Raw genomic sequence first — 42208 nt, 5'->3', positions numbered from 1 at the left:
TCGTTTCGGCATTCTTTATCTGACGGAGGTAGTGTTCCTCACGCATTATATCATGGTCAATCGACCGGACATGATATCACTAGAAACCTTAGAACGCTTATTTACCCGATATTAAATTAATTAACTTTGAGGAAAATTGAAAAATGACAATTTTAACTCAATTCGAACAAGTAGAAATTGAAGATCCCAGCAGCGACGGAGAGCCGATGGCTGAAAGCGACATCACGCGCGATTACATGATTTACAGCGTAGAAGCTGTCAAGCTTTACTTTCAAGAACGTTCTGATGTTTACGTGTCAGCTAATTCTTTCATTTATTATGAACAAGGGAACAACCAAGCGGTTGTTGATCCGGATATTTATGTGGTCTTTGGAGTGGCAAACCGCAAAAGAGATAATTATAAAGTTGGGGAATAAGGCGGAATTACTCCCGATTTTGTGTTATAAATTACTTGGGAAACAACTCAGACGAAAGACCAAGAAACCAAACCGGAAAGTTATCGGGCTTGGGGAGTTAGGGAATATTTTCAGTATGATCCGTCGGGAGATTATCTGAATCCAATTTTACAGGGATTACGTCTAATAAACAATCAGTATGAGCCGATTGCAGCCAACAATATCGCTTTCGATACGCTGTGGTTGTTCAGTGAAGTGCTGGGACTAGAATTGCATCTAATTTCAGGAGAATTGAGGTTTAGAGTTCCTGAAACGGGGGAGTTTTTGAAGACTCATAAGGAAGAGAACCTGGGACGACTAGCTGCGGAGTGAACATTACGCTCGCTCGTAAATCAACTCTTAAATTCTGGAGTGGGTCTGGAACAGGTAGCGCAAATGATGAATTTATCGACCGTGGAAGTGAGAGGATTGGTAGGGGAAAACTTTTGATCGATCGCACTTTTCTAAGATATCAAGAAAAGTGCGATCGAAGTATGGGACAAAATGAGAACAGTCAACAGTCAACAGTCTACTATTAACTAATGACTATAGAGGCTTATTAGTAGGTTTAAAACCATGCTTTTGAAAATAGGTTCTAAATACCTCGTGAGCAATTGGTGCCGCCGATACAGCACCATATCCACCGCCTTCAACTATAACTGCGATCGCAACTTCAGGTTTGTCAGCAGGAGCAAAACCCACATACATAGAATTGTCAGGATGACCGGGCATTTCCACCGTTCCAGTTTTGCCCGCACTTAAAGGAATAGTACCATCATTCAAGCCGCGGCCTGTACCTTTTTTCACCACCTCAATCAATCCTTGTTTAATGACATTTAAAGTTGCCGGCTTAATACCTGTTGAAATTTTTTGAGTAACAGGCGTATTCGTTTGAGAAGCCAACAAATGTGGCTGCACTCGCCAACCACCGTTGGCAATAGTTGACACCATCACTGCCAATTCTAGGGGAGTACAAAGTACCAAACCTTGACCGATCGCCATTGTTACCGTATCGCCCACATACCAATCTTCCCCATACATTTTCTGTTTCTCGGCTGGTATCGGAACTTGACCGTGATTGGCGCCGTCTATCCCCAAAAGATCTAAATTAATAGTACCGCCAATGCCCATTTTTTTAGCCCATTTTGCCATTTCTTCCGGCCCAGCAGTCATACCTACTTGATAGAAAAACGTATTGCTGCTGTAGGCTAAAGCATCGCGGAAACCGATAACGCCGTAACCCGCGCCGTGTTCGTTAAAGGAAATTCCGCCGATGTTAATTGAAGCAGAACTTACCAAAGTCGAGTCAGGAGAAAACTTGCCCGACTCCATCCCGGCTACAGAAGTTACAATCTTAAAAGTGCTGCCGACTGGATAGCCTTGAACTGCCCGATTTAAAAATGGTTTGTCTGGCCCTTGCAGCCGATCCCATTCTTTTTGAGTCACCTTGCGGGTGAAAATATTGGGGTCAAATGTCGGCCAACTAGCCATTGTTAAAAGAGCTCCGGTTTTCACGTCGATCGCCACAACGGCACCAAGGCGATCGCCCAAAGCTTTTTCCGCAGTTTTCTGCATATCTAAATCTAAAGTTAGCTGCACCGGTTTGCCGGGAATAGGATCTTTTACACCTAAATCTTGGATTTCCTCGCCCTTAGCATTTACCTCGATTAAACGGTTTCCCCAAACGCCCTCTAAAGTTGAATTGGCTAATTTTTCAACTCCCATTTGACCGACGATCATTCCCATCGGATATGCAGGATTAGCTTTTAATTGATCTAAACTAGCTTCGCCGACGTATCCCAAAAGGTGAGCTGCTAATTGCTGGTTGGGATTGTCTCGGCTCGATTCTACGCGAATTTCAACTCCCCGCAAAGTACTAGCTTGTTCTCCCAACGCCACGAAAGTACCGACATCGATATCCTTACTAATTCGCACTGGCAGGGCTGATCTGTAGCCAACTGCATCGATTTTTTTGACAATTTCGGCTGAGGGAAGTTTGACGATGGGGCCCAGTGTAGCAGCGATCTCTTGCCACTCCTTAGCCGATCGCTCTTTTGGCCACACATAGACCGATCGAGATACGCGGCTGGCAGCAAAAATTTTGCCGTTGCGGTCTAAAATTTGACCGCGATTGGCTGCGACTGAAACAGGGCGAATGCGGTTATTTTCCGCCCGCTGTCGGTTGTAGGCTCCCTGTACCAGTTGCAGTTCGGCTAGACGAAATATGGGTAGCGTCACCAAGGTAGTGACGAGCAGCATAAAAATCATAACTTGGAGCGATCGGCTGCCTTGCCGTGCAGGGTTGTCCAAGGCTTTTTTGTCGAATCTGATTTTAGAGTTAAAAGAAAAATCGCCAGCCATATTAATTAATCTGCTCTTTTTATTCAACTAACAGGTTGATACGGTTCCCATCCGGATCATTTGGCAGAAAATGCAGCGATTGGAACTTGTCACTCTTTAGTGACAGACATAAATTCGGCCTGTTGGCAGACGGATCAGCCGGATTGTTTGATTAAGGTAGATGTTAAATATCAGGTTTTTTTAACAATTCAACTGTTAAGGAGGTACGAGCGCTGTGGAACCGATCGATTTTTTGATTGCTTGGCTGGTGACAGGTAGCAGCTTGCTACTGATTTCTCAACTGCCGATCGGCGTAGAAATTGACAGCACACCGAAAGCAGTAATTTCCGCTGCGGTTTTGGGAATGTTGAATGTTTTAATTTTGCCAATTCTAAAAGCAGTTTTTTTCGTACCGAACCTACTGACGCTGGGATTGCTTTCCGGCCTGTTTGCTTTTGTAATGAACGTGATTGTTTTTGCCTCGGCTGCGAAGTTAGTTGAAGGATTTAGTTTGCGGATGGGCCTTTGGAGCGCGGTACTGGGGGCGATCGCCTTAGCTGTAGTTAGCAGCTTTATCAACGGCGCACTGATTTAGCAACTTCCCCTGATAAAGGGCGATGGAAATCGCCCGCTATTTCCCACCCTTAGCTGGCGCGTTTCCTTTGCCTACAAGCCATTTCTATCGCCGAATATTTCTTCTCCCTTCTTCCTTCAATCCGTTACATCCGTTACATTGCTTAAATCCGTTAAATAATCGGTTGCCGAACTGCCTTCAATCCGTTAAATCCGTTACATCCGTTGCCGAACTTATTTCCCCATCAGCGACTTATAGGCTGTCACCTTAAGATCAATCCCAGTAATATCTGTCCCCACAACAACAGCCACCGCTCCTAAATCCAAGGCTTTTTTAGCCATTTCCGGCCCCGATATCCCGCCTTCGCAGATAACGGGAACCTTAAGCTTTTCTACCATTTCCGCAAGCAAATCAAATCCCGGTGGCGATAAATTTTCCGTCTGGGGAGTGTAGCCAAAAAGAGTAGTTGCTACAGTATCTGCACCCGCTTCGGCAGCCGCGATCGCAGCTTCTATTGTATCTACATCCGCCATCACTAATTTGCCCAATTCACTGTGAATTCGCGCGATTAATGTCTTTAAGTCTTCGCCGCCAGCAGGACGGTTTCTCAGAGTAGCATCAACGGCGATAATATCGGCTCCAGAAGCGGCGATCGCCCGCGCGTCTTCAAACCGAGGGGTAATGTAAATCTCGCATCCCGGCAATTGCTGCTTCCAAATCCCAATTATGGGAGCGGATATCTGTTTTCGCACCGCTGCAATGTGAGCCGGAGTGTCAATCCGCACGCCCGATGCACCTCGATTGATGGCGGTTCGCGCCATTGCCGCAATTACGATCGGATCGTGCAGCGGCGAATCAGCAGGTGCTTGACAAGAAACAATTAATCCTGTAGGAATTTGACAATTAATCATGGGGAATGGAGAAGGGGGAATTGGGCATCGGGCATCGGGCATCGGGCATCGGGCATTGGGCATTGGGCTTTTTTTGTAATTTATTCCCTGTGCCCTATTGAACTCAAATAAGCGTTAACTTTTGGTAGTAATTTATCGATAATTGGTTTAAATTTGCTTACTTCTTCGCTGGTGATAAGTTGTCTAGCATAGGCTAATCTTAACCAGTTTACTGTTTCGTACAAAGAGCCTCTCGCAATTTTTACAAAACGCCGATTATCTTGATCATTATAACGACCTCTTCCTTCAGCAATATTAGCACAGACACTATCAGCAGACCGAACTATCTGTTTGCCCATCGTATCTTTTGTGAAGTAATCCCATTTTTTTACAATCTCCCAAATCTGATTCGCCAAACTTTCCGCCAACTTATAAACCTCTAATTCCTCAAAATCAGGTCTTCCCATAATTACCTCAAAAACTCAATTCTATGAAATGCCCCATGCCCCATGCCCCATGCCCCATGCCCCATGCCCCATGCCCAATTACCCATTACCAATCCCGGCCATTAAAGAAATAATTTTGTCCAGCAATTGCTCAGGGTGAATCGGTTTAGCCAAACACTCGTTAGCTCCCGCCGTCACAAAAGATATCTGATCTGGCGGAATTTCATTAGCGCTTAAAGCTAGAATCTTGATATTTTCAGTAGCGGGTTTTTGGCGCAGTTGGTGAATTATTTCGCAGCCATTCATACCGGGCAAGCGCATATCGACAATCACAGCATTCGGCTGCAAAAGTTCAATTTGTTCCACGGCAGCCGAACCTTCAATCATCCACACCACTTGCAGTCCTGCTGCTGTCAGGATATCGCAAATCAGCATGGCAGTTTCTTCATCTTCTTCGACGAGTACGAGGCTGCCCCACGAGGAAGAATGCAGCGGTAAAGATGAATTCGATTTTTCATATGTAAATTTTGTGGATTCATCTTTGCTGAAAGTTTGGATGGGTATAAAAACCGTAAAAGTAGAGCCGACATCAACTGTAGAGCTGACTTCGATCGCACCGCCGTGAAGCTCTACTAACTGTTTAGTTAAAGCCAATCCCAGACCGGTGCCGCCGTATTCGCGGCGGTACGGGGAATCCAACTGCTGGAATTTTTGAAACAAAAGCGATCGCTGATTTTCGGGAATTCCAATGCCGGTATCTTTGATTTGAAAAACAGCGGTGCTGCCTGCCGGTGCAGTACCGGGCTGCCGCACTGCCGGCGTTCGATTTTTATCTTCGGTCACCCAAACTCGCAGGATGACTCGCCCGCCTTTGGGAGTAAATTTAATCGCATTTCCTAAAAGATTGAAGAGAATTTGTCTCAAGCGGCGGGGGTCAGCGATGAAGCGATCGCACTCTTGTTTGATCCGTTGTTCTTGCAGCAGTTCCACGCCCTTAGCCGCAGCTTTTTCTTTGAGGGCGTGCAGGCTCTGAGAAGCTAATTTAGAAAGTGAAAATTCACTAATTTTTAATATTGCTTTTCCCGCTTCTACTTGCGATAAATCTAAAATATCGTTAATTAATTCTAATAAGTGGTCGCCGCTGTCTCGGATAGTTTGCAGGTACTGCCGCTGCTTTTGCACTGGCACTTCTTTACTGCCAACTTTGCCGTAAGACCACCGCAGTAGCGTGTCGGAAATGCCGATGACGCAGGTGAGAGGAGTCCGCAATTCGTGGCTCATAGCTGCCAAAAATTCGCTCTTGGCGAGGCTGGCAGACTGGGCGGCAACCAGTGCATCGCGCAGTTCTCGCGTGCGTTCTATTACGCGCTGTTCTGAGGTGCGCTTTTGCTGCTGGACTTGTGCATAAAGTTCGGCTTGGTAAATGGCGATCGCCAAATGTTCTGCTATTTGTCGCAAAAATGTTTTTTTGCTTTCTTCCCACTCGCGAAAAGTACACTGGTGGGCAATTAGCAGCCCCCACAAGTCGTCTTGAACTACGATCGGCACTAGCAACTTTGCCCGTACCTTCGCCCGCCGCATCAACTCTAAAAAACAAGGCTGCGAAGAGTAACTTGTTTCCACATCCGCGACGCACAAAGCCAAACCTTTGCGATATTTCTCTCGGTCAATGACTCCATTGGTAAAACACTGCGCGTCTTCACTAAAATTTAGTACAGACGAGATACCATCATTGGCTAAAGCTTCGTAGGTAACGCGACCTAAATACAAGTAAGACCCGGAATTTTCGGGGATTTCGCCAGACCCAGAAACCGCCGCCGGTATTTCTTTAGCTAACTCGCCCTTGTGCGGCGCAGGAACTTTTTCAAATTGATAAATTAACAGGCGATCGACCTCCAAAAACTCTCGCACTTGCTCGACTGCTTTTGACAAAATTACAGGCAATTCCAGACTCTGGCGGATTTGAGTTGTGACCTGATTTAAAAGTCGCTCTTGTTCAAGCTGTTGCTGCAAAGCATCTTCTACTGGCTGACAAAATGAAATGCAGGGACTGGCAATTTGTAATTGATTGACGGCTTCAGCAATCTGGCTTTGTAGCGTTTCTGGATCTATAACTTTGGGCGCGGATTTTCCCTCTATTTCTGTTTGGCTGTGTAGGGGCAGGTGATTATTTTGGCTGGCATTGGCAGCGAGAATATCCAGCAAATTTAGGGTGAATTCGCTTTGAAGAACGGCCGAGTTAGTCTGTATATTTTTAATTGCTTGTTTGAGGGCGCGAATGTCAATTTTCCACGAGGGTGAGCCCGTTATTTCTGCGAGTTTGTCTGCGAGGGGAGACAGGAAATTGGCGATCGCCCCGGGGTCGAAAGTCAACTGCACATTCAATTGCGAATGGAGATTTTGTTCGCTGTGCTTGTGTCCGTTTGTTGCGAACTCATCTAATAGATTGCCCCGCAGCAGCGCGCTAAAATGCTCTGATACCACTGCTGCAAACCTTTCCGACGAATTGTCCAGATTTTGAGAATCAGCGATCGCATCGTCGGTCAGCCAAATCGCCCCTGGGATTTCAGCCATTTGCTGTAACAACTGGTAAGCAGCCTCAAAGGTTGCTAGTGGCAAAGTCCGATTTAAGGTTTTTGGTTTCAATCTAAATATTTTCCCGGTTGTTTTAAAGAACAAAATATGAATGCCCCTGTTGTGAGGACGGAACCTGGGGAACAGCAGGCGCGGCCGATCCAAAGTCAGAAAGTAGGTAATAGAAGGCCCCGGAGCCAGAGAGCTAATTTCTCCCTATAGTTGTCCTCTTTCTTCTGGGCGAGTGACCCCCGCTTCAGCGCTTTACGAGCGCGAAAGCGGTAGGAGGAAACGGGGGGAAGGGATACGGCTGTATAATCGATCGCTTCTGGTGGTGTTTGTGAACCGGGTTGTTGATTGAAACTAAGCAATTCCACTCCCATTGCTGGGGTGAAGTTAGCACGCGCCTTTGTTTTCTGAGCTGATTCGGCTAATGGCACGTCCTTAACCCAAATAAAAATGTTTAACCCTTAACGACAGAACAGGGGACTAGCTACGTATCCGCTTGGTGTCATTACTGTCAGGCTGGTCAACTGAAAATGAAGTTTTAGGCGCGAAGCCCAGTCACTTCCGTGCTGGGTCGTTGACTACTTTCAACAATCTTATTCCAGTATAATATTAATATATAATTTGTTAACTTGTACTTAACACTATCCGGGTAAATGAGCAATCCAACTCAACTCACCCCCGATTTCACGATCGGACATCTGCCGTGTCACGACTTCCAAGTGAGCGCTGCAACTCTAGGACAGGTAGTGGCTGAAAGATTTGAGCAAGAACCCGAGCTGCCGGGAGTCATTATTACCCATGAATCACAGGTATTGGGCATGATTTCTCGCGTCAAATTTCGAGAGCAAATGAGTTTTCCCGATCGCGTAGAACTTTACGGGTCACACCCGATTCGAGCCTTGTTAGATTTTATTAGAATTCCGCCTTTGCTGCTTTCGGCAAACTGGAAAGTTGACGATGCCGTGCAAGCGTCTTTCAACAGGCACAAAGACTTGGTTTATGAACCGATTATTGTGGTAAGAGAAGACCAGAGCCACCACCTTTTGGACGTTCATACTCTGGTGATTGCCCAGTCGAAACTTTTAGCGCAAGCTAACAAAGTTATTCAAAAATACCGAGTAGAAAGACACAAGTATTTGGCGCTACTTCAACAAGAACAGGCTAAGGTTCACGAATGTAATGAGCTTTTAAAAATCCACCAACGTCAAACAGAAAAGTCCTATGCCAATCCTAGTGTCCAGCAAGTGGCACTTATCAAACAAGCTGAAGAAATAGCTCAAATGAATCAGCGATTTGTGAGAATTGCGAAACTGATTTCTTCGGAAGGTCGCCAAGCATTTCAAGCTACTTTTCAAGGTGCTAATTCTATTTGCAACAATACAGATAAAATTTTGGGCGTGGGCAAAGCCATAGCTAATGATTTAGAAACGGTTAACCGCACTTCCCGAACCATCCGGGAGGCGATCGAACAAGTCAGGCATTTAGCAGTACAGGTGGCTGTAGTTACCAATCAAATGGGAAGTCAGCCCAGCGGTCTGAGCAAAGTGAGTCTAGAAATTGGCAGGCTGGCAAGTAAAACTTTTGAATTGGGGACTCAAATGGAGCAAATTGCCAGCCGGTTTAAACTTCGAGTTCACGAACTCACGGAGGCAGCAAGAGCAGGTGCTAATGTGGCTAAATCCGTGACGATCAAGATCGATCGCGCAGAAATGGCCCTGTTAGAGTTAGAAGAATTAATAGCGGAAAAAAATTTCAATTCATTGACCGCTATCCAAGAACCTTTGGGAGTCATAAAAAGTGTTACCGCTGATTCTTTAGTTCGAGAGAGAGAACAAGCCGAAGTCACTGTTTCCGAGTTGGAAGACTTAGTTAAACATCAAGATTCCTCGCAATATCTGATTCAAAAGATTCAGCAGGCGCTGAAGTCCAAAAAGCCATAAAATCCCAGCCCAAATATAATGAAATATTTCGAGAGGCCAACAAATAAAATAAAAATAATAATTTACAATTATTCTATTTCCAGAATACTATTTGTTATACTGAAGGTAGGAAATTTTTAAATTCAGTTGTAAAAAGGCTATTTAATTAGCCCCAAAAACCGATAAAAAGTTCCAAAAATAGTTGGAAGGACAGGTGACGTTTATGAAAATCCTGCTGGTAGAAGATGACACAGTTACAGTCAGTTTGCTGACTCAAGCGCTGAACTCTCACAATTACAATGTGAATGCGGCAGCAGACGGTGAAACAGCGTTGCATTTGGTGCAGGCATACGATTACGACCTGATTGTTTTGGATGTGCTGATTCCTAAACTCGACGGCATTAGTTTGTGTCGAAAATTGCGATCGTCCGGCTGCCAAATGCCGATTTTACTGCTGACAGCGCTAGATAGCAGCAATGATCGAGTCCAAGGTTTAGAGGCGGGTGCAGACGATTATGTGGTCAAACCCTTTAATCTCGAAGAATTAATCGCTCGAATTCGGGCTTTGCTGCGCCGGGGTAAGGCAACTTTGTCGAGTACAAATTTGACCTGGGAAAAACTGCAAGTCAACCCGGACACTACGGAAGTAACTTATGCCGAAAAAGTGCTGCACTTGACTCCCAAAGAGTACAATTTGCTAGAACTTTTCCTGAGAAATCCTCGGCGCATTTTCAGTCGCAGCGCCATCCTCGATCGCATTTGGTCGGCCGGCGAATTTCCTCAAGAAGAAGCCGTTACCGCTCACATCAAGGGGCTGCGGCAGAAGCTGAAAGCAGCCGGGATGACTGTAGATTTAGTGGAAACCGTTTACGGATTGGGCTATCGGCTCAAAAGTCTGCCGGAGGAGATTGAGAGCCAACAAGTTGGGCAGGAAACGGCAGAAACTGCTAAAACTCAAGAGACTTTATCTACTGAATCCAGCGGGTCGATCCAGGAATTAAACAAAGACGAGCGCCGTCTCAAAGTCTTGAATGCGATTGCCCAAATGCGGGGAAATTTAAAAGCTAATTTTATAGAAAAGGTGGCGATATTCGATCGCGCGATCGCTCAAATGAAAAACGGAAGCTTGGAGGGCGAAGTGCGCCAGGAAGCCCAAGCCCAAGCTCACAAATTAGTCGGTTCTTTGGGAACTCTAGGGCTGCCGAAAGGTTCAGAAGTTGCGCGCCAGATAGAACATTTGTTCAAGGCTGAAAACATCTGGAAACCGGATACGGCTCAGCAGATTGAGGGATTTCTGCATCAGCTCAAACAGATATTCGATCGCCCGTCGGCCGAACCAGAAGGCGATTTGGTTCCTGCGGTTTCCCAAAAGCGCCGAATGCTGATTGTTGATGATGATACTTTTGGGAGCGAGCAACTGAAAACAGTAGCATCCGGTTCCGACTTCCAGATAGAAGTCGCCAACTCTCCGCAAGCGGCAAGAAATGCAATTTCTCAACAGCCTCCCGACGCGATTTTGCTGGATTTGACATTTTCCAGATCTCAGGAAAACGGACTTTCTCTCCTAGCCGAACTCCGCAGTGAAAAGCCAGAAATTCCGGTGATGGTTTTTAGCGGGCACAATCAATTGAGCGATCGAATAGAAGTTGCTCGTTTGGGAGCTTCGGGCTTTTTACACAAATCTATCCCCCCAGCAGATATACTCAAAGCAGTCGCCCAACTACTCGACCAGACTGGCCCTGCTGAAGCTAAAGTTATGGTGGTAGACGATGACGTGCATCTATTGGCTGCACTGCAAGTGATTCTACAACCTTGGGGATTTCAAGTAACAACATTGGACGATCCCGAAAAGTTCTGGGAGGTACTCGAAACAACTTGTCCGGATTTGCTAATTTTAGATGTGGAGATGCCGGGTTACAGCGGTATCGAGCTGTGTTTGGCAGTTCGCAACGATTTGCGCTGGAGCAAGCTCCCCGTGCTATTTTTGACAGCTCATTCCGAATCGGAAACCGTGCGCCAAATGTTTGTCGCAGGTGCTGACGACTACGTGAACAAGCCGATCGTGAAACCGGAATTAATTGCTCGCCTCCTGAACCGTTTGGAGCGGACTCAACTCAGAAACAGACTGGCTCAGGCACAGCGCTAATCCAATTTTAGATTTAAAAAATTAAAGAATTAAAGAATTGAAGAACTGGGAATGACTGATAAGATATGGATTTCGATAACGTACCTATAGTTGTATTCTTTTTTTTTAATGGGATAACTAGGAGCAAATATGCAGTGCGTGTCCGAAACAAATCAGGAATCCTTAGCCAAGACTTGGGATTGTTAGATTGTGTGAATCCGACGCGGTGCTGTTGATTGATGCTTGCCCGCCGATCGAGAACACAGGCTAATTTAGAGAAGTATTAATCAGATGAAAGCAATGGTATTGCCCTCAGACACAGACAATCTCAATGGCAGCAACTGCGAAGTAATTTACGCCCCGGCTGCGATCCAACCTCATGGCATCCTTTTAGTGCTGGAATCTCCTGATTTAAAAATTTTGCAAGTTAGTAACAATATTTTTGAGGATCTCGGCATTTATCCCGAAGAACTTTTGGGCAAATTTTTACAGGAATTTGTCGAAACTGAGGAAATTGAGGCTATAGAAAAAGCTTTATTTGAACACTGCGATCAATCTAACGGTATCAGATTATCATTCAAAAGTCAAAACCGCCAGTCTTTTTTTCAGGGGACGGTGCATCAATCTAGTTCAGCATTAATTCTTGAACTCGAGTCGGCTGTTTCCCCAAAACCTAGCGATTCTTTCAATTTTTATCATTTAGTCCAAGAGCCGATCGACAAAATCCACAGAACACCAAACCTGCAAGTGCTGTGTCAGACAGCAGTTGAAGAAGTGCGGAGGATGATCGGTTTCGATCGAGCCATCGTCTATCAATTTGATGCCACCGGGGCGGGGGAAGTTGTCGCCGAAGACAAAGTAGAAAGTTTGGCTCCTTTATTGGGACTGCACTATCCGGCTGGCGATATTCCCCCCCAGGCAAGAAACCTGTTCAACATGAATTCAATTCGGTTTATTCCGGATATTAACTGTCAGCCTGTAGAACTAATTCCTCACTGCAATCCGCTGACCGGTCGCCCCCTGAATCTGGGCTTTTCTTTGTTGAGAGCAGTTTCCCCTTGCCATGTTCAATATCTCAAGAACATGAACATTGGTGCTAGCATGACCTTGACATTAATCAAAGATAAAAAACTCTGGGGATTGATCGCCTGTCACCACCCAACACGAAAGTATGTCAACTACGAAACAAGAAAGGCTTGCGAACTGCTAGCCAAGTTTGTGAATCTAGAACTTAGCTACAAACAAGATAGCGAAAATTGGGAATATGCTATTTATTTAAAAGAAAACTGCCATAAATTTGTCACCAAAATTTCTCAATCACACTGGTTTGTAGAAGGTTTACTTAAATCCCGAGATGAATTGCTGACCTTAGTGGGCGCTACGGGTGGAGTTGTGTGTGCCAATGAAAATTTAACAACCCTCGGCAAAACCCCGGAATTGGGAGAAATCGAAAGCTTAATTGCTTGGATAAAAACTCAAAAAAATAATGATATTTTTCATACAGATTCTCTCTCAAAACTGTATCCGCCATCCGAGAAGTTTAAAGAAGTTGCTAGCGGTTTGCTGGTACTTGCCATGTCCGAAATGCAAAATTATTACATTTTGTGGTTCCGTCCAGAAACAATTCAAACTGTCAACTGGGCCGGTAAACCAGACGGGGAAATTGAAGTTAACCCGGATGGCAGCCGGCCGCTGTCTCCTCGCAATTCCTTTGACTTGTGGCAAGAAACTGTGAGGTCAAAATCTTTGCCTTGGCAGCGCTGCGAAATCGAAATAGCTGGAGAACTTCGAGTTGCTATTACTAGCATGGAGTTGCGGAAAACCAATCAGCAACTCAGCTTAGCTTTGTCGGCTACCAAAATTGGATTTTGGGACTGGGACGTGCAGAAAAATCGCATAGTTTGGTCGAGGGAACACGAAGAGTTGTTTGGGTTGACCCCGGGTACTTTTGCCGGAACTTATCAAAGTTTTGCAGCTTGCGTTCACCCAGAAGATTTAAAAAGTACGGAGAATGCTCTAAATCAGGCCCTGGCCCAGCGAGCAGATTACTTTCTGGAATACCGCGTGGTTTGGCCCGACGGCAGCATTCACTGGATGGAGGGAAAAGGTAAGTTTTTTTACAACGAAGCCGGCGATGCAGTGCGGATGGTGGGGACTGTTACAGAAATTACCGATCGCAAAGCTAGAGAATTACAGTTGCGCCTGTTGGAATCAGTAGTTACCACTACTAACGACGCCGTGTTAATTACCGAAGCTGAACCGATTGAGGAACCGGGGCCGCGAATTATTTATGTCAATCCAGCTTTCACGCGGATGACCGGCTATACGCTAGAAGAAGTTGTGGGCCAAACGCCGCGCATCTTGCAAGGAGAAAAAACCGACCGCGCAAGTCTCCATCAAGTTCGGACAGCTTTAGAAACCTGGCAGCCGGTGCGGGTTGACTCGATCAATTACCGCAAAGACGGGACGGAATTTTGGGTAGAAATGAGCATTGTGCCCATAGCTGACGAAACAGGTGAGTTTACCCACTGGGTATCAGTGCACCGCGATATTAGCGATCGCAAACTTGCTGAAGCCGCCCTCCAACAGCTCAACGAACGGTTAGAAATGCGAGTTTTGCAGCGAACCAGAGAACTAGAAAGCTCTCAAGCAGAACTCCGGGAAAGCGAAGCTTTATTTCGCTCTCTGAGCGAGAGTTCCCCCGTCGGCATTTTCAAAATTGATGCTGAGGGGAAATGTACCTATACAAATCCCCGCTGTCAAGCAATTGGAGGCTTCACACCTGCAGCAGCTTTAGGAAAAGGCTGGATGCGGTTTGTTCACCGCGAAGACCTCAAACTAATTCTGTCTAAGTGGTCCCAATCGCAATCGCTAGATGGGGAATTTTCCTGCGAATTCCGCCACATCCAGCGAGACGGAACCATCCGGTTTTGTCGGCTTAAAACAGCTCCGATTTTTTCCGACAGATCTCAACTAATTGGTCACGTCGGCACAGTCACAGATATCACAGAAAGTCGGGCAATTGAAAAAATGAAAAATGAGTTTATTTCGATTGTCAGCCACGAACTGCGAACGCCGCTTGCTTCCATTCGCGGTTCTTTAGGTTTGCTGGCGGCTGGGGTACTGAAAAGTAAACCGGAAACTGCCAAACAGATGTTAGAAATCGCTTCCAGCGATACTGAACGGTTAGTGCGTTTGGTAAACGATATTCTCGACTTAGAGCGGCTCGATTCGAGCCAAGTTATCCTCCTCAAGCAGTGGTGCGATGCCCAGGTTTTGATGCGGAAGTCTGCAGAAGCTGTACTTTCTTTGGCTGCTGAAAATAACATTGATTTGTCGATTTTGCCCGAAACAGCCCAAATTTGGGCTGACCCCGACAGAATCGTTCAACTGCTGGTAAATTTGTTGAGCAATGCGATTAAATTCTCCGATCCAGGGAGTACAGTAACTGTCAGGGTGGAAGATTTGGGCGATTCCCTACGGGATAGCTACGCTTCACGGGTTTTATTTGAAGTCAAAGATCGAGGGCGGGGGATTCCTGCCGATAAACTAGAAACTATCTTTGGACGGTTTCAACAGGTCGATGCTTCTGACTCCCGCCAAAAAGGAGGTACGGGTTTGGGTTTGGCTATCTGTCGCAGCATAGTACAGCAGCATGGGGGCAGAATTTGGGTCGAAAGTGTTGTCTCACAAGGCTGCAGTTTCTATTTCACAGTGCCTGCACCGTTGGAAGGCGAAGGGGGAAAAAGTTTGGAGGTGTGAGATTGCTTTGATAATATCTCGCGAAAGCTCAAGTTCCTGGCAACCCACGCGGGTAGAATGATTTTGGGAGGCTGATAGGTCGATTTTTCAGTTCAGGGTTTAAGTAGGTGAGCGGCAAAATATATCAACCGCGCCCGACGATTAGGACGTTTTTAAGTGCTGAAACTCTTAATTTTATTGCTTCTTCCTTTGGCTATATCTTTCAAGAAACCCGGTTGATGAGGCAGCGTGCGTAAGTCCTTTTTCGGTTTACCATGATTAATTTAAAATTTGAGTTTTAATTATGTCAGCAAAGCGCATTCTGGTCATCGATGATGAAAAAAACCTCTGCAGCGTGATTCAGGCCTGTCTGGAACATTTAGGCGGCTGGATTGTACTAAGCGCACCCGACGGCAGCCAAGGATTGCTTTTAGCTGAAACTCAACTCCCTGACGCTATTCTGCTAGATGTGATGATGCCGGATATGGACGGACTTACTCTGTTTGGTTTGCTGCAAAACAATGCGACTACTCGGGGGATTCCGGTGATTTTCCTGACGGCTAAGGTGCAGGCGATGGATTTGAGCGAATTTGCTGATTTGGGGGTAGCGGGGGTGATTGCCAAGCCTTTCGATCCTTTGAGTTTGGCACAGCAAGTGGCGGAGATTCTGGGTTGGGAACCGTTGCTTTAAACTGGGGTAAAAGGCGATCGCAGATAGCATATCAAACTCGGCATTTGAAACCGCTACTAGACGAACAAAGTCGGCCCACCCCGACGGCAGAATCAAGGGCATTAAAGCCGGATGACGATCGAAAATCCGCTTTCTGGTTCTCTTGATTATTCCGAAAATCACGCAATTACGTTATTAAACCGGGTTGATGCGTTCAGGAAAGTTCTAGTTTTTCCGGCTATTTTCATAATTTCCTCATTTTTTTGATTTAGCTTTGAGATGGATCGGTGATTGGTTAATTTAAACTCTGATTCCCTATAAGTTCTAGAGATGATCTCAGGGAGTCGGGGTTTTTTGTTACCTCCAAAGCTGATCGGCTATCACCGTATTTACAGGCAGAATAACTCCTCCAGAGGTTACGCACACTGGCATCAAGAACGGTTTTTTTTTACCCGGAATCACAGATGCAGCGAAGTTTTTGGGTGAAAAACCCGGTTTCAGCCTGCTAACCCAAGATTTACGCAGAGTTCCCTGAGAAACCTGGTTTTTTAACCCAGGAGCACAGATGGAGCTAAGTTTTTGGCTAAAAAACCAGGTTTTTGCCTAACTGTTGTAATCCCTGCTTCGGCAAAAGTATATTTATCAAAAAAAATGATGGTCTTCATAATTTCCTCATATTTTTTAGATAAAGTTTACTCCAAGCTCTTGATCTTAAGGTCGATCGCACTCTCCGCACCATTCCGCTGTCAAAGAGTAAATCTGTTGTCAGGAGAGTTCGGGAAAGTGACGGAACTTTCAATTAACTGCTGCTACAGTACAACCAACCTCAATAAGTCAGGATCTAGGCCCTGCATACCAAAAAAACCGGGTTTTTTAACCGGGAAAAACGGAGTTTATGCGCCAGACCTCTAAGTGTTGGCAGGATAACTCAATGCTACAAAAATTAATAACTGAAGATGTGATTTGCTCTCGAATAACACCCCAAAAATAAGTCGGTCGTTTGATAAAGAGTCAAACTCGCAATTGCCACTAACAGGCAAAGCCAAGTCTCAGTAAGTTTTTGAAAGAGTGTGGAGATTTTTTTAATGTCTGATCAGCTATCTTATAAAGGTAACAACCAGATTCTGTGCTATTACGCAAATGTTACCAACCTAGTTCAGGTGGTTCGGATTGGGAACATTCCTAATTGGTACTTTGAAAGAGTGCTGTTTCCGGGACAGCGACTGATGTTTGAAGCTGCTGCTGAAGCAGTCTTAGAAATTCACACTGGTACGGTGGCAAGTGCTATTTTATCGGACAAGATTCCCTGCTACGTGCTGCGGGTTATAGAAGAGGTAAGTTCAGAGTTTGAGCTGGTGATGACCGAAGAACGATTGGCGGTATTAGCCGGTTAAAATTCATGAGAAATCAGACGATATCGAGAACGGGCACAAAAATATTAGTTAACGAGTGTTTGGGGACAGGGAAAATGCAGAAAAATCTTGTCAATATTACCTTAGCTGTAGTAACAGAGGAAGTAGAAATTATCTTGCAGTCTTATCCGAAGCACCCATACCAACAAGCTTTTTCGCCTTCGGGATTGCGACAGGATTTAATTGCTTATGTGCTCAGCCGAGTTCCTAATAGATATACTGCGATCGACTCCGGCGAGTCTGTGTCAAACCAAACAGTTCAGGTTCGCTGTTCTTCTGAGCAGTTGCTGCACATAGAAAATTTGATTCATACTGGCATTCGTGACGTGCTGCACAGCTATCAGAAGATAGATTACCCCCTGCCTGAAGAAGTTAAATTTGATTCGAGAGTTGCTAGTTGGTTGTGATAGTTTCTTGTAATTGAGGGAGACGCCGAGATTCTCGGCCCTCTCGGTTGGGCGAGGTGGAATTGTGTACTGACTCGATGGTTCAAGACTTTTGGTAATCGCAGCAGCAGTTGCACGGGCCATTGGGATTGACAGCACAGCGCAGAATTTCCGATAGAGCATTAAAGCGACAGCTAGCATCTCCGATAACCCAGATGCCGCTTACAAAAGTTCTTTCCGTCGGCGGTGTGGCCGACTGCACGTACAGGGCAATTTTTTGCAGTCGGTAGCGGCCGGATTTGAGTTGATAGCGGTGGTGGCGTTCCAAGACAGCGTAGGTTTGTCCCTCTAAATCTAGATAGTTCCCCGGTTGTGGCGTCCAATCCAGCCGAATGCTACCTAAATATTGGCGGGGGTGAGAGAGAATCACCTCTACAGGTAAAGTATTTTGTTCCATGTGGCGGTGCGTTCGCGAACTGAACTAAAGGGGCAAATAGTTGACTCAACCTACATCTTGTTCATCTAGAAAGATAAGTTTTTATAGAGAGTGTAATTTAGGTTTAGGCGCTACACTTAACTATAGAACCTTTGGCGATGGAGGAATAGGCGACTTATCTTGGGATAGCCGACTCCCTCCACTACGTTCCGCCCAACAGGCTAGGAAATAAACTTCAACTCGCTTGAGGTAACTAAAGTTAAGTTCGATTAGCTTTGATAAAGCAGTACACGCTGATGGTATCGCAACTCGCAGGTTCGATCAATATGCGGTTGAGATTCCTGAACAGATTTTAACGGTTTGCAGGACTTGGGGCGCTTGAGGTGGGTTTGTACTAAGGACTTCAGTCCTCTGATTTGTATGAGGACTTAACTGCTGACTACAAACCAAACCGCTTTTTTGGCCATCAAAATTCCCAAAAATATGCCATTCCTTCCATGATTCCCCAAGCGCAAGCAGAACCTGCTAAATAATGATTTTCAGTGCCACATTCGCGATGCCATTCTAAGAGTTCTGACAGAGCATTAGCAACGATTACTCCCCGGACAGCCTGTTCAAACATACTGATATCATTGCCCGAATCACCGCAAACTAATGTTGCCTCAGATGGAATTTGTAGGCGCTTTTGTAAATAAAAAAGGGCATTGCCTTTATTGCTAGTTTGCGGTAAAATATCCACATCGCGATTGCTGCTAAAAATGATTTGAGCTGGCAGTCCCGATTCAGTTAACTTTTGCTGCAAAGCCTGGACAGTCGAGCTATTTTCTCCTGCTGGTTCCAGACTATAACTGATTTTCCAAGGATTTTGTTCTTTTAGGGATTGGGGTTTAAGCTGGGAAAACTGCTGAGCTAAAGAGGAGATCGCCATTTTATCCCAGTCTTGAGAAAGATATTCCGCCCAATCTAAATCGAGGATTCCGTCTTGGTAAATTTCGCTACCTACACCTGCGATAAAATAGTCGGGTGCTAGCAGTTGCTTTTGGGCAATTAATTCGCAAGTTGAAGCATAAGAACGCCCGGTAGCGTAAACCAAACAAATTTGCGCTCGCTGTGATTGCAAGCGCTGGTTGAAAACTTGAGTTGCTTCGTCATCTCCGACTAGCGTGTTGTCTAAATCTGTAACTAATAAAAACTTCATTTGGGGAATTAGTCAGGAGTCAGTAGTCTTCAGTCATTAGTGATTGGGAATTGCTCGCTTCCTAAAATAATTTTAACTATTTATAAGAATTTGTTAAACCAACTACATTTATAAGCAAGCTTATCGGTTAACATTGGCCAGATTTAATTTTCAATAAGTGGTGTGAGTTTTATGGTGAATAATGCAACCTCCGTTAAAGCTTTTTGGCTGTCTTTCTTGATTTCGGGTGCTGCAGTGCCTTTGGCGCCGATCTCCGCAACAGCTCAAATTCAGGATACCTCAACTCCAGAAGTTGCGCTAGAAGCGAGTGCCGTCTCTACGGCTACCCCAGAGGCAGCGCTGGCAGCAGGTAAGATTGAGATACCGCAGTTAGCGGCGAGCACGGCAGAGACTAACTCAGCAGTCGATCGCCCTTTACCCGAAACAGATGCAGCATGGGTGAATAGCGCTTTACCCGACACAGATGCAGCAGTCGATCGCAGTTTACCCGAAACAGATGCAGCCACAGTCGATCGCGCTTTACCCCAAACAGATGCACCATGGGTGAATAGCGCTTTACCCGAAACAGATGCAGCAGTCGATCGTGCTTTACCTCAAACAGATATAGCATGGGTGAATCGCGCTTTACCCCAAACAGATATAGCAACAGTCGATCGTGCAACAACAACCCCAGAAATAACGGGGGCAATTCGCGAATTACCCCCCCAGGAGTTAGAAATTGCAAACTCTCCTCAGTCTCAACAAGTGGCTGAAGCCAGCAAAGTTGCCGACATCAGCAGCGAGACGGGCACCGCTGATGACCTCAGCATACAAGAAGACGCAGCACAAGTCACTTCTGTTTCCCAACTGTCCGACGTGCGGCCGACAGATTGGGCTTTTCAAGCCTTGCAATCCCTAGTAGAAAGATACGGCTGCATTGCGGGATATCCAGACGGCACATTCCGAGGCAATCGGGCAATGACTCGGTATGAATTTGCCGCCGGATTAAACGCTTGCTTAGACCAAATTACCAAACAACTTGGGGGTTCTACTGGGAATTTAGTCAAGCGAGAAGATTTACTTGCTTTGCAAAGATTGCAAGAAGAATTTGCAGCAGAATTAGCTACATTGCGCGGTCGAGTAGATGCTTTAGAAGCCCGCACTGCCGAATTGGAAGCCAACCAATTTTCAACTACTACTAAACTCAACGGATTTGCTTGGTTTAACCTGACTGGAGCTTTTGCGGGCGAGCGAGTCCGAGTTGAAGCAACAAATGGAAATGCTGCTCCGCTCGATCGAGTAGCCGGACGCGATCCTGTCACCAACAGACCAATTGTGCAGAGAGTGGACGACCCAGAAATCACCTTCAGCCAGTTAGTTTGGTTGACCCTCACTACTTCTTTTACAGGGAAAGACGAATTGATTACACAGCTAGCTGTAGGTAACGGCAATTCCCCAGCCAATCAATATACTTCTACGGGCCTGTTCAATACCTTTGGCACTCCTTTTCTCGACCAGACTGCTGGGGTGAATCCCAATGAAGTTACCCTGCGAGAACTTTCCTATCGGTTCCCGCTTAGCAACCGCTTCCAAGTAGTAGTCGGGCCGAGGATTAATTTTTACCGCTACTTTGACAACAATAAGTTTAACTTTTTCGTAGACGGTGCGAGCAGCTTTAATTCTAACAACAGCCCTTTGTTAAGCGCTACCAGACGCGGTGCCGGTGCTTTGGTTTTGTGGGATATCGGCCGCGCATTGAAACTGCGTTTTGGCTATTTGGGCGAGAGTACGGAATTTTTGCCCACTTCCGTGTTCAATTCCGCTTCCAATCCGTCTCAAGGCTTGTTTGGTGGGACAAATACGACTACAGCAGAATTAACCTTCAGTCCGAGCGATCGGACTAATTTGCGCTTTTTGTACAGCCGTTCCAACATCCAGCAAATCGGCGGCTTAATTGGATCTCCTAACAGCAAGCCGTTGAACGGTGTGGCAGATGACGGTTTCGGCGGCCGCCTGGGCAATGCGACTGCGAATACTTATAGTTTCAATTTCGATTGGTTAGTTGCTCGCCGCTTTGGTCTTTTCGGCCGCTACGGCTACGCGGAAACCAATATATTTCCCAAGACTGACCGACCCGACGGCACGATCAAAAATCAATCTTATCAGTTAGGACTTGCATTTCCCGATTTGTTCAAAGAAGGAGCTTTGCTTACGGTGTCATATTTAGTACCTTTTGACTTTACTGGCGGTCGGAGGTTTCTAGTTTCTGGCGGAGGGAATGGCGGCACTCAGTACGAAATAGAGGCAACTTATTATTTGCCTCTCACCGACCATATTTCGATCGTGCCGGCATTTTATGCGATCAGCAATGCCAATAATTTCGATAACAACCCGACAATTTTTGTGGGCAATTTGCGGACGCAGTTTAGTTTTTAACTACATTAGGACTTACTTGAACCTAATTATAGTATTTTTCAGTTGAGTGAGGTACACATGGGGAATGGGTAATGGGTAATGGGGTGCTGACTGCATAGTACCTGACTCAGTTTAAAACTGCTATATTTAGGGCGCCCCTGGAGCACCTTACCATATTATCTAGGGTGCGCCTGGAGCACATTACCGCGCTCTTAGTAGGGTGTCAAACCACTGATACCAAATCCGCGTTAAAAACCCCTTGATAAGACTCGGCTATTGAAATCGCTACTACACAAACTTTCGTTCGTAGCTGAGAGGGACTAAGAAATCAAGGGGGTTTTTAAGCCGAATGCGGACATAATTAATGGACATGATATCAAATCCGCTAGCATCGTCGGGCGTAAAATCGAGTTAACACTCAACACTCAACCATCACTCAGTTTTTCGACTGACAGTTAACAGCCAACAGTCAACAATCACGGACGGTGCAACCGGAATTGACATGATGTCCTGATTAGCGTCGTCCTGATGTCAACGAATTGGAATTTCGATGATAAATTCAGTACCTTTACCGGGTTCTGAGAAGCACTGCAATTTGCCGTTGTGTTTTTCAACGACAATTTGGTGCGAAATTGATAAACCCAAACCTGTGCCTTTACCTACGGGTTTTGTGGTAAAAAACGGGTCAAACAAACGCACAATCTGATCTTCGGGAATGCCAAAACCGTTGTCTTTTATCCGAATTAAAATGCTCTTGTCATCAATCGTTTCAGTTTTAATGGTAATAGTAGGAAAGATATAATTTCCGGTGTCTTTGGCTTGGCTGCTGCTTTCTTCCAAGGCGTCGATCGCATTTGCCAATACATTCATAAATACCTGATTTAACAGTCCGGGATGACAGTTTATTTGCGGCAGTTCTCCGTATTCTTTGATCACTTTAATGCCCTGCCATTTTGCCTTGGCTTTCAGCCGGGTGTTCAACATTAACAAGGTACTCTCTAAACCTTCGTGAATGTCGGCAGTCTTGATTTTAGCTTCGTCTGCCCGCGAGAAATTGCGAAGAGTTTGAATAATTTCTACAATGCGCTCGCATCCGGTCTGCATCGAACTGAGCAACTTGGGCAGGTCTTCTGCTAGAAATTCTAAGTCTATATCATCGGCTTGTTGCTGAAGTTTTGCAGGGGGATTCGGGTACTCTTCTCGATAGACCTGTACGATTTCTAATAAGTCTAGAACGTAGCCTCGGACGTGGCAGAGGTTGCCAGCGACAAAGCCAACTGGGTTGTTAATTTCATGGGCAATTCCTGCTAGCACCTGTCCGAGGGAAGACATTTTTTCGGTTTGTACTAACTGCATTTGAGTTTGCTGCAAGTCGCTCAAAGCTGTTTGCAGTTCTTGGGATTTTTGTCGATCGCGATCGGCGGCGGCGGCCCGTTCTTCCTCAACTCCGATCGCGCCGGCAATAATTCCGATCAGCTTGCAGTCGGCTTCGGTGGGCGCGATCGACTCGGTGTTGACAACGCACACCGCACCCACGTAATTGTCGCCCAGCCGCACTGCTTGTCCCAGATAGCTTCGCAGTTGGTAGCGGATGACAGCGGGATCGGTTTGGGCGTAGATCGTGTTCTGCAAGTCAGGAATGGCAACAGCCCGATCGCTTCCTTTGCTGCATACGTCGGTGCAGATGTGGCCCTCGGCGCGATCTAGCAGCGGGTAGTCCGGCGGCGCTTGCCAAGTCGCGATTGCGTGCAGCAGTCCGCCACCTAAGCGGCTGTAGATGGCGCAGCTTCCGCCCAAAAGCTCGCCGGCTAAGGATGTCAGCCGCTGGATGTTCTCAGCGGCGTCGGTGGTGAATCCCAAAAAGCACTCGTTGATTTTGCTGAGGCGGTACTCTGCTTGCCTGCGCGCCGTCATGTCGCGGGAGTTGATCACAATTCCTTTCACAGCGGGGTCTGCTAGCAAGTTGATGCCGACACCTTCAAGAAAACACCAAGAACCGTCAGCCCGCCGGAACCGACCTTCTAGGGCCATCGGATCGCCTGGATGGGCCATCAGTTTTTCGCCGTCGGAAATCACCGAGGGCAGGTCGTCAGGGTGGATCGAATCGAGAGCAATTTGACCGGCGAGTTCATCGGGCTCGTAGCCTAAAACTCTTTCTACAGAAGGGCTTTCGTAAACAATGCGACCGCTGGCGTCGAGAATAGTAATGATGTCGGAACTGTTGAGAATTAGCGATCGCCACTTAGCCTCATTTTGAAACAAAGCTGACTCGGCTTGTTTGCGATCGGTAATATCCTCTACCATTTGCAAAATAAACTGTGGCGTTCCCTGACTGCTGTCGATGACAGAGGCGCTGAGGCGTCCCCACCTGATGCTGCCGTCTTGGCGGAGGTAGCGCTTCTCGATTTGGTAAGCTTCGCGGGAGCCCGCGGCCAACTCTTGGCGCAACTGGCGCGAAACTTCTGCGTCTTCCGGGTGCGCGCAGTCGTCGAGGCCGACACCCCGCAGTTGAGCTTCCGATCGCCCTAACATAGCTTGAAATGCCGGATTAGTGGCGATCGCAACACCTTCGAGGGTAGCGACTACCATGCCGATGGCAGCGCGTTCAAAAATTGCCCGAAACCGCTGTTCGCTGTCTCGCAAAGCTGCATCCGCTGCCACTTCCTGCGTGATGTCCCGCCCCGCGACGGCCAAACCTTTGCGCGAACCGTCGGGGTTGAACAGCGGCACTTTCCGCACTTCAAACAAATTGCTGCCGCCTGTGGGCAAGGAGACAATTTGGCGGCTGGAGGTAAGAGTGCCTGCTTCCCAGGTGGTTTCGTCGGTTTCCTGCCAAGTTAGCAGGATTTCTCTGACTCTGGGATCGGAGGCGGCAGCGAGTTCGGCAGTAGTTTTACCCTGGTAGTCTGAGGTTTCCCAGCCCAAAAGTTGGAGGGCGCAGTCGTTGGCAATCAGCCAGCGCCCCTCGCTGTCTGTGAGGTTGATGGCGTCGGGCACGGCGTTAATCGCGGTTTTCAACCAGTATTCTTGATTTCGCAGGGCTGCTTCGGCGCGCTTGCGATCGGCGATTTCGGCGACGGTTCCTTCGTAGTAAAGAAGTTCGCCATTTTCGTCGCGGACTTCGCGCACGTTTTCCGAGATCCAGGTAGTGCTGCCGTCTTTGCGGCGGACGCAAGACTCAAACTCTTTCAGGGAGCCATTTTTGCTGATTTCTGCAATGAAGGAAGCGCGGCGGGTGCGATCGGCGTAAAGGTTTTTTGCAGAACATTTGGCGATCAGTTCTGACGGGGAATCGTAGCCGTACATTCGGGCGAGTGCCTGGTTGGCGCTGAGGTAGCGCCCGTCTGGCGCGGTTTGGAATATGCCTTCGGTGGCGTTTTCAAAGATGCTGCGGTATTTTGCCTCGGCTTGTTTGAGGGCTTCTTCTGCTTGTTTACGATCGGTGATATCAGATTGGACGCCGATGAAGTGGGTAACGAGCCCGCTGCTGTCGCGCACCGGCGAGATGGTGAGTTCGTTCCAGAAGGCGGTGCCGTCTTTGCGGTAGTTTTTCAGAACTACTTTGCAGTCATGCTGTTCTTTCAGGGCCACGCGGATTTGATCGACGGCAGCGCCATCGGTATCCGGGCCTTGCAGGAAGCGGCAGTTCTTCCCGATTATTTCGCTGCGATTGTAGCCTGTAATCCGCTCGAAAGCCCCGTTGCAGTAGACTATAGGCTTGTCCGGCCGGGTAGCGTCCGCGATCGCGATGCCGTTGCTGGTAGCTGCCAGGGCGCGATCGTACAGCCGAAATACTTCTTCTATTAAATTCGGTGTGCCGCCAGTACGAGTCGGCGATAGCGTTTCAGAAGGAATGCTTATATCTATCTGCATGATTTTCTATAAATTGAGTTTATTGTACAGATCCCGACTGGCAGCACACCCTAGACTTTAACAGAATTGCCTGTTTTCCACAGGCAGAAGTTAGAAGGCTATTATGCAGAATTTGGGCGGTAAATTCTACCTGAAAAAAATCTGGCTTCCCTCGTTTTTTTCCTCTTTGCTTCTGCCTCGTGCCTTCTACCTTCAAAGGAATCCTACTTGTCAATTTATAATAGCTGTTCCCGGGATCACTCTATCTTTGGTATGGTTTGCTTGGCAGGGTTTAGGTAGCTTACAAGTTCGCGCATTTATTTTTTTGATTGAATCAAAATCTGATGCCGGGAGTCTCTATTGAAATATTTTGAATAAAAGACATAGGATTTAAACGATTCCAAATATCCAATAAAAAAACCGGAAAAATTAATGTTGAACGAACACAGCAAGTTCTGAAATATCGTCGATCGCGAAAGTCGGTTCTAGGGCGAGACACTGAGGGCGATCGCCATATCCATAAGCCGCCCAACAAACATCTACCCCAGCATTTTTAGCAAACAGCAAATCAATCGCTGTATCGCCAACCATTAAAATTTGACTGTTATCCAAGTCCGGGAACAGCGGTTTAATAATTGAGTGAAAAACCGCCGCCTCGGGTTTCATAATCATTTCTCCGTTGTCCCCTAAAATCAAATCAAAAAAACTGTGAATCTTCAATTTTTGCAGTAACGAATTCACAAAACTAACGTGTTTGTTGCTAAAAACTCCCAAGCTCAATCCCGACTTGCGCGCCAACTGCAAGACTTGCTTTGTCCCAGTAAATAACTCTACCTGCTTTTCACCTTCCGTGCGATAATAAGAGCGGTAAGTTTCAACCCATTCAGGAATTGCGCTTTCCTCGATCGCCGGATGCAGGATTTTAAAAGTGTTTAGTAAATTGATGCCGATCGTACTTATAATAGTATCAGCAGCAGGCGGGGTAATATTGAAAGTTTCAAAAGTTTTGGTAAAGCAAAATACAATAGCTTTGTGAGTAATTGCTAAGGTGCCGTCGAAGTCAAAAATAATTAACTTGTACTTACTCATATTTCTGAAAAATTTTCTATATAGCAGCAATCGGAGGTTTTCAATGACTTAATAGCATGATTAATCTCTAAGTCACAAATTATAAGTATAATCTTTAAAGATTCTAGAGATCAACATGAGTGTCACCGAAAAACCAGAAATTATAGCAACAGATTTCCCTGCTCCCACTCAATTACCAGACTCCGAGGGTACTTTTGTAAAAAACTTCCCAGAACATCCTCAAAGCATCCTGTTAACAACATCAATCCGACTGATTTTACATCGAATTCATCCTGACGGACAATACTGCATCGGTAAAGATTCCGGTATTTATTGGCGAGTTGCCGAATTCCCGGAACCGCCCGAAAGAGGAGCCGAAACACCTGATTGGTTTTACGTGCCCGACGTGCCGCCAACTCTTGACGGAAATCTTCGCCGATCCTATGTAATGTGGCAGGAATTAATGCCGCCTCGGATTGTACTTGAATTTGTTTCTGGTGATGGCAGTGAAGAAAGAGATAGGACTCCTCGCTAGGGCAAATTCTGGATTTACGAAGAGATAATCTGACCTGCTTTTTACGGCATTTATGAAGTCAAAAAGGCACAAGTTGAAGTGTATCATTTGGTAGAAGATCGGTTCGAGTTAGTCCCACAAAATGAGCGCGGACATTACCCGATCACACAAATAGGAGTGGAATTAGGTATTTGGCAAGGGGTTTATCAGGGTGTAGAATTGCCTTGGCTGCGCTGGTGGGATGCCTCTGGGAATTTGCGGCCGGCCGCCGAGGAACGGGCAGAACAAGCCGAAGTAGTGGCAGAACGAGAACGACAAAGGCGCATAGAAGCTGAGGTGCGAATTCAAGCTTTAGAAGCGCGTTTGCGAGAGTTAGAAGGCGAGTAATTCGATTTTAGATTTTAGATTTTAGATTTTAGATTGGGGATCAGTGATGATTATCGGCGTTGGGTTCTTCATAAGTCCTTGGGAATTCTTCAATTCTTCCATCAAAAATCTTAATTCCCATAAGTCGCAGATGCCGGTAGGGACACGGCAATTCAGTGTCCCTAGGAATATCATGTGCTGTAAAAACCCGATCGCCTAGCAGCCTCCTCAGAAACGATATAAACATTCATCGGTTATTATCAAAAATTTGCGTATATTAACTTAAGTATTGCATCACTTTTTGTGTAAGTCCTATGGCACTAATTGTTCAGAAATATGGCGGAACCTCGGTTGGCACAGTCGATCGCATTTTGGAGGTAGCCCGACGAGTTGTGAAAACAGCACAGCTCGGCAACTCTCTGGTTGTCGTACTTTCGGCGATGGGCAAAACCACCGACGGTTTAGTTAAACTCGCCAAGGAAATTTCCGCAAATCCCAACAAGCGGGAAATGGATATGTTGCTTTCCACTGGGGAACAAGTCTCGATCGCACTTTTGAGCATGGCATTGCAGGAAATGGGACAGCCCGCAGTTTCCCTCACAGGCGCCCAAGTCGGCATTGTCACCGAAGCCGCCCACACCCGCGCCCGGATTTTGCGAATCGATCCCAATCGGCTTGAAAGCCAGTTAAAAAGCGGTAAAGTCGTTGTGGTGGCGGGTTTCCAAGGTATCGCCGATGCCGGAGAATTGGAAATTACCACCTTGGGGCGCGGTGGTTCCGACACGACAGCAGTAGCTTTGGCTGCAGCGCTGCGGGCCGACAGATGCGAAATTTATACCGACGTGCCCGGAATTCTGACTACAGATCCGCGCTTGGTTGCCGACGCCCAATTGATGGACGAAATCACTTGCGACGAAATGCTGGAATTGGCGAGTTTGGGCGCAAAAGTCCTCCACCCGCGCGCTGTAGAAATTGCCAAGAATTACGGCGTGCCGCTGGTAGTGCTTTCTAGCTGGAGTGACGCCCCCGGTACGCGGGTAGTCTCCCCACCCCCGCAACCCCGTCCTTTGGAGGGCTTGGAGCTCGCAAAAGCGGTGGATGCGGTGGAATTTGACTTAGATCAGGCGGGGGTGTCGCTGCTGCGTTTGCCCGATCGCCCCGGCGTAGCAGCGCGGTTGTTTGGTGCGATCGCGCAGCAAAACCTCGATGTAGACTTAATTATTCAGTCAATTCATGAAGGAAATACTAACGATATTGCCTTCACAGTGACGCGAAAATCTCTGCAACAAGCCGCCGCCGTTGCAGATGCAATTATCCCCGCCCTCGGCAAGAATTCTCGCCCCGAATTGGGAGAACCGGAAGTGAAAGCAGAAGAGCGGCCAATAGCTAAAGTTAGCATTGCGGGTGCGGGAATGATCGGTCGTCCGAGGGTAGCGGCGCAGATGTTTAAGACTTTAGCGGATGCGGGAATTAACATTCAAATGATTTCTACATCCGAGGTAAAAGTTAGTTGTGCGATCGATGCTGAAGATTGCGATCGGGCAGTTGCCGAACTCTGCAAAACATTTGATGTTGCCAACTCCCCTATTGGGCTGCGTTCATCCTCCCACAAACCGCCGGCAGTCCGCGCCGTTGCGTTGGATCTCAATCAAGCGCGTCTAGCAATTCGCCAATTGCCCGATCGACCCGGAGTAGCAGCAAAACTGTTTGGACTTTTAGCCGAGGAAAATATCAGCGTAGATACAATCATTCAGTCGCAGCGCTGTCACAATATTGACGGCATATTAACTCGCGACATTGCATTTACCGTAGCACAAATTGACGCCGAAGCTGCTAAAAACGCCCTCCAAAAAGCCGCCCCCGAATTTGGATGGGGCGAAGTAGCAGTCGATACACAAATCGCCAAAGTTAGCGTTGTCGGTTCCGGGATGGTAGCGCATCCGGGAGTAGCGGCAAAGATGTTTGAAGCGCTTTCCCGCCAGCAAATCAACATTCAAATGATTGCCACTTCCGAGATTAAAATTAGCTGCGTTGTGGATGAAGGACAAGGAGTAACTGCTTTGAAAGCAATTCACGCAGCCTTTGAACTTGCCGGCACCGAAAAAATCCAAGTTCCCGCCTAATCGAGGTTTGTAGTTGCGCTTCAGCGCCGACAGACTCTGAATCCCAACTACAAGCTTAAAAATTTCATTAATTAGAGTTTTCGGTAGGGATACGGCAGTGCCGTGTCCTTGCAAATATTGCGGACACAGCAGTGCTGTATCCCTACAAATATATTCGGATTTGGACACGGCACTGCTGTGTCCTTGCAAATATCGAGCGACAGTAAACGCTCGGAGTTTTGAGTGCAAATTTCACAGCATGAGGCTGTGTTAAAATGAAAATGGCGATCGAATTAAGGAATTTAATCTTACTCCTGTATTAGTAGAGTCCGTCAGAACCAAAATCCTCGATCGTCGCTCTCTACATCCGTCTGACGCACCTTACAAGTCGATGGGAGTGGCACACTTGCGTAAGTGCTGTTAGAAAAGAGCAACCTGTAAATATTCATTTATTTCTCTTGGCAATCCCTTCATTTCATCATACAATAAATTTTGACTTACTATTTCTTGCGCGATCGCCTCCACAACCGGCACACAAACCGAATTCCCAATTTGCTTGTAACTTTCCCCCGCACTCGGATAACTCTTAAAATCTTCAGGAAAACCCATAAGACGGTAACATTCCTTCAGCGTCAACTTTCTCACCATATCTTGCTCAGGAATGTAGATAAAAAACCTGCCCGATGTTTCTTGGGAAGGAATTGTCGGATGCACTCCATCTACCGAATAAATGCGATTAGGCTGTCTGTGAACCCTCGATAAATGTTCTGTATTTGGCCTCACGCCAGTTTTCCAAGTACCTTTATTTCTGTAACCTACAAACAAAAGTCCCGAATCTTGCTTTCTCGGAGACTCAATTAAAGTATACTCGGATTTGTCCAATATTTCAAAATCCCCTGTCTCGTCTAGAAATTCCCTGAGTTGCGGAGGAAACTTGCTTTTAAGTCGAGAAAAATTAAATTTTTTACCTTTAGTTGCAATAATGAATATTCTTTCACGATGTTGAGGAATTCCAAAGTCTTTAGCATTCAGCATTTTGTAATTCACGCTGTATCCCAAATCTTCAAGGCTGGCAATAATTACTTTTAAGGTATTTCCCTTGTCATGATGGATTAAGTGCTTGACATTTTCGAGAACAATTACTTGAGGTTGCTTTATTTTGATAATTTTACAAATCTCGAAAAATAGCGTGCCCCTAGTATCTTCAAAACCCAGCTTTTTGCCACAGATGCTAAAAGGTTGGCACGGAAACCCTGCGACTAAAATATCAAAGTCTACTAAATCGGTGGGATTAATTTTACTGATATCGGGAAAAGGAACCTCACCGAAATTTTCCGCGTAAACTTGTCGGCATTTGCTGTTAATTTCGCAGGAAAAAACACATTTAAAGGCATTTTTTTCAAACCCTTGTCTGAAACCTCCTATTCCTGAAAACAAATCTATAAATTTCATTCTGGCTCAGCTTTAACACAACCAAATCATCTATACAATAATAACCAATTTTGCATCATAGATAAGTGAGCAACGGCTAAAAAAACAGAATGCTCAGAGCCCCGACTTCTTCAAGAAGTCGGGGCTCTAACAGCGATCGCGTCTTAAGTTTACTCATCAATTTATCTGTCCAGTCCGATCGACTGTAGCATAGGAGCGATCGGCAAATTGCAGGAATTGTCGATCGCCCGAAATTTCCCCCGGCATTCAACCAACCAAGCTGCCAAACTTGTCCCGCAGCCGACTAAACTAGAAATAGCAAAAAAAATATAGCTATTGTTTACTTCCTTTCACCAACCATGAGTCAAACCTTGGAAAACCTCACCGCAATTGATGACAAGCTATCCAAACGCCACATCGACCTCGATCCAGGCGGCTACTTCATCATCTATCTCGATCGCGAAACCAGCTTAATTTGTGCCAAACATTTCACCAACATCATCGACGATCGAGGCCTCGCCGTCGATCCAGAAACTGGCAAACCCATCCCCGCCCGCGGCAAAGTAGAACGCACTGAGGCCACACTTTTTACCGGCAGAACCGCCAAAGAACTTTGCGTCAAAATCCTAGAAGAAACCCGCCCCTGTCCGGTGACAATGTTAGATCACGCGGCTTATCTGGGACGGGAATTTGTACGGGCAGAAATTGCATTGTTGAGCGATCGAGAATACGTTCAAGATTAGTGCAGCCCTGCCTTAATTTCTGGACAAAACGGCAACAGATCGAATTTATCAGCACCCGATCACGAAAAACCTTGATACCAAAAATAAGTCACCATCGGAATCACTGTCGCCAACACCAACAGCACAACCACAACAACTGTGGCATTGCCTTGGTCTGTTTCTTCAGCTTTTTTAAACGTGCCTTCAACTTGAATGTTGTCAACAACTTCAGGAGGACCCGGATCGGGTTCGCCCGACAAAACAGTTGCAATGCGCGTACTTGCAGCCGCAAATGCCTCGTTGTATTTATTCGCTTCCCGCAGCGGGACTTGCACGGTTTCCCCAGCTACACTTTGGGCAATTTCATCGGTTAGCAGGGATTTCACCCCTTCCCCCGTCCGAATTGCCGCGCTGTTGGTAACAGTGTCGAGAACGAGTAAAATTTGATTAGTCTGGTCTTCTTTTGCGGGAAACCACTGTTCAAACAGTTGGTCGGTGAAAGTGGCAGTCGTTTCGCCGTAGTCTAAGCGGTGGATGGTGACAAATCGGACTTGTTTCCCTGTTTTGTTTTCCAGGTTGTCGAGCACGCTGCTGATATTGCTTTCGCTGCTGCGGCTGAGCACGTCGCCTTTGTCGAACACCCAAGTTCGATCGCCCGCCGACAACAGGGGCATTTCGTACACGCCAGTCGCCAATGCCGGCAATACCGCCATCTGGGATGCGATTAGGGCGATCGCGATCGTCGCCGCCAAAGGTTGGAGATATTTTCTCCAGTTAAATAATTGCTTCAGGAGTCGGGTCATGAGGTTAACCGTAAAACTGACTTTTTTCCAAAAATACTATAGAAACCCCCGTAAAATTCATTTTATGCAGGGCAATATTTACAATTAGCTCGCCACTGGAACTCCCCGCCCGATTATTTTAGGATTCTAACTATGGAACCAGCAGACACTTATAAAGGTTGGATTATTCAATCCCAGAAAGTTTTCTACGTCGAAGTTTGGGATAGCCGCGGCAACCGCCACGTCGCCGTCCAAAATGCCAAGACTGAGGAGGAAGCTTTGGAATTGGCCAAAAAGTGGATAGACAAATATGAGTCAAAACCCGGAAGAATGCCGCTCGACGTACCCCATCCTTTCGGAGACATGATCGATATGCCATTTTAGCTCTGTTGACTGTTGAGTGTTAACAGTTAACATTACAGCTTGTCGGCTGCTCTACTAGAGACAAAACCGCTTCAAATCGAGCAATTATTGCAACTGACGCATCCGAAGAATAGGCCAGTTGCGTCCCGGACTGCATTTGTCATGAGATAAAATTACGAAATTCCGCGCAACTTCCGCGTATTTTCTACCAAACTCCGAGCAAATTCGTCGAACCTTTCAGACAGTTTTTCATCCAACAATTTACCATCAGGACTAAAAGCTTTCCAAGCTTGTCCGATCGCAATTTGTTCGGGAATTACCCAAGCGTGCACCCATCTCAAAATCACGCGCAAATCGTTGAGTGCGTTGCTGTTAACTTGCCCTCCCAAAACGCTGATCGAACCGGCAACTTTCCCGTCCAAATGCTCAAAACTCATCAAATCCAGGGCATTCTTGAGAGCACCGCTGATGCTGCCGTGATACTCCGGCGTTGCCAAAATCAAGCCGTCGGCTTGCTTAACCGCATTCTGCAGCTTTTCCACATCGGGGTAATCGATATAATCATTCTCACCATTGCAGAATGGCAGCTTGAGCGATCGCAAATCGAATATTTCAATTTCCGCGCCCAGGGCTTGCGCCCGTTCTGCTGCCACCTTCAACGCTAACTGGCTGTAGGAGCCAGCCCGCAAACTTCCACCAATGCCGACAATTTTTACCATAAAGCTTAAAAACAAAAACAGATTTACTAAAGCGTACTCATTACGAGTATGATTAACATAGCAAGTTCGATCGGCAACTGTCAAGTAAAGTTTCCGATGTAGAAAATAGAAGGAAGAATAGAAGGTTATGGGTAGGAGGGGTGAGTGCTCATAAGCCCGGTCAGGGAAAACAGACTCGGAGCGTTCACAAGCCACTATTTTGAGGGGTTTCTTAAGATGCCCGCGAGAGATAAACCCATCCAACACCCGCCATCTTGTTAAAATAAATGAACGTAGCAAACCACAAGCGGTCAATCTTGGCAGTCTTCAACCTTGGGCAAAGCAATATGAAAAATTCTTGGAAACACGCATGGCTGGGGCATCTAGCTGTAAACAAAGACAAATCGAGCCAGAATCCTAAAAAATCAATTCCAGGACGGAATCTTTGGCGTATCCTGGGCAGTATGGTGATTTCTCAAGGAATATTGCTCTCGACCCCGGTGTTTGCCGAGAGCGCGCCAAACACCATGAGTTACAGCCAACTGATCGACAACATAGAAAAAGGGCAAGTCAGTAGAGTCGAAGTAGACGAAACTCAAAAAACTGCCAAGGTTAGGCTAAAAAATCAAAAAAGCGATCAAACCCAATCAGTTAGTCTGTTCGACTACAACAACCGAGAACTGTACTCGCAAATCCGCGCCAAAAAGATTGACTTTGAAGTCAAACAAACAGCCGACAACGCCGCCGCAGTCAGTTTAGTAGTAAACTTGCTAGTGATTTTTGCAGTGTTGGCAGTGTTGATGGCAATCCTGCGCCGATCGACCCAATCTCAAGGAAATGCCATGAACTTCGGCAAATCCCGAGCCCGTTTCCAAATGGAAGCCAAAACCGGCGTGATGTTCGACGACGTAGCAGGCATCGAAGAAGCTAAAGAAGAACTGCAAGAAGTCGTAACCTTCCTCAAAAAACCCGAACGCTTCAACGCCATCGGCGCCAAAATTCCCAGAGGAGTTCTGTTAATCGGGCCTCCCGGAACCGGTAAAACCATGCTGGCAAAAGCCATCGCAGGCGAAGCAGCCGTCCCCTTCTTCAGCATCTCCGGTTCCGAATTTGTCGAAATGTTTGTCGGAGTTGGCGCCTCCCGCGTCCGCGACTTGTTCCGCAAAGCTAAAGAAAATGCCCCCTGCATCGTCTTCATCGACGAAATAGACGCCGTAGGAAGGCAGCGCGGCGCTGGTATCGGCGGCGGCAACGACGAACGCGAACAAACTCTCAACCAGTTGCTGACAGAAATGGACGGCTTTGAGGGTAACAGTGGCGTGATTGTGATTGCAGCTACTAACCGGCCCGACGTACTCGATACCGCCCTGCTGCGGCCCGGCAGGTTCGATCGCCAAGTAACGGTAGATTTACCCAGTTACAAAGGGCGTTTGGGGATTTTGCAAGTTCACGCGCGCAACAAAAAACTCGACCCAGAAGTTGCCCTAGACACGATCGCCCGCCGCACTCCCGGCTTTTCCGGCGCCGACTTGGCAAACTTGCTCAACGAAGCAGCAATTCTTACCGCGAGGCGTCGCAAAGACACGATTACTAACTTAGAAGTTCACGACGCGATCGACCGGATCACGATCGGGCTTACCCTCAACCCGCTGCTCGACAGCAAGAAAAAGTGGATGACAGCATACCACGAAGTCGGACACGCCCTAGTCGCGACCATGCTCAAAAATGCCGATCCAGTTGAAAAAGTAACGATTATTCCGCGTTCCGGCGGGGTCGAAGGCTTTACTAGCTTTGTGCTTGACGACGAAATGCTCGACAGCGAAGGTTTGAGGAGTCGGGCTTTGCTGTTAAACCGAATTAAAGTAGCTTTGGGGGGACGCGCGGCGGAAGCAGAAATTTATGGCGATGCTGAAATCGACACCGGTGCCGGTAGCGATCTCAAAAAAGTTAGCAGTCTCGCGAGGGAGATGGTAACGCTTTATGGAATGTCGGATTTGGGGCCTGTGGCTTTGGAAAGTCCGAACAATGAGGTGTTTTTGGGCCAAAACTGGAATTCGCGATCCGAGTATTCCGAAGACATGGCAATTAAGATTGATCGGCAAGTCCGGGAAATTGCCTTTGAGTGCTACGAAGAAGCTCGCCGAATTATCCGCGAAAACCGCGCTTTGGTAGACAAACTTGTCGAAGCGCTGTTGGATGAAGAAACGATCGACGGCGATGAATTCCGCCAAATTGTCGAGCGGTACACCGAGTTGACCAAAAAAGAGTTGGCACCAACGTAAAGAGTCATTAGTCATTAGTTATTCAAGTTTGTAGTGAGGACTTTATTCCTCATTCTCGAAAAAATCAGGACTTTAGTCCTTACTACAAACCAAGAAAAATGGCTACTAACTAATGACTAATGACTAATGACTAATGACTAATTAAGATTGTTGCGCGTACATTTCCCGGAGTACCAAAGCCGGGTCTACCCAGCGGCCGCCGTACTTCAATCCCCAGTGCAAGTGAGGCCCACTCGTGCGGCCCGTCATCCCAACTCTGGCAATTCTCGCACCCGCAGGCACTGTTTGACCCTGCCAAATTTGCACGGTACCTTCGCGATCGGTATAATAACGCCCGCCGTTAGCCGTTAGCACTCGGCCTCTGAGGTGACAGTAGATGTGTTCCCAATTTCCCGATCGCACCACCATACCAGTGCCGCACCGGCCATCTTCCCAAACTTCCACAATTTGCCCGCCCCACCAATTGCGGATATAGCTGCCTTCCGGGGCGGCCAAGTCCAAACCGTAATGAAAATCCCCGCCACGGGGGCCGAAGGCGGAAGTGTATGTTTCAAAGTTTTCGACTGGAAAAGAAGCTTCTTGCCACAAATTACCCGTCGCTACTCTGCTTGGTAAGCCTGACTGAGCTTTGACCACCTGCTGCTGCAAATAAGGGCTGATCAACACAATGCCGATCGAAAGTGCCAGCAGCAGCATATGTCTGAGACGAAAAAAGCGTTTTGCCGTCAGCGGGCCTCTAGAGTCTTGCAGGATTTTTTTCACGGCTCAAAGTTAAATGTGTGTGCGAGTTTGCGTTGTCTTTTAGGCTCACATCTTGCACCCTTGTCAATAAAGCTTTCAGGGGCGGGCTTTCCGGCCCCCCCCACAAAAAAATCATTCTTTGTGGAACGGGCATCTTGCCCGTTTCTCAGAAGGGTGCAAGATGTAAATTATGCCAATTCGCTGCAAGATTGGCTTTGAGCTCTACCCGCGATCGCGAATCAGTTTATCAACAACGTGTATCTTACTCCATCCAAAACCCCTGTCAAGGCTTCCGGGTAAATGCCCAGGGGTGATAAAAAAAATTGGCCGAGGAATTCGTGCTGCGGTTGAATTCGATCGAGCTTTTGCTTGACACTATAGTTAAGTTCGGGGATTTTGGATGTCATCCAACATCTCAAATTCATAACACACATCAAGCAATGCTTACTGAAATTTTTCCCTTTAGTTTTGCCATAGATGCAACTGCGATCGCCGGTGCGTCCTTGTGGTCTTTGGCCCTGTACTGGGGCCTGTCGCCCGTGACAGAATGGGTAATCCTGCAACTCAACCGCTGGATGAATTTTGCAGAGAGATCCCTCTACACCTCGGAAGCCGAGTTTGAAAGAACCCGCCAAGCCAGAGAAGCTCAAAATGCCTTTTACGCTTCGCTGTTGAGTATTGTGCCCTTTTTGATTGTGGGCGGATTGTGCAATTGGGGCGTAGAATTTTCTCTAGGCACTGGTTGGGCGGTATCTATGGGTACGATCGCCTGTATTGGCGGCGGCGTTTACGAACTCGGCCGCCGTGACGGTCAATCTTAGGCGGTTTTAGATTGTGGATTTTGGATTTTGGATTGCTCAAGATATTCGGAGATTTACCAGCCTCTAGAATTGATCGTAATCTCAAATCCAAAACTCCCACTCTCAAATAAATATGACATTTCCCGTTTGTTTATTTATCGATCGCCCCTCAAACAAAATTAGCAATGTATTTTAACCGTAATTTGACTCAGGATGTTTACCCAAAAGTCGCAGTTGCCGTTCACTAGCGGTAGCGAGAATTTCGGGATTGAACTGCCACGGCCAAGGCGAAAATTTCTGCGCGATGTTGCGGTGGGAATAATGCACTTGCAGTAAGTAGCGAGTTCCATCTGTTGTCGTATTTTTGCCGCCGGAGTGCCAAATTTCACTGCGGAAAAACAGCACATCTCCTGCTTTGCACAAAACTGGTTCTGGGGAGTGTCCGTTCCAAGTTTCTTCCCCGCGATCGGGTTTGCGACCAGATTTATGACTGCCGGGAATAATATAGGTAGGACAGAGCTCTTCTGTGACATCGCTGAGATAAAAATGAGCCGTGCAAATCAATACCGGGAGTTGAAAAGTGCGATCGGCAAACACGCTTTCGGGCACGGGTACAAACACCTGATCGACGTGGACGCGCCAACCATCATAACCGGGCCCGCTTTTCCACGCAGTCATGCCGATAATGTGGCAATCGCTGCCCATTAATGCTTCTGCTAACTCAATTATACCCGGTCGATCGACATAGGAAAGCCACAGCCGATCGCGATTAAAAACGCACTTAAAATGCTGGTTCAATTCACTCCAACTGCTACCATCGAGTCCAAAGGGTTGCAGGCGATCGAGTGCTTCCTTGGTTTGCGCCACTTCCGAGGGACTGAGTACACCAGGAATCAGCGCAAAACCATCTTCATGCACTGCTTCTGCTAGACATACGGTATCGAAAAGATCATAAGTCTTTTGCCGATAGCTGAAAACTTCGCTTAACGTGTTTGCGTTCATAATTCAAAAAGTAAAATTATTAACTGTTATTAAATTAACAGTTATTCTGCTCGATACTTGCATACTATAAAACCAGCCACCTGGTTTATTGGTACATCAAGACTTACACAAAATTTAATTATGTAGGACACGCACTGCTCACATTACGTCTGATTTGGGAATAAATCAAATGAAATACCAACCCGAACCAACATCATTAAATCAAGCCCGCGCCGCCTTCCAAAAAATCTGGGGATACGACGACTTTCGACCACCCCAAGGAGAAATCGTCGGTAGTTTATTAGCCGGAAAAGATACAATTATAATTATGCCGACAGGTGGTGGCAAATCAATCTGCTTTCAACTGCCAGCTTTGTTGCAAACAGGGTTAACTTTGGTAGTTTCGCCGTTAGTCGCACTGATGGAAAATCAAGTGCAAGAATTGCGCGATCGTAATCTTCCTGCTTCCCTCCTCCACAGTCAATTGCCTACAGCGCAGCGCCGACAAACTATGCAATCGCTGCAACAAAAAAAATTAAGATTGCTGTACTTGTCTCCCGAAACATTACTCAGCAAACCTGTTTGGGAAATTCTCAGTCAGCCACAGCTCCAAATCAACGGTTTAATATTAGATGAAGCTCACTGTTTAGTGCAGTGGGGCGATACATTCCGACCAGCTTACCGCCGTTTAGGAACTGTGCGGTCGGCTTTGTTGAAAGCTAAACCAGCAAACAGTAAAATTGCGATCGCCGCTTTCACCGCTACCGCCAACCCGGAAGCACAGCAGACAATCAAAAATGTCTTGCAACTGCAAAAACCCGAAGCATTTCTGCTAAGTCCCTACCGTTCTAACCTGCACCTGCAAGTGCAGACTGTCTGGACGCCGAGAGGACGCAAGCAGCAATTATTAAACTTTATCAAAGAGCGACAAAAACAAGCAGGTTTAGTCTATGTCCGCACTAGAAAAGATAGCGAAAATTTGGCGGATTTGTTGGACGCAGCAGGTTATGAAACAGCAGCCTATCATGCAGGTTTGAGTCCAGAATCACGACGAAAAATAGAAACAGCTTGGCTGAACAATGATATTAAATTCGTGACTTGTACCTCAGCATTCGGGATGGGAATTAACAAGCCAGATGTCCGGTGGGTTGTTCACTTTCAAGCACCTTTGCTCTTATCGGAATACATTCAGGAAATTGGTAGAGGCGGACGCGACGGCAAATCGGCAATCGCCCTGACATTGATTAGCGAACCGACGGGTTTGCTTTATCCCGAAGATAAACAAAGAGGGCAATTTTTTCAAGATAAATTGCGATCGCAATATCGAGAAGCTCAGCAATTAGCCAAAAAACTGCCAGTTAAAGGCGATATAGAAGCAGTTTCCCGCGAATTTCCCGAAAGTGCGATCGCCTTTTCAATCTTGCACAGCAGCGGACAATTAACATGGCAAGATCCTTTTAATTATGCGATCGATAAATCTCCACAGCAAAAATCAGAAAAGTTAAGTTTTACCGCAGCGGAAGAAATGGCTAAATATCTCAAACATCGCGAGTGCAGGTGGCAATTTTTGCTGCAAGCTTTTGGGTTTGCCAAGGAAGCTAAATCAATGCGCTGCGGCCACTGCGATAATTGTCGATAGAATTGACGATTATACTCAAACGACTTAACCACTCCGATCAAAGAAACCGGGTTTTTTACCCAGTCTGCGGGCAGAAACGAAGTATTGCGGTGAAAAAACCCGGTTTCTCGTTGCCCGTGCGATCGCGAACTAACTCACAGATGTTATGATGAAGATATTTGCTTTACACACTTGGCAAAAAATAGTAAAAAGTAAATGATAGAAACAGACACTGCGGCACAGATTTACACAGTAGAAAATACAGAGGAATTCGATCGCAGTAATGTCAATCAGCGATTAGATATTTGGCTGTCAAACCAGATACCGGACTTATCCAGATCGCGAATCCAAACTCTCATATCACAAGGCAACGTCAAAGTCAACGACGAAACCTGCACCTCGAAAAAAATATCAGTAAAAACGGGCGATCGCATCCAAATTATCCTACCCGAAATCCAAGCCACAAACTTGCAGCCCGAAGCAATTCCCCTCGACATTCTCTACGAAGACGACAGCCTAATTATCATCAACAAACCAGCCGGATTAGTCGTCCACCCAGCCGCCGGACACCAAGACGGTACATTAGTCAACGCCCTCTTAGCCCACTGTCCCCTAGCAGAAATAGGTGGAGTTCAGCGGCCGGGAATCGTACACAGATTAGACAAAGATACAACAGGTGCGATCGCGATCGCCAAAACCGACATAGCCCACCAACACCTGCAAGCCCAACTCAAAACTAAAACCGCCCGCCGCGAATATTTAGGCATAGTTTACGGCGCTCCTAACACCGAAACAGGCACAATAGACCTACCCATCGGGCGGCATCCCACAGACCGCAAAAAAATGGCGGTAGTACCAGTAGAAAAAGGCGGTCGCCCCGCAGTTACTCACTGGAAAATCAAAGAAAGAATTGGTAACTATTGCTTAATGCACTATCAATTAGAAACAGGCCGCACCCATCAAATTCGCGTGCATACAGCCGAAATAAAACATCCCATTGTCGGCGACCCGATGTACAGTTCCAACCGTTCGATCGGCGTCAATTTAACCGGACAAGCCCTCCACGCATGGCGGCTGACATTGCAGCATCCCGTAACAGGAGAATTAATAGAGGCGATCGCACCTTTGCCCGATCAATTCAACACCCTGCTAAAAATATTGCGGTTGCGGGCTAATATTTGATAGTTGGTATAGCAGTCAGCAAAGCTTTTAGGGAAAGTCGCCATCAGGCGTTGAGAATTTTATCTACCTTGATTGCTTTGTTCAACATTCCCTCTAGGATATTGTTTCTACCTTAAATTTATTTAATAGCACCAGTATCACTTAGATGCTAGTACAAGTCTGGGATGTTACGGGTCTGTGCAAATTTGTTGATGTCAAACATATCAATGTAGCCGTTGCTCTCATTTCTCCCAATCTTATCTACTCCTCTAGGTGCGATCGAGTTCTTGCAACCCTGACACCAGATTGCCCAGTTCCATGACGTAAGCACCCCTAATCTTCTTTGTGTTGCTAAAACTCACCTTGGCATCGCTAAATACAACTACTGGAGTGACCTTGGTTAACTTCTTAGCTTTTTTGATAGCTGTGACTTCTTTGGCAATCTGTGCCAGAAAGTCTTTCTCAAAATCTCTCAATTTCCCGTAAGATAGACGCTTGAGCACATCGCCATCCAACAGAACTACGGTTGAGTGAGACTTCACATCAAGGATAAAATTGACCCCTTTAGGCGATCGCAGCCACACATCGATATCGCCTACTTCCGGCAATCTTAAGTTGTACTCAGCTATCCATCCAGATTGGATTAGGGACTCCAAAACTTGCTGAATCTTTTCTTCACCACAGGCCCCTTGGTCAAATCTCTGAGACGACTTCCAAAACGTTTTCCCGTCCTCAATTAACGGAAGGGCGATTAATGCCCCTATCACAAGAGCCGCGACCAAAAATAAAGGAGCAAAAGGTGCTACCGCGTATACCAGCAGTGGCAACAACACTAGCCCTGTCGCGGCACCGTACCTGTATAAGGCTTTGGCACGAAGCTGTTTAGCATGGCGGCGCAATGGTTGTCCAGCATCTTCGTTATATTGCGGCTGCATAAATGCACCTATGCACTTAGAGTTGACAATGAGAAAAGGTCGAATTATTTTTCTTCCCTGTTCCCTCTTCCCTGTTCCCTCTTCCCTCTTCCTTCTTCCTTCTTCCCTCTTCCGACGGACATCGGACTGACATCCGTTACATCCGTTACATCCGTTACACAATCCGTTGCCGAACTTCCCTCTTCCTTCTTCCTAATGACAAAAAATTATGAGTCCCGAGTTTTGGATTCCAAGTTTAGCAAAA

31 protein-coding genes and 1 pseudogene are annotated in these 42208 nt (G+C 46.6%); 17 read left to right on the top strand and 15 right to left on the bottom strand.

Annotation, left to right across the window (positions count from 1 at the left end; genetic code table 11):
- Positions 1-143 precede the first annotated feature (143 nt).
- The gene (locus QUA57_RS09320; protein ID WP_333060364.1) at positions 144-416 is read left to right on the top strand and encodes a hypothetical protein; all 273 of its coding nucleotides are present in this window, start codon (positions 144-146) and stop codon (positions 414-416) included.
- A 564-nt stretch (positions 417-980) separates the two neighbouring features.
- Here QUA57_RS09320 and mrdA read toward each other — a convergent pair.
- The gene (gene mrdA, locus QUA57_RS09315) at positions 981-2795 is read right to left on the bottom strand and encodes a penicillin-binding protein 2 (RefSeq protein WP_333060365.1); all 1815 of its coding nucleotides are present in this window, start codon (positions 2793-2795) and stop codon (positions 981-983) included.
- A 214-nt stretch (positions 2796-3009) separates the two neighbouring features.
- On the opposite strand from mrdA, the gene QUA57_RS09310 reads away from it, so the two are divergent.
- The gene (locus QUA57_RS09310) at positions 3010-3369 is read left to right on the top strand and encodes a phage holin family protein (RefSeq protein WP_333036800.1); all 360 of its coding nucleotides are present in this window, start codon (positions 3010-3012) and stop codon (positions 3367-3369) included.
- Positions 3370-3581: 212 nt separating this feature from the next.
- Here the strand turns inward: QUA57_RS09310 and QUA57_RS09305 are convergent, their stop codons facing one another.
- From QUA57_RS09305 to QUA57_RS09295, 3 genes are all read right to left on the bottom strand, one after another.
- Positions 3582-4259: an N-acetylmannosamine-6-phosphate 2-epimerase gene (locus QUA57_RS09305; protein ID WP_333060426.1), complete on the bottom strand. Its 678-nt coding sequence runs from the start codon at positions 4257-4259 to the stop codon at positions 3582-3584.
- Positions 4260-4339: 80 nt separating this feature from the next.
- A complete protein-coding gene (locus QUA57_RS09300) occupies positions 4340-4705 on the bottom strand; it encodes a four helix bundle protein (RefSeq protein ID WP_333036801.1) in 366 nt (121 codons plus the stop codon).
- Positions 4706-4783: 78 nt separating this feature from the next.
- Complete coding sequence (locus tag QUA57_RS09295) at positions 4784-7330, bottom strand: ATP-binding protein (protein ID WP_333060366.1); 2547 nt, start codon at positions 7328-7330, stop codon at positions 4784-4786.
- A gap of 590 nt (positions 7331-7920) precedes the next feature.
- Here QUA57_RS09295 and QUA57_RS09290 point away from each other — a divergent pair.
- The 6 genes from QUA57_RS09290 (at position 7921) to QUA57_RS09265 (ending at position 17541) form a co-directional block, all read left to right on the top strand.
- Entirely contained in the window at positions 7921-9207 is a 1287-nt protein-coding gene (locus QUA57_RS09290; protein WP_333060367.1) for a chemotaxis protein, read from the top strand.
- A gap of 202 nt (positions 9208-9409) precedes the next feature.
- The gene (locus QUA57_RS09285) at positions 9410-11332 is read left to right on the top strand and encodes a response regulator (protein ID WP_333060368.1); all 1923 of its coding nucleotides are present in this window, start codon (positions 9410-9412) and stop codon (positions 11330-11332) included.
- A 270-nt stretch (positions 11333-11602) separates the two neighbouring features.
- The gene (locus tag QUA57_RS09280; protein ID WP_333060369.1) at positions 11603-15073 is read left to right on the top strand and encodes a PAS domain S-box protein; all 3471 of its coding nucleotides are present in this window, start codon (positions 11603-11605) and stop codon (positions 15071-15073) included.
- A 283-nt stretch (positions 15074-15356) separates the two neighbouring features.
- Complete coding sequence (locus QUA57_RS09275; protein WP_333060370.1) at positions 15357-15743, top strand: response regulator; 387 nt, start codon at positions 15357-15359, stop codon at positions 15741-15743.
- A 1064-nt stretch (positions 15744-16807) separates the two neighbouring features.
- Positions 16808-17116 carry a DUF1830 domain-containing protein gene (locus QUA57_RS09270; protein ID WP_333060371.1) on the top strand — a complete coding sequence of 103 codons (309 nt, stop codon included), beginning with the start codon at positions 16808-16810 and terminating at the stop codon, positions 17114-17116.
- A 74-nt stretch (positions 17117-17190) separates the two neighbouring features.
- Positions 17191-17541 (top strand): late competence development ComFB family protein, encoded by a 351-nt coding sequence (locus QUA57_RS09265; RefSeq protein WP_333185173.1) that lies wholly within the window; start codon positions 17191-17193, stop codon positions 17539-17541.
- Between the two features lie 82 nt (positions 17542-17623).
- Here the strand turns inward: QUA57_RS09265 and QUA57_RS09260 are convergent, their stop codons facing one another.
- Complete coding sequence (locus tag QUA57_RS09260) at positions 17624-17977, bottom strand: DUF6464 family protein (RefSeq protein ID WP_333060373.1); 354 nt, start codon at positions 17975-17977, stop codon at positions 17624-17626.
- 445 nt (positions 17978-18422) lie between these two features.
- Complete coding sequence (locus tag QUA57_RS09255) at positions 18423-19154, bottom strand: sucrose-phosphate phosphatase (RefSeq protein ID WP_333060374.1); 732 nt, start codon at positions 19152-19154, stop codon at positions 18423-18425.
- Between the two features lie 171 nt (positions 19155-19325).
- On the opposite strand from QUA57_RS09255, the gene QUA57_RS09250 reads away from it, so the two are divergent.
- Complete coding sequence (locus tag QUA57_RS09250) at positions 19326-21569, top strand: iron uptake porin (RefSeq protein WP_333060375.1); 2244 nt, start codon at positions 19326-19328, stop codon at positions 21567-21569.
- Between the two features lie 510 nt (positions 21570-22079).
- Here QUA57_RS09250 and QUA57_RS09245 read toward each other — a convergent pair.
- Both QUA57_RS09245 and QUA57_RS09240 read right to left on the bottom strand, forming a co-directional pair.
- Entirely contained in the window at positions 22080-25421 is a 3342-nt protein-coding gene (locus QUA57_RS09245; RefSeq protein WP_333060376.1) for a PAS domain S-box protein, read from the bottom strand.
- Between the two features lie 408 nt (positions 25422-25829).
- Positions 25830-26489, bottom strand: coding sequence for an HAD family hydrolase (locus QUA57_RS09240; RefSeq protein WP_333060377.1), 660 nt, complete (start codon positions 26487-26489; stop codon positions 25830-25832).
- A 115-nt stretch (positions 26490-26604) separates the two neighbouring features.
- On the opposite strand from QUA57_RS09240, the pseudogene QUA57_RS09235 reads away from it, so the two are divergent.
- Both QUA57_RS09235 and QUA57_RS09230 read left to right on the top strand, forming a co-directional pair.
- A pseudogene (locus QUA57_RS09235) lies at positions 26605-27369 on the top strand (Uma2 family endonuclease).
- A 293-nt stretch (positions 27370-27662) separates the two neighbouring features.
- Entirely contained in the window at positions 27663-29471 is a 1809-nt protein-coding gene (locus QUA57_RS09230; protein ID WP_333060378.1) for an aspartate kinase, read from the top strand.
- A gap of 399 nt (positions 29472-29870) precedes the next feature.
- Here QUA57_RS09230 and dcm read toward each other — a convergent pair whose 3' ends face one another.
- Entirely contained in the window at positions 29871-30902 is a 1032-nt protein-coding gene (gene dcm, locus QUA57_RS09225; RefSeq protein ID WP_333060379.1) for a DNA (cytosine-5-)-methyltransferase, read from the bottom strand.
- A gap of 338 nt (positions 30903-31240) precedes the next feature.
- Between dcm and QUA57_RS09220 the strand changes: the two genes are divergently transcribed.
- Positions 31241-31624: a DUF4346 domain-containing protein gene (locus QUA57_RS09220; protein WP_333036837.1), complete on the top strand. Its 384-nt coding sequence runs from the start codon at positions 31241-31243 to the stop codon at positions 31622-31624.
- Between the two features lie 59 nt (positions 31625-31683).
- Here the strand turns inward: QUA57_RS09220 and psb32 are convergent, their stop codons facing one another.
- A complete protein-coding gene (gene psb32 / locus QUA57_RS09215; protein WP_333060380.1) occupies positions 31684-32406 on the bottom strand; it encodes a photosystem II repair protein Psb32 in 723 nt (240 codons plus the stop codon).
- 132 nt (positions 32407-32538) lie between these two features.
- Here psb32 and QUA57_RS09210 point away from each other — a divergent pair, with 132 nt between their 5' ends.
- Complete coding sequence (locus QUA57_RS09210; RefSeq protein ID WP_333060381.1) at positions 32539-32769, top strand: hypothetical protein; 231 nt, start codon at positions 32539-32541, stop codon at positions 32767-32769.
- A 152-nt stretch (positions 32770-32921) separates the two neighbouring features.
- On the opposite strand, the gene QUA57_RS09205 is transcribed toward QUA57_RS09210, so the two are convergent.
- Complete coding sequence (locus tag QUA57_RS09205) at positions 32922-33467, bottom strand: NADPH-dependent FMN reductase (RefSeq protein ID WP_333060382.1); 546 nt, start codon at positions 33465-33467, stop codon at positions 32922-32924.
- 326 nt (positions 33468-33793) lie between these two features.
- Here QUA57_RS09205 and ftsH point away from each other — a divergent pair, with 326 nt between their 5' ends.
- Positions 33794-35728, top strand: a complete 1935-nt coding sequence (ftsH, locus tag QUA57_RS09200; RefSeq protein ID WP_333036843.1) for an ATP-dependent zinc metalloprotease FtsH — start codon at positions 33794-33796, stop codon at positions 35726-35728.
- A 141-nt stretch (positions 35729-35869) separates the two neighbouring features.
- Here the strand turns inward: ftsH and QUA57_RS09195 are convergent, their stop codons facing one another.
- Positions 35870-36424 (bottom strand): M23 family metallopeptidase, encoded by a 555-nt coding sequence (locus tag QUA57_RS09195; RefSeq protein WP_333036920.1) that lies wholly within the window; start codon positions 36422-36424, stop codon positions 35870-35872.
- Between the two features lie 284 nt (positions 36425-36708).
- Entirely contained in the window at positions 36709-36876 is a 168-nt protein-coding gene (locus QUA57_RS09190; RefSeq protein ID WP_333060383.1) for a hypothetical protein, read from the bottom strand.
- A gap of 33 nt (positions 36877-36909) precedes the next feature.
- Between QUA57_RS09190 and QUA57_RS09185 the strand changes: the two genes are divergently transcribed.
- The gene (locus QUA57_RS09185) at positions 36910-37290 is read left to right on the top strand and encodes a hypothetical protein (protein WP_333060384.1); all 381 of its coding nucleotides are present in this window, start codon (positions 36910-36912) and stop codon (positions 37288-37290) included.
- Between the two features lie 171 nt (positions 37291-37461).
- On the opposite strand, the gene QUA57_RS09180 is transcribed toward QUA57_RS09185, so the two are convergent.
- Complete coding sequence (locus QUA57_RS09180) at positions 37462-38271, bottom strand: phytanoyl-CoA dioxygenase family protein (protein WP_333060385.1); 810 nt, start codon at positions 38269-38271, stop codon at positions 37462-37464.
- Between the two features lie 169 nt (positions 38272-38440).
- Here QUA57_RS09180 and QUA57_RS09175 point away from each other — a divergent pair, with 169 nt between their 5' ends.
- Both QUA57_RS09175 and QUA57_RS09170 read left to right on the top strand, forming a co-directional pair.
- Positions 38441-39889 carry a RecQ family ATP-dependent DNA helicase gene (locus QUA57_RS09175; RefSeq protein ID WP_333060386.1) on the top strand — a complete coding sequence of 483 codons (1449 nt, stop codon included), beginning with the start codon at positions 38441-38443 and terminating at the stop codon, positions 39887-39889.
- A gap of 195 nt (positions 39890-40084) precedes the next feature.
- Complete coding sequence (locus QUA57_RS09170) at positions 40085-41050, top strand: RluA family pseudouridine synthase (RefSeq protein WP_333060387.1); 966 nt, start codon at positions 40085-40087, stop codon at positions 41048-41050.
- Between the two features lie 248 nt (positions 41051-41298).
- On the opposite strand, the gene QUA57_RS09165 is transcribed toward QUA57_RS09170, so the two are convergent.
- Entirely contained in the window at positions 41299-41964 is a 666-nt protein-coding gene (locus QUA57_RS09165; RefSeq protein WP_333060388.1) for an NERD domain-containing protein, read from the bottom strand.
- Positions 41965-42208: the final 244 nt, after the last annotated feature.

It is taken from the genome of Microcoleus sp. Pol7_B2, assembly GCF_036701035.1.
GTDB lineage: Bacteria > Cyanobacteriota > Cyanobacteriia > Cyanobacteriales > Microcoleaceae > Microcoleus.
This window is presented reverse-complemented; position numbering and strand designations above follow the sequence as displayed.

Bases quoted from the DNA above. Each gene is read 5' to 3' on its own strand.
- QUA57_RS09320 (WP_333060364.1), top strand. From the start codon at position 144: ATGACAATTTTAACTCAATTCGAACAAGTAGAAATTGAAGATCCCAGC.
- mrdA (WP_333060365.1), bottom strand. From the start codon at position 2,795: ATGGCTGGCGATTTTTCTTTTAACTCTAAAATCAGATTCGACAAAAAA.
- QUA57_RS09305 (WP_333060426.1), bottom strand. From the start codon at position 4,259: ATGATTAATTGTCAAATTCCTACAGGATTAATTGTTTCTTGTCAAGCA.
- QUA57_RS09300 (WP_333036801.1), bottom strand. From the start codon at position 4,705: ATGGGAAGACCTGATTTTGAGGAATTAGAGGTTTATAAGTTGGCGGAA.
- QUA57_RS09290 (WP_333060367.1), top strand. From the start codon at position 7,921: ATGAGCAATCCAACTCAACTCACCCCCGATTTCACGATCGGACATCTG.
- QUA57_RS09285 (WP_333060368.1), top strand. From the start codon at position 9,410: ATGAAAATCCTGCTGGTAGAAGATGACACAGTTACAGTCAGTTTGCTG.
- QUA57_RS09280 (WP_333060369.1), top strand. From the start codon at position 11,603: ATGAAAGCAATGGTATTGCCCTCAGACACAGACAATCTCAATGGCAGC.
- QUA57_RS09275 (WP_333060370.1), top strand. From the start codon at position 15,357: ATGTCAGCAAAGCGCATTCTGGTCATCGATGATGAAAAAAACCTCTGC.
- QUA57_RS09270 (WP_333060371.1), top strand. From the start codon at position 16,808: ATGTCTGATCAGCTATCTTATAAAGGTAACAACCAGATTCTGTGCTAT.
- QUA57_RS09265 (WP_333185173.1), top strand. From the start codon at position 17,191: ATGCAGAAAAATCTTGTCAATATTACCTTAGCTGTAGTAACAGAGGAA.
- QUA57_RS09260 (WP_333060373.1), bottom strand. From the start codon at position 17,977: ATGGAACAAAATACTTTACCTGTAGAGGTGATTCTCTCTCACCCCCGC.
- QUA57_RS09255 (WP_333060374.1), bottom strand. From the start codon at position 19,154: ATGAAGTTTTTATTAGTTACAGATTTAGACAACACGCTAGTCGGAGAT.
- QUA57_RS09250 (WP_333060375.1), top strand. From the start codon at position 19,326: ATGGTGAATAATGCAACCTCCGTTAAAGCTTTTTGGCTGTCTTTCTTG.
- QUA57_RS09245 (WP_333060376.1), bottom strand. From the start codon at position 25,421: ATGCAGATAGATATAAGCATTCCTTCTGAAACGCTATCGCCGACTCGT.
- QUA57_RS09240 (WP_333060377.1), bottom strand. From the start codon at position 26,489: ATGAGTAAGTACAAGTTAATTATTTTTGACTTCGACGGCACCTTAGCA.
- QUA57_RS09230 (WP_333060378.1), top strand. From the start codon at position 27,663: ATGGCACTAATTGTTCAGAAATATGGCGGAACCTCGGTTGGCACAGTC.
- dcm (WP_333060379.1), bottom strand. From the start codon at position 30,902: ATGAAATTTATAGATTTGTTTTCAGGAATAGGAGGTTTCAGACAAGGG.
- QUA57_RS09220 (WP_333036837.1), top strand. From the start codon at position 31,241: ATGAGTCAAACCTTGGAAAACCTCACCGCAATTGATGACAAGCTATCC.
- psb32 (WP_333060380.1), bottom strand. From the start codon at position 32,406: ATGACCCGACTCCTGAAGCAATTATTTAACTGGAGAAAATATCTCCAA.
- QUA57_RS09210 (WP_333060381.1), top strand. From the start codon at position 32,539: ATGGAACCAGCAGACACTTATAAAGGTTGGATTATTCAATCCCAGAAA.
- QUA57_RS09205 (WP_333060382.1), bottom strand. From the start codon at position 33,467: ATGGTAAAAATTGTCGGCATTGGTGGAAGTTTGCGGGCTGGCTCCTAC.
- ftsH (WP_333036843.1), top strand. From the start codon at position 33,794: ATGAAAAATTCTTGGAAACACGCATGGCTGGGGCATCTAGCTGTAAAC.
- QUA57_RS09195 (WP_333036920.1), bottom strand. From the start codon at position 36,424: ATGCTGCTGCTGGCACTTTCGATCGGCATTGTGTTGATCAGCCCTTAT.
- QUA57_RS09190 (WP_333060383.1), bottom strand. From the start codon at position 36,876: ATGACATCCAAAATCCCCGAACTTAACTATAGTGTCAAGCAAAAGCTC.
- QUA57_RS09185 (WP_333060384.1), top strand. From the start codon at position 36,910: ATGCTTACTGAAATTTTTCCCTTTAGTTTTGCCATAGATGCAACTGCG.
- QUA57_RS09180 (WP_333060385.1), bottom strand. From the start codon at position 38,271: ATGAACGCAAACACGTTAAGCGAAGTTTTCAGCTATCGGCAAAAGACT.
- QUA57_RS09175 (WP_333060386.1), top strand. From the start codon at position 38,441: ATGAAATACCAACCCGAACCAACATCATTAAATCAAGCCCGCGCCGCC.
- QUA57_RS09170 (WP_333060387.1), top strand. From the start codon at position 40,085: ATGATAGAAACAGACACTGCGGCACAGATTTACACAGTAGAAAATACA.
- QUA57_RS09165 (WP_333060388.1), bottom strand. From the start codon at position 41,964: ATGCAGCCGCAATATAACGAAGATGCTGGACAACCATTGCGCCGCCAT.